Source organism: Chryseobacterium sp. JV274 (genome assembly GCF_903969135.1).
In the GTDB taxonomy this organism is placed as follows: domain Bacteria; phylum Bacteroidota; class Bacteroidia; order Flavobacteriales; family Weeksellaceae; genus Chryseobacterium.
In genome coordinates this window covers 4643503-4701173 of record NZ_LR824569.1, presented here as the reverse complement: position 1 = coordinate 4701173, position 57671 = coordinate 4643503, and the positions used below count along the sequence as shown (strand labels likewise).

The following is a 57671-nucleotide window of genomic DNA, read 5'->3' as shown; positions in this document are numbered from 1 at the left end:
AACAGCACTCAACAGAGTAACAGATACTGCCAAAGCTCCTGTTCCGATCTGAGCAAAAAGAGGTCCGGGACAAGCTCCGGTGATGGCCCATCCAAAACCAAATATCAATCCTCCATAAATCTGACCTTTATTGAACTTCTTGGGAGCCAGTGTAATGGGTTCGCCATATATTGTTTTTATCTTGAATTTCTTGATCAACTCTACAGAAATCATTCCCACTAATACAGCACTTCCGATGATTCCGTACATATGGAAAGACTGCAGACGGAACATTTCCTGTATTCTGAACCAGCTGATCACTTCCGCTTTCACAAATATAATCCCGAAAATAATTCCTGCAGCAAGGTATTTCAGGTTGTGATACCATTGATGCGTAAGCTTACTTTCATTTACACAAACAGTATCCTGAAGGCGTATATCTTTTTCTTTTATCATTATTTCAAAATTCTCTTTACAAATTAAACTTACAGGGAAAGGATCACAGGCAGAATAAGATTGGCCATTAAAAAACCACCGATCATAAAACAGATTGTTGCTACCAAAGAAGGCCACTGCAAATTGGAAAGCCCCATAATTACATGCCCGCTGGTACATCCTCCTGCATATCTTGTTCCAAAACCTACTAAAAAACCACCACCAACCATTGTGATAAATCCTTTCCAGGTCAGCAGATTTTCAAAATTCATCAGTTGTACCGGGATCAGACTGCTGTAATCTGTAATTCCGTAGCCTGCCAGTTCGGTTTTCAGATCAGGATTAACTATTATTTCTGCAGGATTAAGCAAAAAATTGGCAACAATCATCCCTCCGAAGAAGATTCCTAGTACAAAAAATAAATTCCAGGCTTCTTTTTTCCAGTCGTATTTGAAAAAGTTCACATTTGCCGGTATACAGGCAGCACAGACATGCCTCAGCGAAGAGCTTATTCCAAAGGATTTATTTCCCATCAGCAATAAGGCAGGAACGGTAAGACCAATTAATGGGCCTGCAATATACCATGGCCACGGTTCTTTTATAATCTCCAGCATTTTTTCTTTTTTTAATCTAATTTATTTAAAATTTTAGTCTGACACACAAAATCACTTTTAGGAATACTTGTAGTGGATGCAATAGCTTTAAAACCTCCTTCAATTTCTGTAAAATCCCTATATCCTCTTGCCTGAAGGATGCTTGCGGCCATTGTACTTCTGTATCCGCTTCCACAATGCATATAAAAATGTTCTTCCGCCCGTAATTCATTAATCCATTCATTAATATACGCTAAAGGCATGCTGTAGGCTTCATGAATATGTTCTGCATTGTATTCACTCTCTTTTCTTATATCAATGATTTTTTCTTCATTACCTTTTATTTCGGTTTCAAACTGTTCTGCAGAAATTCGGTTGATAAAGTCTGTTTCTTTTCCACTCATTTCCCAAGCTTTAAATCCACCTTCCAAAAATCCTAAAATATGATCAAATCCCACTCTGCTTAATCTTGTTACCGCTTCTTCTTCAGTTCCTTTTTCCGTTACCAGAAGAATAGGTTGGTTTACATCAGCAATTAAAGCTCCTACCCAAGGGGCAAAATCACCATCCAGTCCTATATTTACCGACTGTGGGATAAAACCTTTTGCAAATTCACGATTGTTTCTTACATCTAAAATTAAAGCTCCTGAAAATTCAGCAATTTCCTCAAACTTTTCCGGAGCAAGAGCATGCAATCCCTGAGAAAGAACTTCATCAAAACTGTTGTATCCTTTTTTATTCATCATAACATTCATTGCAAAATAAGCAGAAGGAGGTAAAAGTCCATCTGTTACTTCTTTTATAAAACTTTGTCTGTCTTTTTGATTCAAAGCATAATTGGTTCTTTTCTGGTTTCCCAATGTATCTATCGTTTCTTTCTGCATATTTTTACCACAGGCAGAACCGGCCCCGTGGGCAGGATATACAGTAATATCATCATGTAAAGGCAAAATTTTATGATACAAACTGTCATATAAAAGTCCTGCCAGTTCTTCCTGAGTCATATTCGCTCCTTTCTGTGCCAGATCCGGACGGCCTACATCTCCAAGGAATAAGGTATCACCGCTGAAAAGTGCTTTTTCAACGCCATTTTCGTCCATCAAGAGATAACATGAGCTCTCAAGAGTGTGTCCAGGTGTATGAAGGACTTTAATTTTAATATCTCCTATTTCAAATATCTGATGATCTTCTGCAATGATGGCCTTAAACTCAGGATTTGCGCTCGGTCCATACACAATCGGAGCTCCGGTTTTATGGCTTAAATCAAGATGCCCGCTTACGAAATCTGCATGAAAATGAGTCTCAAAAATATATTTCAACTGTACTCCATCTTCCTGCAATCTGTTGATATAAGGCTGTGTTTCTCTTAAAGGATCAATAATTACTGCTTCCCCAGCTGAAGTAATATAGTAAGCTCCCTGCGCAAGACATCCTGTATAAATCTGTTCTATTTTCATTATATATTTTTTTTGATTTTGTTATCTGATACAAATTTCCTGCTTTATTTTTTCCTCTACAGCTACTTTTGTTACATAAGAAATTTAAAAGAATATTTCTTTAGACATAATATAAATGCCCATGATAAGGATAAACCATCCGAATGCCGGTTTCAGTTTTTTACCGTCTATCTTTTTTGATAACTGTGAACCTATTACAATTCCTGCAATGGCAATTGTTGTAATAGAGATCAATAGTTTCCATTCTATTTTTACTTGATTTACAGAAGAGAAGAAGCCTATCAAAGAATTGAAGGAAATAATGACCAAAGAAGTTCCTATCGCAATCTTCATTGGAATTTTCAAAAGGTTGACTAACGCAGGAATGATCATAAAACCACCTCCTGCTCCTACCAATCCGGTCAGAACGCCTACAACAGAACCCTGCCCAGCTGCCAGCAAAGCATTATTCTTATCCAAAGTCCTTTCTGGAAGTTTTTCTGAAACATTACTTTTTATCATTTTATAAGAAGCCAGAATCATCAGACCTGCAAAAAACAATAATAAAAAAATATCTCTGGTAATGATAAAGTTTTGCACTCTGAGCACCTCTTCCGGAATAAAAGGAAGAAGATATATTCTGGTCAGAAAAATGGAAATCACAGAAGGAATTCCAAATATCATTGCCATTTTAAAATTGACCAACCCTTTTTTAAAATACGACATTGACCCCACCAAACTGTTTACTCCCACTATAAAAAGGGAATATTCCGTTGCCAGAAAGGCATCGAGACCAAAGAGATAAACCAAAACGGGAACGGTGAGAATACTTCCTCCACCTCCGATCAGACCGAGAGAGATCCCGATTAAAACTGCTGCTGCATATCCTATAATTTCCATTTCACTATTCAAATAATTCTGATACAAAAATGGGAAAGTGAGGGGAAGGCTACAGCTACTTTTGTTACATAAGGAAAGGTTTAACACGAATGAGCACTAATATGTTCACAAAGGACACAAGAGATTATGTTGGGAGATAGAGTAATCTTTCAACTTTGAGATTGCTTTACTTTTGGTTTGTGATGATCATTGACCATCCCGTCAAAAATTCTCTGAATTTTTGCCCCCTCCAAAGGATGGGAATTTGAGTATCCTTTATTAAAATGAGGTATAGTTTATGAATTGAGGGTTTTTAAAAGGGTGATTTTGTTTCTGCCTAATTTCAGTCTTCCTTCTTCTTCAAGCTGTTTTAGGAGTCTGGAAACTACTACTCTTGCGGTTCCCAGCTCATTCGCAAGCTGCTCATGAGTTGTGTTAATGGTTTCAGAATGGATAAGTTCTGATTTTTTCTGCAGCAGATTCAACAGTCTTTCATCTACTTTTTTGAAAGCAATGGCATTGATGATATCCAATAGTTCTTCAAATCTTTTATGATACAATCTGAAGATATAGTCTAACCATTCCGGGTGTTCTTTGATGAATAAAGACACTTTGTCTACAGGCAGAAAAAGGATTTCCGCATCTTCCTCAATCTCGGCCCTTACAATGCTTTTTTCATTGTGCATCCCGCCAAGAAAAGACATGATACAGCTTTCTCCCGCTTTGATGTAGTACAGTAAAATTTCACGTCCGTCTTCTTCTGTCCTGATGACTTTCAGCATTCCTTTCATCACAATAGGAATGGAACGGATGGAAGCATTTTCATCTAATATAATATCTCCTTCATGATAGCTTTTGGTTGTACCATATTGATACAGCTTTTCTACCAGATCCGGTGATGATGAAAATTCGGAAGAAAGTACGGTATCGTCCTGCATTTTTTATTTCTAATAAAGCTAATTTACACCAATTTCATCAACAAACAACCATGCTTTTGAATCTGCTCCTGGGTTTCCTGCCGGAATGATTCCTGCATTTTCAATACTTACCTTCAGGAATTTTGCATTTTGTGTTCCTACGTTCAATTTGATTTTTCCTTTGGCATTTTGGATCTCTGCAGCAGCAATTTCCTTGATCATTTTAAAATTCTTACCGTCATCAGAAACGAAAATTTTTGCAGATCTGGCAAGGTGAATCCAGCTTCCTTTATTTTCAAGAGTATTGAAATAAACTTCTGAAAAAGCTGTTTTCTGTCCAAAATCTATAGTTGCCACCACATCTTTCCCCTGAAAACCAAGCCATGTTTTACCCAACTGTTTTACATTTCCAATAATACCGTCAACTAAAGTAAAAGCGCCTCCGAAAGAATAATTCTCACTGGGCTGCTGTTCAAGACTTATACTTTTCCCTGTGGTCTTTGAAATGGTAAATTGTTGAGTAGAAACAGCGCTTTTCAACTGGCCGTCTTCAAAATAAGCAGATTTTATCGTTAAAGAATTAGGAATCTGTACAGCATTCTGATAGGTTTTAGAATTGATGGAAGGATCTGTTCCGTCCAACGTGTACCTGATCCCACTTGAGTTTTGTGAAGTTGACAGTTCATAAGCAATTCCGTTATTTGAAGGAATTACTTTTCCGGTGATATTATAAATACTCTTTGCATAGTTCACCTTCATCTTATCCAGAACTTTAAACTGGTTGATTACCCTGTTTTCAAATTCTTTATAATTTTTGGGGTCCGATGTTCCCCAGCCTACTTCAGAAAGTGCCATTAATCTTGGAAAGATCATATATTGCACCTGTTTAAAGTCTAAAATATATTCTGTCCATAAATTGGCCTGAACTCCCATGATATATTTTGCCTGTTCTGCATTCAGTTCGGAAGGAATAGGATTATAAGAATATACTTTGTCTAAAGGAGTAAAACCTCCAAAAGCATTTGGCTCTGACTGCGGATCTCCCTGATAATGGTCGAAATAACAATATGCTCCGGGCGTCATTACAGCAAAGTGCTTTGATTTTGCAGCTTCAATACCTCCGTTTACACCAGTCCAGCTCATTACAGCAGCATTGGGTGCCAATCCTCCTTCTAAAATTTCGTCCCAGCCAATGATTTTTCGTCCTTTGCTGTTGACATATTTTTCAATTCTATGAATGAAATAGCTTTGTAAGCCATGCTCATCTTTTAAGTTATTTTTCTTAATTAATTCCTGACAGTGTGCACATTCTTTCCATCTCGTCTTCGGGCATTCGTCACCGCCGATGTGAATGTATTTGGATGGGAATAGCTTCATCACCTCGTCCAAAACGTTCTCCAGGAACGTAAATGTTTCATCCTTCGGACAGAAAACATCATCAAAAACACCCCATTTCGTAGCGGCTTCAAAAGGCCCTTTTGTACAGGCCAATTCAGGATATGCGGATAAAGCAGCCAAAGCATGGCCCGGCATTTCGATTTCCGGAACTACTATGATATGTCTGTCCTGAGCATATTTTACCACCTCTTTTATTTGTTCCTGGGTATAAAAATAAGGTCCGTATGGCTTTCCGTCAAAAGTATTATCAACATAAGCTCCAATCATGGATTCTTTACGTTTTGATCCAATCTGAGTAAGCTTTGGATATTTTTTTATTTCAATTCTCCATCCCTGGTCATCTGTTAAATGCCAATGGAAAGTATTCAGTTTGTACATGGCCAGATAGTCGATATACTGTTTCACCTCATCCACTGTGAAAAAGTGACGGCATACATCCAGATGCATTCCTCTCCAGGCAAACTTCGGCTGATCTTCAATCTTCATTGCCGGAATTTTTTTTGTTTCTTTAAACTGCTCAATAATCTGAACTAAAGTTTGAAGAGCCAGAAAATATCCTTGCTTGGTATAAGACTTTACATGAATTTGGTTTGGAGAAATTTCTATTGAGTAATATTCTTTTTTCTGTTCAGCATCTGCCGGAGAAAGCGGAGGAATCATAGAACTCGTTAAATGAATACCACCACTCTTCTGAGCATATTGAAATTCTAACTGAGATCCTATCCTTTTTTTGAAATATTCTGTTTCCTCTTTTGGCAGATCACCACTTAATACGAATTTTTCAGGAATGATAAATTCTCCCTGTAAAGATTCAACTTTTTGAGGGTAAGGGATTAGATTCAATTTATTTTGGGCTAAAATCACGTTTGAAATCAATACAAAAAATACTAAAAAAGTCCGTATCATTGGAAGTGGTTAAGGTTTGAGCTAAGATAATTATTTTTCAAAACTCTTGGGGTCTTTTTAAACACAAAATTTAAGCACCTTCAATTGTTTAGATTCTTGTGAATGGACAATTTACCATTTGCTAAAACATGTTCTTAGATATTCTTCTATTATATTCTGTACATTATGGTTTGCTTTTTGATCAACTTAGACGACTTAAAAAAATTAAAAGATTTAAATTTGTAAAAAAATAAGATGAAAAAAAACATTTTTCTGGCAGCCGGATTATTATTCTCAATGTCAACACAGGCACAGATTTTCGATATCATAAAATCTGCCGTTAAAGATAAAACAGGTGTAGATCTGAATGCTCCGGTAAAAACTAACGGTACTAAAACCACTACCACCACAACTTCCAGTCAGACTAATAATTCATCTGCCAATCTTGGAAACCTTACTTCTACCCAGATTTCTTCAGGTTTAAAAGAAGCTTTAAGCATGGGGGTAACGGACGGAGTCAAAAAACTGGCGATTACAGATGGTTTTTTTAAAAATGAAGCGGTAAAAATTTTAATGCCTGAAAAATTAAGAAAGATCGACACTACTTTACGTTCCATCGGTATGGGAAGCCTTGCTGATGAAGGTGTGAAATTATTAAACAGAGCTGCTGAAGATGCCGTAACGGAAGCTGCTCCTATTTTCACCAGCGCTATTACCTCTATGACCATTACGGATGCCAAGAATATTTTATTGGGCAGTAATAACGCAGCAACAAGTTATCTTCAGGGAAAAACCCAATCTCAGCTGTTCAGTGCTTTTCAGCCTAAAGTAAAGGCTTCATTAGGAAAAGTAGGTGCCGATACGCTTTGGAAAAATCTGATTTCAAAATATAATACTTTTACGGGACAGTCTGTAACAACAGATCTTAACGAATATGTTACTACAGAAACCATCAACGGCGTATTCAAAATGGTAGCCGATAAAGAAAGCGGAATCAGAAATACACCTGCAATGAGGACGACAAGCATTTTGCAGAAGGTATTTCGGGCTCAGGATGGGAAATAATTAAGAGGTTGAATGACCTACTAACCGTTAAAATATATAAAAGCTGTTTCATTGATGAGGCAGCTTTTTTGTTGGGTTTTAATTTCTTTTGTCTTGAAACAAAAGAAACAAAAATTCAAGACTGGGATCTCTCCGCTAAAAATAATTCCTGCTCTCTAAAAATTCTAAACTTGCGCGAAATCATTATTTCTTAATTGGTACTGAATTCGTCTCGCGCTTCGGACAGGAGAATTTTCTTAACGTTCACAGGATTATTTTCTTAACGCTACGATTTCCTATGTCGCTTTAGGGTCATCATTAGAGATATTTGTCAAATTTTAAATGATAAAAAAACTGTTTTATGTTGAGGCAGCTTTTTTGGTTTTAATTTCTTTTGTCTTGAAACAAAAGAAACAAAAATTCAAGACTGGGACCTCTCCGCTAAAAATAATTCCTGCTCTCTAAAAATTCTAAACTTGCGCGAAATCTATATTGGTTAATTAGTTCCAAATTCGTCTCGCGCTTCGGACAGGAGAATTTTCTTAACGTTCACAGGAGTTATTTTTTTGACGCTCCGATCTCCTATGTCATTAAAAACAGTTTCGGCCTCACTTTGTGAGGCCGAAACTGTTATATTGTATCAAATTAGAACTGCATTTCAGGAATTTCACCTTCAATGATCAGATCTGCTTCTGTAGCTTTAATAATATCTTCTACTGAAACTCCCGGTGCTCTTTCCACGAGTTTGAAACCTTCCGGAGTTACATCCAGAACAGCTAATTCAGTAACCACTTTTTTTACACAGTTGACTCCTGTTAAAGGAAGAGTACATTTCTTAAGGATTTTGCTTTCTCCCGCTTTGTTCACGTGCATCATTGCAACAATAATATTTTCAGCAGAAGCTACAAGGTCCATAGCACCTCCCATTCCTTTCACCATTTTTCCGGGGATTTTCCAGTTGGCAATATCTCCGTTTTCTGAAACCTCCATGGCTCCAAGGATAGTAAGGTCTACTTTCTGACCACGAATCATCCCGAAACTGAATGCAGAATCAAAGAATGAACCTCCTTCTAAAATAGTAATGGTTTGTTTTCCGGCATTGATGATATCAGCATCCTCTTCTCCTGCGAAAGGGAAAGGCCCCATCCCCAAAACTCCGTTCTCACTCTGGAATTCTACGGAAATACCTTCCGGAACATAGTTGGCAACCAAAGTAGGAATCCCAATTCCCAGGTTTACATAATAACGATCTTTCAGTTCTTTTGAAATTCTTTTGGCAATTTGTTCTTTTGTAAGCATAATAAAAACTTAGACTGCAATTTAATTATTTTCACTTGAATACAAAAGAGCTTTGTTGTGTTCAATAATTAACACTGTTAGTTAAAATAATATCTGTAATTTTGCCTCATTATTTTAACAGAATGAAAATACTTTTTAAATATCTTAAACCTTATCAGTGGCTGATTCTCATTTCTTTATTTTTGGCTACTATTAATCAGGTTTTCTCTTTATTTGCGCCGGCTATTACAGGAAATATCCTGGATCAGCTGGTTACTCACCCTAATTTTTTTGATAAAGAAAAACTGCTGCCCAGAAATCTTAACGAATATCTCTACGGCAGCACAGTATACCATGGCGCATTTTATTTTCTAGGGTTACTTATCGGAACGGCCATGGTAAGTAGAATTGCAAAAGCTTTTCAGGATTATGTAGTAAGTGTGATTACCCAAAAATTTGGAGCAAAAATATTCACAGATGGTCTTCGACATTCCATGGCGTTGCCTTTTCAGGAGTTTGAAGATCAGAGAAGTGGTGAAACCTTGTCTATTTTAACGAAAGTAAGAGAAGATACGGTAAAATTCATTACTAATTTCATCAATATTTTCTTCGGAATTCTGGTGAGTATTATCTTCGTTTCAGTATATGCGATCCGTTTACACTGGTCTATTATGCCGGTTTATATCTCTGGAATTTTCTTTATTGCTATTGTCACCAATTTATTGAGTAAGAGAATAAAAGTAATTCAGAAAAACATTGTTACTGAAACAACAGCGTTAGCCGGAAGTACTACAGAAAGTTTAAGAAATATTGAGATTGTTAAAAGTTTAGGATTAACCAATCAGGAAGTAATCCGTTTAAATAACAATACCTATAAAATCCTTGGTCTTGAATTGAGAAAGGTAAAAAGCATCCGTTCTTTAAGTTTTATCCAGGGAACGATGGTGAATTTTCTCCAGCAAATGATTACCCTGACTTTATTGTATTTAATTTTTAAAAATATTGTGACTCCAGGGCAGTATCTGTCTCTGATGTTTTATGGTTTCTTTATTTTCGGGCCTATGCAGGAAATCGGGAACATCATTATTTCTTACCGTGAAGCAGAAGCTTCTCTTCAGAATTTTGACCGTTTAATGAAAAAAGAAGTAGAAGAAAAGCCTCTTCATCCAAAACAAATTGGCGCTATTGAAGAGCTGGAATTCAAACATGTTTCTTTCAAACATCAGTCTGCTCAGTATAAAGCCTTGAATAATATCTCTTTTGATCTTAAAAACGGAGAAACTATTGCTTTTGTAGGGCCTAGCGGTTCCGGAAAAAGTACATTGGTAAAACTGCTGGTTGGACTGTACAGACCTCAGGAAGGGAATATTTTTTACAATGGAATTAATGGAAAGGAGTTTGATTTTGATGAACTGAGAAATCAAATTGGTTTTGTAACGCAGGATACCCAGTTATTTGCAGGAACTATTAAAGAAAACCTTCTTTTCGTAAATCCTTCAGCTACTGAAGAGGAACTGGCTGTTGCTTTACAGAAATCGAGCTGTACAGCATTGCTGGAAAGGGCTGAAAAAGGAATTGAAACCGTTATTGGTGAAGGCGGTCTGAAGCTGAGTGGCGGTGAAAAGCAAAGAATTGCCATTGCAAGGGCGCTTTTAAGAAAACCTCATCTGCTGATATTTGATGAAGCTACTTCTGCGTTGGACAGTATTACTGAAGAAGAAATTACTACAACCATTAAGGACATATCAAAAGAGAGAGAACAAATTACAGTACTTATTGCACATCGTTTAAGTACAATTATGCATGCTGATAAAATCTATGTTCTTGAACGTGGGCAGGTAGTGGAAACAGGCTCCCACAGCAATCTGATTGCCGAAAAAGGCCTTTATTACGCCATGTGGAGACAACAAATCGGAGAAAGAAAAACACTGAATCCTCAAGCATAAAAAAAGCGCTGAAAATATTTTCAGCGCTTTTTTATTTTATTATTCGAGCTTATTCTTTAGTTCTTACTGTTCTCTGCTCAATTCTTTTTTCAAATTTTTCTCCCTGGAAAATTCTTTGAATCATGATTCCCGGAATATGAATTTCGTTGGGATCCAATTGTCCCGGTTCTACCAGTTCTTCTACTTCAGCAATCGTGATCTTCGCAGCTCCTGCCATAGGATGATTGAAATTTCTTGCAGATCCTTTGAAGATAAGGTTTCCGGCGTGGTCTCCTTTCCATGCTTTTACGATAGAATAGTCTGCTTCGTAAGCATGCTCCAGGATGTGAGGTTTCCCTTTGAATTCTTTTACTTCTTTTCCTTCTGCTACTTCAGTTCCGTATCCTGCAGGAGTATAAAAAGCAGGAATTCCCGCCTGGGCAGCTCTGCATTTTTCAGCTAAGGTCCCTTGTGGAGTAAGTTCTACATCCAGCTCACCTGAAAGCATCTGTCTTTCAAATTCAGCATTTTCTCCTACATAAGAAGAGATCATTTTCTTGATCTGTCTTTTGTGAAGCAGTAATCCTAATCCGAAATCATCTACTCCTGCATTGTTTGAAATACAAGTCAGATCTTTCACATCACTTTCTACCAAAGCATTGATTGAGTTTTCCGGGATACCGCAAAGTCCGAATCCGCCAAGCATCAGTGTCATTCCATCCTGAATTCCTTCGATGGCCTCCTTTGCATTTTTTACTCTTTTATCTATCATGAAATATTAGATTTTTCTGTTGGCTAAATTTAATAAATTTTCCGGTATATCCGATGAACCAAAATGATCCTGAATAGAATCCTTTTTTTCGATATTTAAAACTATAAAAATCAAACTTTTATCAAAACAAATGAACAAGTCTGTTCGTTTTTGTGGTATTTTTCGTCAATTTGATTTATATTTGAGGCTTCAAATCCAGAGATACAGTGTATTCTTATTTCGGATATCATTGACTTAAACACAATTTTAATATAAAAATTATTTTACGGCAGACCATTATTGCCCTTTTACTTCTTCTGATCTCTTCAGAGAATATTTCAACATTATACCATCACATTAATCATATACAAAATCAAACCTTAAATAAAACATGAAAAAATTATTTACCTCAGCATTACTTGCCCTGGTACTCAGCATCAATGTGTATGCACAAGAAAAAACATATTTTGATGAAAATTGGGAAAAAACCACTCAGGATAAAATGGAATATTACCGTGAAACGACTCCTAAAGGCAAACTCACCCTTATCAAAGATTTTTATAAGGACGGAAAACTTCAAATGGAAGGACTTGCTTCTGATGCAACTCCCAACAGTGAAGTTTTTGACGGAAAAGTAGTCTGGTACACTCCTGAAGGAAAGATCATGAGTACCGTAACTTATTCTAACGGAAAGCAGGTGGGAGATTCTCAGTCTTATGATGATAAAGGCCGGATTACAGAAGATATGGTCTACAAAGCTGACGGTAACTTTACTGGAAAAATGGTGTCATACAAGGATCCTGAAAATGAATCTTTTTATAACACGATAACCAATTATGAAAATTCTCTGCCCATAAAGACCATTATTTATGATGATGATATTAAAGGAATCAGATATGAAACCACTTCTGACAAAGACGGTAATTATGAGACTAAATATTACGGTGAGAAAGGGAAACTTATTGGTACATCTCCTTCGGGTTCAGGAGAGGGACTGCAGGTAGATTATTATCCGAATCCAATGAGGATTTCGAAAATCGAAAAAACTAAAAGTGACGGCAGTATAAAGGAAAGTATCATCTATGCTAAAAATGGACAGCTGCTTCAGGAACAGAAGAGAAACAAAAAAGACGGTTATAAAACCACTTATGATGAATCCGGTAAAAAAATAGGCCACCTTATTTATAAGTACGATAAAGAGAATGATATTTACCAGCCGACAGAGGGTGAAGATTATCAGCTTAATTATGATTATGCACTGATATCTTCTATTGATGTATATAAAAACGGCTCAATCATCACCAGTAAATATTTTGACGAAGAAGGAAAATTATCATCTGAGAAAATTTTAAAAGACGATGTTACCCAGGAGATTAAATATTATTCTCCGGATGGAAAACTGAAATCTACCTTAACCTATAAAGATGAAATGCCTTATAATGGTACAGCCTATGAAGGATTTACCGAAACTCAATATAAGGAAGGCGTTTTAGTGAATACTAAAATATATACTGAAGAGAAAAAGCTGAAATCTGAGAAGAAATTAAATTCTAAACAAACAGCTTACGACGCCACTATCTATGATAATAAAGGTATTCTCTTATACACTTACAACCAGCCTTTGAGTGAAGACGGAGATAATGATTACTTTTTCACAGCACAAATTGTACAGTATGTAAAAGGGAAACCCGCCAATAAATCTTCTGTAAAAGCAGGTATCTTACAAAGCGGAAAAATAAAGTTCAACACCTTAAACGGAGTTAAAGAACTTGAACGCAATGGAAAATGGGTACTCTTAAAACTTTACAGTACGGATGGAAGGCTTCTTCAGGAAACCAAAATACTGGCTGATATTCCGGACGAATATGCTTCTACCGAAAATCCGGCGGCATTAAGCGAAGATGATCTATATTTAGACTAATCACTGCATAAACATATGAAAGGCGGTTTCAATTTTTGGAATCGCCTTTTTATTTAAACGCAGATGACACAGATTTTCACAAATGTTTGTGGTAAACATTTCTGCAAATTGTTCAGATTGAGCAGGCGTTATGTTTAAACAATAAAAAAGAGACCGCTATTTCAGCAGTCTCTAAATTATAATTGGGTTTCGTTTACCTGTTACTGAATAATCAGCTTTAAAGTAAATAGTTTTCTTCCGTGTACTTTAACGAAGTAAACGCCCGTCGGAAGATTCTCATTCACCAAAGAGAAACGTTGGTTATTGATATTTTTTGACACATACAGTAATTCTCCAGAAGCTGAGACCAATTCAATTTTTTCAATCGGGTAATCACTTTTGATGAAAGTAGGCTGTCCCGGTTTGGTTGGGTTTGGATACAACACTACATTTTTCTCTGTACTTCTTGTTTCTTCCGTTCCTAATGTTGGTGAGGTTACCTGAAACTGTACCCTGTTTGAAACTTCTGTATAAGAATCATTGGTAAACATGACCATATAATAGTTTCCTGGTGTGGCAGGCACTGCTGTTCCCTGAATAGTTTTTGTCCCCTGAGTTACACCGTCAAAATACGTATAGGAAACAAAATTATCATCCGGTGTCTGAACACTTTGAGGGTAAATTCCTAACCAGTCTTTGATAATTCCCGGGGAATCTGTCCATGAAGCGGTAATGTTTTCTCCTAAAGTATATACCGGTTTATTGATCCAAAGATCTGTAACGATATCTCCTACTTTAAAGAATACCTTCTCCCCGATTCCGTTATATCCGTCTTCCAGCAGATACTGAGCGTAGTAGTATCCTTTCGGAAGCCCTGTAAAATTCAATGTTCCTGATGCAGTCGTTACATAGCTCCATTTGATAGAAGCTGTAGTTCCCGGAGTCTGTCCCATTTTATAAATTCCAATCCAGTCTTTCTGTAAATTAGGCCCGTCTGTAAAATTAAGAACAACCGTTCCTCCTACGGGATACGTATCAGAAGTTGTCTGCAGCTGAACTTTCGGACCTACATAGAATTCTTTTCTTGGAGTGATTTCTGTATACCCTCCGTTAGCAAAAAATCCTGCAAAATACTGACCTTTATTTGCCATACCATTATTAAACGTAACCGTTCCTGCTACCTGTCCATTAGTATAACTGTACACTTGTGAAGTAGTACTGGTCGGCGTTTGCCCTTTTTTATAAATTCCTACCCAATCCTGCTGATTTCCGGGACCTCCTGTGAAAGTAGCGGTAATGGCTTCATTTTGGGCATATTCTGTTTTATTTAAAGTAAATGTAGGATTTGAAACTACACTTCCCGTGATTTCAAACTGTTTCACATCACTCCAGTCACTCCATTCCAGGTTTCTGTCTCTGTAACGGGTTTTCACGTAATAAATTCCGTTTGGAATAGAGTTCGAAGCCAAGGTTGCTTTTGTAATGTCTACTCCATCATTCAGATTTTTGGTTTTATCAGGAGTTCCGTTTCCGTCTTTTCCGAACCAGTTTTCAAAATCACGGTAAAATTCCTTTTCAATCACAGAAAAATTGGATGTCTTACTGATCAGAAACTGTGTCGTGTTCAACAGTTCATTATTTGAAGAAGAAAATGCACTTCCATTCAATGTCAAAGGTAAAGTAGTAGTACCCGTAAAAGTGTTTGTAATGGATGGTTTTGCCGGTTTAGGCTGATTTTTATACCTATGGAAAGAATCTACCAGTACATTATTTTTCTTGTTGTATACTCCTCCGATAGAATAACATTCAATATCCACTTTTCCTGTCGGAATATCTACTTCTACGATCTGATACGTCCAGTCTGTCAAGGTTTTCTGAACATCATCAAAATCTTTTTCATTAGACATTCCCCAATACTGATCCCAAGCAGTTCCTCCGGAAATAATCTGATAATTCGGTGTATTTTTCAGCTGACCTCTGTGATATAAATGGTGGTGAGCACCAACGTGCATTAAATATTTATCCGAAGTTACCAGAAGCGGTACTGCATTTTCTCTTACCCATGTAGAGATATCTCCTACATACTGCTCAGCCTGATAAGGTCTGTGGCTCAAAGAAATGATCCAGTCTACTGTAGTATCATTATTAGCTGCTGTTAAGATCTGCTGAAGCCATGTCTGCTGTGCAGAACCCGTATGTTCTGAGCTTAAACTTACGAATAACACGTTCCCAGCCTGCTGAGCATAATAATTTTCATTTCCTGAGCTTATCCCTTTATAACTAATTTCATCAATATAAAAATGGGCATAGTAAGAATTCATTCCCATCGTTCCATAGGTTTCATGATTTCCTACTGTTGTCTGGATAGGGAGATAAGGTGATAATTTGATGTTCTTTTTAAAGTGAACATTCTCATAATGGTCCAATGTTCCTACATCCACCTGATCACCCACCATAAAAGTAAGGGCAATATTATCTGACGGATCTGAAGCAGCTCCGAATTTTTCCTTTAATTTTTTATACGCATTCAAAGTAAGCGTATCATATCTTGGCTCTGCTTTGATCTGGTTGTCCCCCATAATAAGGAAACGGATCTTTCCATTGGCAGTTACGGCCTGTCCCGGCAAAGGAAGTGTTCTGAAATTATAAACGGCAGATTCACTGGTTCCCGTTTTTATCTTATAATAATATTTAGTGTTCGGCTGCAAATTGGTAACCTTTGCTGTGTGATAATAATAGTTGTTATTATATCCGGTATCTGAGAAGATATTGGTTGTCCCTGTTACCGTCACGTTCAAATTCGTTGGAGAATTTCCGTAGATTACAGTTGTTTCATTATTGGAAGCTGTTTTCCAATTGACGATCATAGAATTCGGGGTTGGGTTTTGTAAATATGGAAACAAAACCTGTCCGAAAGCCATCTGGACCGCGAAACAAAAAAAGAAGAAATAATGTTTCATAATAGCTTTAGTTTTAAAATAACATATAGTTTTAAGTTGTGAATCAGGAATTTAAAAAATCGCTGTTCGGATTTTTTACTTCGGGCAAAAGTAGGTTTCCCATATAAACTCTGTCTGATGGTATTTTAAAGAAACCATTAATTTTTCAGCAAAACCTGAATGAAAAAATTATAGTTTTTAGTACATTAATTATTTGGCATATTTGAAAACTATTTTGTACATTTGCAACCTGTTATTCAACCTCTGACGAAGAACGTGTAAGTTGCTTAGCTTTAACATTTTATTTATTAATAATGGATTTATTAAAGTACGTACAAGACAAGTACATTGCGAAAAAAGAATTCCCTGAATTCAAAGCAGGTGATACAATTACTGTGTATTACGAAATTAAAGAAGGACAAAAGACAAGAACTCAGTTCTTCAAAGGAACAGTTATCCAATTAAGAGGTACTGGTTCTACAAAAACTTTCACTATCAGAAAAATGAGTGGTGATGTAGGTGTAGAAAGAGTATTCCCTATTAACCTGCCTGCGCTTCAAAAAATTGAGCTTGATAGAAAAGGTAGAGTTAGAAGAGCTAGAATTTACTACTTCAGAGACCTTAGAGGTAAGAAAGCAAGAATCAAAGACGCTGCTTACAAGAAGAAATAATTCAGACAACAATACATACAAAAAGAGGCTGTTTATCCGTAAACAGTCTCTTTTCTTGTTTAAAACATTCTTTATTTTCTATTTGAAGTTCCTTTTTGTTTCTAAATTATCAATATCATTCAACGATGTACACCCTGTCAAGGTTTAAAACCTTGACAGGGTGTAGAACTATCCGAACTATTTATTACCTACAAAAAATATTACTCATGTTTTATGAGATATTGCAAAGGTGTGGTTCCCGTCTGTTTTTTGAAAAAATCTATAAAAGCACTGTCTGATGAAAAGTCTAAAATATGAGACACTTCTCCTATTGAATTACCTTCTACCAAAAGTTCAATCGATCGCTGCAACCGCCACTGCTGCCTCCATTCCTGGTAAGACAACCCTGTTTCTTTTTTAAAAATACGGCTGATTGTTTTCTCAACTGCCCCAGCCTTTTCGGCAAGGTCTTTCAACATCGGCGGCATAGCATAGCGCAGAGTCCACTCTTCTGAAAATTTCTTTAAACGTCTGTCTTGCGGTATTTTAAGTTCCAGCTTTTCCTCCGGAGCTCTGCTTATTTCATCCCAAAATACATTCAGCAGACTGACCTGATCATTTCTGAGATCTGACCATTCCCAAAAGCAGATCCTTTCTATAATTTCTTTTAATAATGGATTTACATGCAGAACTTTAAGGCTGGAGTTCATATATTTTTCTGCATAGCATTTATCAAAATAGACTGATCTGTAAGCTACAATATTTCTAAAATTTACCCTATGCCTCTCATTGGCAGGAATCCAAAGCATTCTGAATGGAGGAAGAACGAACTGCCTGTCAGAAGTAGTGACTGTCATACAGCCAGAAGGTGCATATAGCAGCTGAGCTTTCGTTGTATGAAAATGAAAGCCGGAATCATGCATCACCATATCAGAAGCTATTCCAATGACTTTTTCCCGAATAGAATCCGCATCAAACTCTTCATTTTGTTCCAATACAGACATGTCTTATTTTTGATATTTTTTGTTTTTATATCATTATAAATATACATTGAAATTTTGGAAACTTTGCAGAAAAAAATGAAAAAGACAAATCCTATCTGGCTGCTGACTGTACTTGTAATGCTTCCTCAGTTTGTAGAAACCATTTATAGCCCGGTTTTGCCAATGATTCAGGAACAGTTCGGAGTGAAAGAAGAATCTGTTGCCCTTACGATTAGCTTATATTTTATAGCATTTGCTCTGGGAGTTGCATTTTGGGGAGTTCAATGTGACAGAATCGGAAGGAAAAAATCCCTTGAATATGGGCTTATCACCTATGGCATTGGAACACTGACAGCTGTTTTTGCGCCTAATTTCATGATTCTCCTTAGTGCCAGGATTATTTCTGCATTTGGAATCTCCGTCGGCTCTATTGTAACCCAAACGATTTTAAGAGATACTTATGATCAAAAAAACATCAGCAAAGTATTTTCCTGGATCGGGATTGGTTTATCCATAAGTCCTGTAATAGGAATGATTACCGGATCAGTATTGTCTTCTTCTGTTGGACATCAGGGAATTTTTATAACCTTATGCCTGCTTGCAGGGCTGTTTTTCATTCTTTCCCGGAAGAAAATTTCAGAAACCCACCATTCAGTAAAAGAAATCAACATGGGTATTTTAACTGATTTATTAAAGAGGATGCTTTGTGACCGAGCCATCATAAAGTGCTGCTTACTGATTATGAGTTTTAATGTCTTGCTGTTTTCTTACTACTCACTGGCTCCGTTTATCTTTAAAGAATATCATTATTCCTCTTATGTTTTCGGATACAGTAGTGTTATATTGGCTGGTGGAACATTTGCCGGAGCAAAACTTAACAGATTCCTGTTATTGAGGAATCTACAACCTAAACATTTAGTTAAAGCAGGTACATTTACTGCATTTATCGCCTCTATTTTTGTATGGATTCTGGCAAGTAAAGGGATATACTTTTTAATTCCATATTTCTTCATTGTGATGGCATTCAGCACTGTAATTCCTAATATTCTGAGTACTGCACTCATCAATTATAAAAACGAAACCGGAAGTGCCGGAGCTTTGCTGGGACTTATTTATTATATCCTGATAGGTTTAGGCCTTATAAGCATTGGTTTTATACAGAATTTAGGAATTTCCTGTATCTTGTTTTCGGGAATTGGTGTGTGTGCTTTACTACTCATTAATCACAGGGAGCAATAAATTTGAAACATTAAGTTTAATAAAGAGTCAGAATGGTTAAATTTCATTAAAGATAAAATAGTAAATAAAATAACTTAATATTCTAATCACTTATCCAACTTAATGTTTCAAATATTTTATAGTTATTAAGCTTATTCTATTGTATAAAATGATATAGAGCTTCAAAAAATTGAGGATATACTTCTATATGAGGAAGATGTCCTACATTGTCAAGCTCAACAAGCTTTGAACCGGCAATTTCGTGTTGAGTTTTCTTTCCTAGCTCCTGATATTGCCCCATTTTCGGTTGAAGTTCCTTGGGAGCTCTATCTTTCCCGATTGCAGTCCTATCTCTTGTTCCGATAATAAGGAGTGTAGGAACTTTTATATTTTTAAATTCATAACATACGGGCTGGTTGTAAATCATATCTGAGGTGAGTGCTGCATCCCAGGCTACCTGAGGATAATCTTTATGAAGCGTCCACCCTGCAATTAAGTCAAGCCATGGTTGATATTCTTCTTTCCATTTGTTATCATAATAGAATTTCAGCTGATAACTTTTATAGGTTTCCGATGTATTTTTAAGTTCAGATTGATACGCCTGATCAATGGTCTGATAAGTAGCAAAAGTTTTATAATCTTCAAGTCCGATCGGGTTTTCAAGAATCAGTTTCTGTACTTTCCCTGGATATAGTAATGTAAATCTGGTCGCTACCATTCCTCCCATTGAATGTCCCAGAACGATTGCTTTATCAATCTTTAGTTCATCAAGAATTCCTTTCGTATTTTCTGCCAGCTGTGAAAAAGAAAACTGGTAATCATGGGGTTTTGAAGACTTTCCAAATCCTATCTGATCAGGAATCACCACTCTGAATCCTTTAGCAGAAAGATCTTTCGCTGTCCTCTCCCAATAAGCCCCATTGAAGTTTTTCCCATGGAGAAGCATTATTGTTTTTCCATTAGGCTTTTGTGGTTTTACATCCATGTAAGCCATTTTCAACTCTTCGCCCTGCGACTTGAAATTAAAAAAATGAACTTCATAGGGATATTGATAATCAGACAGCATTGCATCCAGAGGTTTTACCTGTGAAAACATAAAACCTGAGACCGTCAATGTAAAAGCGGCCATTATATTTCTGAAATATTTCATGAAACTTTTATTTAAAGGATTAAAATTAAAAAAACCGCTCCAAAAGGAACGGTTTCAACTATTATTTTATTTAAATATTTTTAAGACAATTCTGCCATTGAAACTGCTTTTTCTTTCTTTGACGGTAAATTCATCAGAACAATAGCAAAAAGGATCAGGGTAATTCCTATCCATTGGATCAGAAATACTTTCTCACCCAGTAAAACAAAGGCCATCGTTACGGAAACCGGAAGTTCCAGTGAAGAAACAATACTTCCCAGTCCCAATCCTGCATTCGGAAATCCTACATTGAATAAAATCGGTGGGATAATGGTTCCAAAAAGAGCCAACACAAATCCATATGTCAGGAATATTGAATAATTGAATGAGTGAATATGCTCTGTATTTTCTGTAAAATTTAAGTATAATGATTTTAAACCATCAAAATACATAGGCCCAATCTGAGCAAAGAATAAAAATGCAAAAACCACTACAGAACCACCAGCCAACATGATAATACTTTTCCTGAAAACCGGAAGATGGGTAGCCAGCGTATTGGATGTGAACATCGTCAAGGTATATGAAGCGGCTGCCATTAATCCCCAGAAAACCCCATGCCAGTCTAGCTCTATCTCCATATTAATAAGATTAGTTGCCAAAACTGTTCCCAGCAATACAATAACTACAGAAACTACTTTCCTCGCGTTAGGCAGTTTTTTTGTAATGATACTTTCCACCACTACACTGAACCATACCGACTGCATCAACAATACAATAGCAATTGAAACATTGATATACTGTACAGCAATATAATAGAATAAGCTTGTTCCTCCTAAAGAAGTTCCGGCAAGCAGTAGCATTCTGACTTCTTTAGAATTTGGCAGCGATAACTTCTGTTTTGAGGTTAGAGTCTGAATAAGATTGAGGATCAAAAGTCCTGTCAAACCTAATACAAACTGGGAAGTCGTTACTTCCGAAGTGGTGAAACCATCATGGTATGCCATTTTCACAAAAGTGGCCAACATACCGTATATACTAGCTCCAATCCCTACAAATAAAACACCTTTTAGTATATTTTTCTTCTTCATAATTTTTTTAACAGCCTGCAAAGGTACAACATATAAATTAAACCTATCTGAAGTGTTATAATGATAGATAAACAAAATCGCCGCAAGCAAGCTTGCGGCGATTTTGAAATTAATTAATAAGTAAATTATTTTTTAACCATTACTTTTGAAGCTGCTTCAAAACCAAGTCCTTTGATTTTAACCATATAAGTTCCGTTTACCAGATTGCTTGTAGAAATTGCTTTCTTAGCATCCGGTGAAATTTTATCTTCAGAAGAAACCAATTTACCTGACATATCATAAAGTTCTACACTTACTTTTCCAAGAGTATTGCTTGGGAAGTTGATATAAAACTCGTCTTTAGCAGGATTTGGATAGATAGAAATATTCTTATTCTTATCACCATTCACTTCATTAGTAGCCAATAAACATGTCTCTGGTACATTAAAGTCCTGAACCTGATCATTAATATTATTTTTTACTCCTGCTGATGCATTCACTCCTAAACCTCTTCTTGCAAAAACTCCCCAGATCATGCATTTGTCAACACCTCCAGTTGTTGCCAACTCAGCAGCTAATATTGCATTTCTTCCATCAATAAAGCTAGGGTTACATGTCTGAAGCTTCAAAGCATCTGTTACCAGCTGTAATACTTTTGTACTTCCGTTAGGCGTTGTAGATAATACATCTGAAGAATAACCATATTTTTCAACATATTTCCAGTGAAGATCCCATAGCATAGTAGCCCAGACGAAACCAATAGAGTGTACATCGGGAACGATTGCTGATCCGTTATTGTATTCCATTCCATTTGTATCTCCATATGTAAATCCGTTAACAGCAAGACTTGTTGAATATTTTGCAGGTCTGATACCAGCACCTGTTATCGCCTGACCTAATGCATAAGTACCTGTACCTCTTGCTACAGTAGCATTATCTCCAGCTTTATTAGTCAGCATTAAAGCGAAGAAATCAGACCATCCTTCTCCCATCTGTTCTCTACTCACTCCTGCATTCAGACAGTTATATCCTGTACCTGTCATTCTGTTGGATATTCCGTGACCATATTCATGAGTTACGATTCCATTATCAAAGCTTCCATCAGGAGTCATATTTCCTTTTAGGGTAACATTTACAGTTGTACTTGCTGCCATCTGAGTTTTGATATATTCTCCTTCTGCATTGGTAATAAGTACTGAAGGAATTGTAATTGTTGGATCATTCCCTGCCATATTACCTATAGTAGCTCCATTCGCTGCGTTATTATATACAATAGCCGCTTTAGCTCCGGCATCCTGAAGGTTTTTCACTTTAATAGCAAAAGAACATGTTCCTCTCTCAACCAGTCCTATTTTATTAGTCAATGAACTTACAGGCAAAGCTGTACAACCATCCAAAACTGATGAAAGAGCTACATCTCCTGTTATTCCGCTCATAGGTAATGGAGCACCAAACTGTGCAGTTCCAGCTCCCGGTGTACGGGAAACGGCTGCAGTAGGTGCATTATAGTAGAATACCCTTCCAACTGGAGACCAAAGGTACATCTGCATTTTACCATTATAACCATCCTGCCCTGAAGAGAAATTCGCATTATTTAATCCGCTGCCATCCTGCGCCTCTGCATATACAGAATCATCATCTCCTCCTACAGGTCCATTACCAAAATTGTTCTGCTGGAAGTTTCTGGCAGATTCTGTAAATCCAAATTTGTAGAAAACATCATGAATTCTATTATTCAGATAAAATAAATTCGTAATAGCAGCATTCCTGTTGCTTAACGGAGTTTCATTGATATTAAAAGGGAAATCAAAATTTCTTGTGGCCCCACCATCTGCCGGAGCTCCTGTAAGATAATCAGGCGCTGTTAAAGCTGTTCCTGCAGCATCTTCATAAGCAAAAACATTATTTCCTCTTGTGACAGTATAATGATTAGTACCATCAGAATGCCATCCTTCAGGAGAAGCACTTAATATCCAAGGATTAGTAATGATTGATCTTGAACCAAAAGTAGGTGCTTCAATAGGCAATGGAAATACATTATATGATGCATTATCCGGTAAAAGTAACGGAATGTTATTCTGTGCTACATTATTTTGAGGCCCCATTAGGGTATTTTCAAAATGATCAGCATGGCTATAATCAGCATCTGAGCTGTAAGCATCATGATTGAAATTACAAGATAAAGTCAGGTTATTTTTTAACAGAATATTCCCATTGTTGGCATCTACTAAAATATTCCAGAAATTTGGAGACTTTGGTTCTGTTAAGGTATATTCATAAGCCAAACGCAGGTTTCCACTCTCGTCGTTGGTATATACAAGTCTTTGATTGGCTGATGTTGCTTTTTTCTGAGTCTTTTCAAGATATTCAAGAATTGTAAAATTTGCAATATCAGGGTTTTTCAGGTCTTCAGCAATTTTTTGAAGAGCTGTATTTTTATTAATAACAGCCGTGCCCGATGTAGATGCAGTATAGTCTTTTACAAAATTATCTGTATAATAAACAATTTTACTGTCTTTAATCAATGCTGTACCTACAGAGCTGTAAATGGGTAAACCATTATATGTCTGTAGAAATTTAACAACATTACCATTCAATGATTTTGACGGATCTACATTATCAACAATGATATTATTAAGATCAGATTTTTTATATTCTCTTATTTTATTTTGAGAAATATAATCTTTAATCAGTTTTTCATTATCCTGTCCAAACAATACTGTTGGAAATGCAGAAAATACCGCAAATAAAAGAGGTAGAGCTTTATTTTTCATATCCATTATTAAAGCCGCTAATCTACAAATAATTCACAAATCTTCAATATTTTTTTTATTTAAAATTTAAAAATAAATGAATACTTGAAAAACCATCGAATTAATACGACTTTACATATTTCTCAATAAAGAGAACGTCACCATAAATTTACTCCTACCACATTATATTTATCCCGCTTTAATATATTTTTGATGTGGTTATTTCATTAAACAAATCTTACATCAATGTATATTTTTTAACAATTATTGACTTATGTAATATTTTTTTTGAAAAAGCTCTATAATTTATTCTTTTCTATTATCAAATTTTATATTTATCATATATATTTAGATAAAAAAAGCCGCTCAAACGAGCGGCTCCTTATGTATCAATGGTTCAAAGATTATTTACCTTCTTCCATTTTTCTTTTCAACTCTGCTAATGCATCGATGTCTCCAAGAGTAGATCTTTCTTCGTTGTTTGAAGAAGAAGATACGTTTCTAGAAGAAGATTCTTTAACGTTTTTCTTTTCTTCGTCTCTGAAGATACCTGTGTGAGATACTACTACTCTCTTGAATTCTTTGTTGAATTCGATTACTTTGAATTGAGCATCTTCACCTTTTTTGATTTTAGATCCATCTTCTTTCTCTAATAATCTTGAAGGGCAGAATGCTTCTACTTCAGCATCTTCGAATTGAACAGAAGCTCCTTTATCGTGAACTTCTACAGCTTTACCAGCGTGGATAGTTCCTTCAGCATATTTAGTTTCGAATTTATCCCATGGGTTTTCAGTCAATTGCTTGTGACCTAGAGATAATCTTCTAGCTTGGATATCCAATTCAAGAACTACAACATCTAATTTATCACCTACTGCACAGAATTCAGATGGGTGCTTGATTTTCTTAGTCCAAGAAAGATCAGAGATGTAGATTAATCCGTCGATACCTTCTTCTAACTCTACGAATACACCAAAGTTAGTGAAGTTTCTTACAGTTCCTACATGCTGAGATCCTACAGGATACTTAGTTTCGATGTTTTCCCATGGATCTTTAGACAATTGCTTGATACCAAGAGAAATTTTTCTTTCTTCTCTATCTAAAGTTAATACTTCAGCTTCTACTTCATCACCTACTTTTACGAAATCTCCAGCAGATCTTAAGTGAGTAGACCAAGACATTTCAGAAACGTGGATTAATCCTTCTACACCTGGAGCGATTTCTACGAATGCACCATAGTCAGCAAGAACTACTACTTTTCCTTTTACTTTGTCACCTACTTTCAAGTCAGCAGAAAGAGCATCCCAAGGATGAGCTTCTAATTGCTTCATACCTAATTGGATTCTTGTTTTCTCATCATCGAAATCAAGGATTACAACTTTTACAGTCTGTCCGTCCTCTAGGATTTCAGATGGGTGGTTCACTCTAGACCAAGAAAGGTCTGTAATGTGGATCAATCCATCAACACCTCCTAAGTCAATGAATACACCGTAAGAAGTAATATTCTTAACAGTACCTTCAAGAACCTGACCTTTTTCAAGCTGAGCGATGATTTCTTTTTTCTGACCTTCGATATCTGCTTCGATCAATGCTTTGTGAGATACAACTACGTTTTTGAACTCAGGGTTGATTTTCACAACTTTGAACTCCATAGTTTTTCCTACGAACTGATCGTAATCTTTAATTGGCTTAACGTCAATTTGAGAACCAGGTAAGAATGCTTCGATTCCGTGAACGTCAACGATCATACCACCTTTAGTTCTTGATTTAACAAAACCGTTAACGATTTCTCCAGTTTCGTGAAGTTCGTTTACTTTATCCCAAGCTTTAAGCGTTCTAGCTTTTCTGTGAGATAATTGTAACTGACCAGTTTTGTCTTCTCTCTTGTCAACCATTACTTCTACCTCGTCACCTACTTTTAGGCCTTGGTTGTAACGGAATTCGTTAAGAGAAATAACACCTTCAGATTTGAAGTTGATGTCTACGATAGCTTCTTTGTCAGTTAATCTTACAACTCTACCAACTAAAACGTCATTATCGTTTAGGCTGTTAAGAGATCCGTTATAGATTTCTTCTAAATCGCTTTTTTCTTTTCTCGCATCTGCATCAAGACCTGATTCGAAAGAATCCCAATCAAATTGTTCCGGTGCTACGTTTTGGTTTAATAAAACCTCTGCTGAATTTGTCTCTTTTGACATTTTCTAATAAAAATTTGTATTCCTTCTTTTTTAACGGTTTGAATAAATGCGGATTAAAAAATACGGAAGTAATTAATTTTAAGTAATTTACCCATCAAACCTTTTCGCCACAAAAGTGGATGCAAAGATACACTTTTTATTTAACATCAACAATGAAGCTTTATTCATATTTAATTAAAATCAATCGAATCTTTAAAATGAATGTAATAGATTGATCAGCAGAATTGTTTAATAATTAAATAGTATCAAATTCAAGAGATCTGATAAACAAAATAGCTATGCAGAAAAAAAATATTTTTATTTTAATTGGTATCCTTTTCTATACCATCAATATAAAAGCCTGTACAATTTTTTCCTGTTCAAGAGGAGGTGAAACATTTGTTGCAGCCAACGAAGACGATACCACTCCCTTTACCAGAATTTGGTATAACCCAGCTAGCTCAAATCGCTATGCCTCCGTTTGCTTCGGAGCCCCTGACATGCAGGTAGCCGCAGCCATGAATGAATACGGACTATTCTTTGATTTTGCAGCAGCGAATTATGATTTCACCCAATTGAACCTGACCAATCCCTATCCCGGAGATATCATGTGGGAAATCCTAGGAACATGCAAAACTGTAAAAGAAGCCATTGTTATATTAAAAAAATATGACTACATATCTTACTCCCAAGCTCTAATAGCGGATAAGTATGGTAATTCTGTATTAGTTAACCCCAAAGGAATAACTGAAAAGAATGGAGACTTTCAAGTGAATTCAAACTGCAATATGATTAATGGGAAGCTATCATGCAGGCGGCCAGAAATTGCTAATGAAATGCTTTCCGGATCGAAAGAGAACAGTGTGGAATTTCTAAAAAAAATTTTGGATAAAACCCATCAGGAAGGCGAACTCAATACATTATACTCTACAATCTTCGATTTAAAAAAGGGTATTATTTATGTCTATCTTTTCCATGATTATAATATAGTCTATATTATCGATCTGAAATCTGAATTAAAAAAAGGATACAGAATCGAAAACCTTGCGGATCATTTTCCGGCTTCGTTTGCTTATGAAAATTTTTCAAAGAACCATTCTTTATATCTTAAAGAATCTATTTTTCAGGAGATGAAAAATAAAGGTATAGATAGAACAATCGACCATTATATTTCAGAAAGTGAAAAATTATCTCCAAAAAATGAAAAATTAAATTCTGCCTTACTGGAAGCAGCATTACAGCTCATTAAATATTCCTGGAACGAGCACAATAATGGCAGTATGTGGTACTATTGGTTCAGTAAACCTTATGGATATGATGTACAGCAATATAAAGACAGAAAACTTACTTCAGCAGAAAAACTTTTAAAGTATTTATCTTCCAAGGAAACTACAGATCTTAAACTTCAGAATTTCATGTATGAAATGATTGGGTTTATCAATCTTACGCAGGGAGACAAAATTTTGGCAAAAGAATTTTATGAGAAAGCAGTAACTAATCCCGATAAAGCCTATAGTGTAACATTAATCCGGGGAAAAGAAATACTTAACAGAATGAAGGATATAAAAAAGTAAGAAAAGGAAAATTGGGGAAACTGTATTACTTATAAACCCTGATATCCTCAACTCTAAAACCTTCAAAATTCACTACCTTTGCACCATGGAACTACAATCAATCTACCAGAAGCTGCAGATTCAGGATATGAATCAGATGCAGAAATCTACTTATAATGCGTCTGAAAACAATACAGACATTGTTTTGCTCTCTCCTACAGGATCTGGAAAGACTCTTGCTTTTTTATTCCCGGTTCTTCGGAATCTGAAAAAAAATGTTCAGGGAGTTCAGGCATTGATATTGGTTCCGGCCAGAGAACTGGCTTTACAGATTGAGCAGGTTTTCAAAGCTATGGGAACGGATTTTAAAGTATCTGTTTGTTATGGTGGACATGATAAAAAAATCGAGGTTAACAATTTAATTGAAGCTCCTGCTGTTTTAATAGGAACTCCGGGAAGGGTTGCTTACCACGTAAGAAATAATAATTTTGATCCGAAAACGATTAAAACACTCGTTCTTGATGAATTCGACAAAGCTCTGGAGCTAGGTTTTCATGAAGATATGGAGTTTATTGCAGGCTCATTAAAAGGCCTTTCTCAAAGAATTTTAACATCAGCTACGACAATGGATGAAATTCCATCGTTTACTGGTCTAAAAAATGAAAAAACCATCGATTTTTTAAAACTAAGTGAAGTAAAACCAGATATCCAATTGCGAAAAGTAATGACAATTTCTGAGGAAAAGCTGGATACTTTGTTTAATTTAATCTGTAAAATAGGAAATAAAAGGACTCTTATTTTCTGTAACCACCGTGAGGCTGTTGACAGAATTTCTGAACTTCTTCATCAGATGGGAATCGACAGAGAAACCTTCCATGGCGGTATGGAGCAGGACGAAAGAGAACGTGCATTGCTGAAATTCAGAAATGATTCCGCAAGAATTCTTATTACTACAGATCTTGCTGCCCGCGGACTTGATGTTCCGGAAGTAGAATCTATTGTACATTATCAGCTTCCTCCAAAAGAAGATGCTTTCATCCACAGAAACGGGCGTACTGCAAGAATGAATGCCAAAGGTTTTGTATATCTGATCATGACAGAGGACGAAAACTTCCCGTTCATTAAAAATAATACTCCTGAAGAAAGTGTTTCCGGATTTACTAAAGTTCCGGAAAAAACACCTTTCCAGACTATTTATATCAGTGCCGGAAAAAAAGATAAGGTCAACAAAGTGGATGTTGTGGGATATCTTATCAAAAAAGGAGAACTTCAGAAAGAAGATATCGGTTTGATTGAAGTAAAGGATACAACTTCTTATGTTGCTGTTTCCAGAAGCAAAGTAAATGCTGTTTTAAGAAAGCTTCAGAACGAAAAGCTGAAAGGAAAGAAAGTAAAAATGGAAGTTGCTTATTAAAAATATGATTCTTTAGACAAACAATATATATGTCATTGCGAAATGCAGAGATCGCTTTCCGCAATGACATTCATATTATTTTATTCCTCTTACTTTGGTAGGAAAAGTATACACAGATTTTGAGGCGGTAATAAAAAGTATATCATTATTTTCTCCACCAAAAGTTACATTGGAAGTCCACTTTTCAGGGATAGGAATATGGTAAATTTTCTTTCCGGAACGGTTAAAAACATGTACTCCATCTCCTGTAAGATAAAGGTTTCCGTGCTTATCCAGCTCCATTCCGTCTGATCCCATTTCACAGAAAAGTCTTTTTTCTGACAATTTCCCTTCACCCAATATGTCATATACATAAGTTTTCCCGGCATCAATATCAGAAAGGTATAATTTTTTCAGTTTTTCACTGCCTACAATTCCATTTGGCTGGGTAAATGTATCCAGCTTGATAACTTTCCCTGATTTATCTCTGTAATAAAGGCTTTTGTGTTGCAGTTCCTGTTTAAAACCGATCCAATAATCTCTTTCGTACAGTGGATCTGTAAAGTACATTCCTCCGGCTTCATCATTCCAAACGTCATTGGGACCGTTCAACCTTTTTCCTTCAAAACCTTTAAGCAGAACTTCTACTTTCTTGTCTTTGGAAATTTTCCAGATCTCTCCCTGATCATCCGAGCAGGTAATCAAATATCCGTCTTTATCAAAGTGTGTTCCGTTTGCCCTTCCCGTCTTGTCTAAGAACTCTATTACCTTATTGCTTTTCCAGTCCCAATAATAGATCTTATCATTGGGTTGATCGGTAAAGTAAACATTCCCTTCTTTATCTGCTGATGGTCCTTCTGTGAAACTGAACGTATCAGAAACCATTTCCGGCTTTACTCCTTCATACAACATTTTACTATAATTTACTGATTGACAGTTTACCAATGCGAAAACCAAACCAATCATGCCTATTTTAAATATATTCTTCATACTTCATTTTTAAACCTGCAATTTACAATATGACCTACAGGTTTCAAAATATTTTCCCGTTTTGATACAATAAAAATCAAAAACACAAAATGTCCCAATTATCCTATTTTTGAAGTAGATCATATTAGTACTGCAGAGATATAATCCGGAGCTTTGCAGTAACAGGATTGATCACTTTTTTAAATGAAAAATCAATTAAAAAAATGAGAATGATCCTGTTGAAAATAGTACCAAAATACTTTTATAGCATACAATAATGAGCGCAGAGTCCAACAATATCAAGTCTTTGGAAATTGAAAGTGAAGATTTCAGAAATTCAGTGGGAACAATGGATGAAACCGGAAAAAGGAAGTGGATATTCCCCAGAAAGCCTAAAGGAAAATACACCAATTACAGGAATTACACCAGCTATTTTCTTCTTGCCCTTTTTTTCGGACTGCCTTTTGTAAAGATCAACAACAATCCTTTTCTGCTCATCAATGTTATCGACAGGAAATTCTTTATCCTCGGGCAGCCTTTCTATCTGCAGGATTTTTTTATCCTTGCATTGGGAGCAGTAACTTCCGTTATTTTTGTGATGTTATTTACGGTAGTTTTCGGAAGGATATTCTGCGGCTGGCTTTGTCCTCAAACTCTTTTTATGGAAATGGTTTTCCGTAAAATAGAATATTGGATCGAAGGAGACCGAAATAAACAGATGAAACTTGACAGACAGGAATGGGATGCTGAAAAAATAAGGAAGAGACTTACAAAATGGTCCGTATTTATTTTGATTTCCCTGCTCTGCTCTACTTTTATGTTTATGTATATCGTAGGCTATGAACAGGTTTTCCAGATTATGCTTGAAGGGCCTTCAGAACATCCTTTAAAGTTTATTACGATGATCTTTTTCACGATGACTTTCTATTTTGTTTTTGCATGGCTTCGCGAGCAGGTATGTACTCTGGTCTGCCCTTACGGAAGGCTTCAGGGAGTTCTGATTGATAAACAGACAATCAACGTATATTACGATTTTAAAAGAGGAGAAGGCCGTTCAAAATGGAAAAATAATGAAGATAGAAAAGCTGCTGGTAAGGGAGATTGTATTGATTGTAACCAATGCGTTGTTGTCTGTCCTACGGGAATTGACATCAGAAACGGGCAGCAACTGGAGTGCGTGAATTGTACAGCTTGTATTGATGCCTGTGATGAAGTAATGGAAAAGGTAGGTTTACCTAAAGGATTAGTTCGTTATGCTACAGAATCAGAAATTGAAAACCGCGAAAAGTTCAGATTTACACCAAGAATGAAGGCAACGACCGTTATTCTGGCATTGCTGATCGGATTCCTTGGATTTTTAATGTATGATCGCGGTTCTATGGAAGCGAAATTTATCAAACCGGCAGGCTCTACATTTTTCGTTAAAAACGGTAAAATCACCAATACCTTTATTTATACTCTTCTTAATAAATCTAATGAAAAAAAGACGTTGAACATCAAAGTTATCACCCCATTGAATGCTGAAATCACTTATTTCGGCTCTGAAACAATCATCTTAAAAGGAGACCAGATCCTGAAAGGGAACATTAATATTTCCTTCCCTGAAGAAGACATTAAGTTTTCAAAACAAAATATGGTCATCGGAGTTTTTGATGAAAAGGGAAAACTCGTAGATTCGTTTGAAACGACTTTTGAAGGACCGTTTAAGTTAGCTTTGTAGGTGGCAGATGATAGGTTGCAGGAATTAGGGATTAGGGATTAGGGATTAGGGATTAGGGAAAATACTCTGTGAAATATTGATAGGAAGTATTTAAAATCAAATACATGGCAACCAGCAACTTTAAACCATAAACTTTAAACTCATTAAGCTTTATATTTCCTCATAAACTGGGTGGGAGTCATTCCGGAGTTTTTCCGGAATACTCTTACAAAGTAGGAATATTCTTCATATCCTAATCTGAAAGCAATTTCAACCAGGCTTTCATCCAGATACATCAACATTCTTTTGGCTTCCAACACTACTCTTTCTGTAATAACATCTGTAGCGGTTTTTTGAACAACGGTCTGTGCAATCCTGTTCAGATGTTTGGAAGAAATACCTAATAAAGATGCATAATGGGCAATCGATTTATATTCTGCAAAATGCTGTTCAATCAAATTTTCAAAATCCTGATAATGTTTAAAATAAGAAAGTCCGGCAGCAGAAGCCTGTGTATCAAAATCTCTTGAAAATAATCTGCTGGAATTAATAAAGATCTGCGACATCAATGACAGAATAAGACCTTCTTTCATTATATTTTTAGCCCGATGTTCTTCTCCGAGTTCCTGAAATAAAGTTATATTTTTCTTCAGTTCCAAACTATCCAGCTGAAGTTTTCTAGGAAAAGACACCGATCCGAAAAAGGGGAAATTCCTCAGTTTCTGATTTACATAATGCATTTCATAGAATTCCTGAGAGCAAAAGAAAATATACCCATCAATATCTTCTGAAAGCTCCCAGCTGTGAATCTGCCCCGGTGACAGGAAGAAAAGACTTCCCTCAGAAACATCATACTTCTGAAAATCAATTTCATGTATCCCTGCTCCTTTGGTAAAAAGTACAGCAGCGTAGAAATCATGTCTGTGTGGCTTTTCTATATGACGATGTCCTACCACCAAATGATTCTTCATTGTATTAAAATAAAAATCTGACGTATTTTTACCTGCCTGGAAAAGATCGATATGAAGAACAGAGATAGGATTCATCACTTATATTATGTATGGTAAGGATTCACAAATTTAAACAAAAAAGAACTGGCATACTGCGGCCCTTCCTATCTATTATAATAAACAGAGTTATTTCATGACCGCTTTATCTTTATATTTTCCCTTTACATAAAGTCTGACCGCACTTTTTGTAATATATTTTGGATAAAACTTTAAAAAATTTTTATCTTTGAAGTTTAGGAGTTGAAAAATGAAAATAAATTTAGCTGATAAACTGTATTATTCTATAGGAGAAGTGGCAAAAGCATTCGACGTAAACACTTCATTAATACGTTACTGGGAACAGGAATTCCCAATTATCAAGCCTAAAAAAAACAGGAAAGGCAACCGATATTTCACTCCTGAGGATATCAAAAATCTTCAGATGATTTACCATCTGGTAAAAGAAAAAGGATACACGCTGGACGGAGCCCGCATCGCCCTGACTACAAACAGTAAAATCTCTGAAACCATCACCCTAATTGACCGACTTGAGTTTGTAAAAGCTGAGCTTATTAAGCTCAAAGAATCTTTGGGAGAAAGGGAGGAAGAATAAATTTTTTGAAAATATAAAAAACTCCGCTGCAATTAATTGCAGCGGAGTTTTTGTAAAAATACATTTTTATACGGAATTAGTATACTGAAAGCCGTCCAAATAATCAGTTGTTTCTGTACCAAAAACCTTTCTTACTTTCATCGCCATCTGCTTTGTAAATATAGTCTGTTACTTTGGAGTTTTGAGTAATCTTACCTGGTAAATTTAGATAATTATATTGAATGGAGGAATATAATTGATTGAAGCTGTTTATAAGATAAAAACCACTGCTTTGCACAGTGGTTTTCATGTGTTCATCAATAGAAACTATTGAATCAATTTTCCGTTTTTATCGAAAACAAAGGATTTTATTTTTATTTTTTTACCCTTCGCAAAATCATAAATGTAGTAAGGATATCCAATTTCCGCACTATTAAAGGAGTCCTTTAACGACAATAGATATTCTTCATTACCATTTATATAGTTGTCTAATATGTATATCAATTCTTTGAAATTCACATCAGAATTATCTTCAGGGATTATTATCGTTTCCGGATTTCTTTCTGTTGTTCTAAACAATTTCTTTTCTCCGCTTAATGGATCATATATTAATGCCTTATAATAAAGTCCCCCATCTTTTCCCAAGATATTTTTTTCCCAAGATATTATTAAAATAGCTCTCCTATTCTCTTTAGAAAGAATAGATTTAATATTTCTAAGTTGTTCATTATATAAATTTCCCTTAGCATTTTTATTCATTTCTTGATATTGTTTATACAAGGGATTACAATTCAAGAAAAAAAAGAACAAAGACATATAAATATATTTTCGCATGATATTATTTTTTACTATTCAATATTTTATTGTAAATAACCTGAACATTTACTGGCATAGTGAAAACTCGTGTGTTGACATTACGAACTGTAGGACGCCATTGTATACTATTAGTATTAACTAATGTTGTTGAAATAGCAGCATCGGGGCTATAGCTTGTTCGGATTGGTAGCCCTTGTTCGGAGCGCAGTAAATTTTCAATATATGAAGCCGCAATTTCTGATTGTGGAATATCCTTAGAAAAATTATTTTCATCATCTGCATTTACCCAAGATTTACCAAGTTCTTCATGGGATGCAGTTTGATCAAAAAAAGAGTGTCCTAATTCGTGAAATAAAGTTACATGAAAAGGAATTTTTGTCTTTATAGGAGTTTCACCAAACTTGGATGTATATGTATTAACATCTTGTGTAAAAGAAGTTACTACACCTGAACCATCCGTATATGTTCCATTTTTCCCTGCATAAGAAGTTCCTTCACTAGACTGTATTGTTGTATTTATATTGTCATTTGCAAATAAACCTAAAAAAGTTTTCCCAAAAGAGCTTTCTTTATCACTAGATATAGATGTTAATGCAGATAAAATTTGCCCTGCATAGCTAGTATCACCTACGCTTGCTTCAACATCCCACTTTTTAGTTTTTCCATTTTGTGTATATAGTTTGCCATTATTATAACGATAAGTTGTATCTCCATCTTGTATATCTATCCACATTCCTGTAGGATCAATAAGCCTTATAGGATTATTAGTTACATAGCTATAAGGACTATTGTTATAATATAACTCTCCTAAAGCATCCTGAACTCCCCACCTTCCTAGGTCCGGCATATACATCCTCGCTCCATAATCATACATACCAGTCTCTTGAAGCTCCTTGCCATTGTACTTATATTTATACGCAGAATTCCCCGATAAAACATTATACCCTTCATGTTTCAATCCAAACGGATAATAATTACTTTCTTCAATGATCTCTGTTCCTGCTCCACTTTTAGCATAGCTTAATCTAACATTTCCAAGGTGATCTGTGTAGTTATACACATACTTTCCGGTCTCAACATTAAAATACCCTTCTGCCGTTGGAAAGAATTTCAATACGGAATTAGTATACTGAAAGCCGTCCAGATAATCAGTTGTTTCTGTCCCAAAAACTTTTCTTACTTTCACGCCATCTGCTCTGTAAATATAGTCTGTTACTTTGGAGTTTTGAGTAATCTTTCCTGGTAATTTAAATAATTATATTGGATGGAGGAAATCCCTTTATCCAGTTGAGTCTTCATATTTCCATTGATATCATAAGAATAGTACTTCCTGATGCCAAAGGGTACCCGCTTATTGCATTTCCGGTTCCGATTTCTTTAAGATAAGATAGCTTATTACTTTGTTCACTATTTTCATTCCAATGTTGTTTTCTGAGTTAGTAATTAGTTTATTAAAACTGTGCGAATTTAACACTTTTTAAGACACGAGAATGACTTTCATGTGGTATGCTGTAAATCATACTATTTATTATTAAATCCTCTTAATTTATATTGATATTTTCATTTTACTGATGCAAAATTATCTATACACAACGACAAAACTTGTCGCATTACAAACAAAAAGATCAACATTAATCAAAAAAAATTCACGCTCAATTACGAAATTATATCTTATAAAATATCAAATTTCCATTTCCTTTTTAAGCATTAAACACAATCTGCATATCATCTTTAATCATTTCATTATCAAGTATTGACACACTTTATTTTTATTGATATTTTTACCATATGATGAGAAAAAACTATTACCGAAAATTAGCATTTATGGTCACTTTGCTGACTATTTTACTGGCCTACCAAAAGTACACCAGTCGGGAAAAAGAACCTTTCCCTGATGTAAAGTTCATTGCAAGTTCTTCAAATTCTGTGGATCTATCAGATTTTGATCCCAATACACTGAACAAAGAACAATGGCAGAAACTTGGATTTTCAGAGAAACAGACTGCTACAATTCTCAAGTATAAAGATATTGTAGGAGGAAAATTTAATTCAAAAGAACAGTTGAAAAAATGTTACGCTATTTCTGAAGAAAAATTCAGTGAATTGGAATCATCTATTCTACTTCCTGAAACAGCAGAGAGGAAGAATTTAGAAGGACACAATGCATATGGAAAGAAAGAAATTATTATTTCAGGAAAATTCAATCCTGATAGGTTTTCTGCCAATGACTGGCTCAAAATGGGTTTCAGTGAAAGACAGGCAGAAGCTATTTTAAAATACAGGAATTATCTGGGAGGAAGCTTTATCAGCAAGGAGAAGTTTAAAGAGTGTTTCATCATCTCTCCTGAAAATTACAGCAAACTTGAATCTTATTTGCTTTTGCCAGTGAAAACTCCCGAAACTTTCCAAAATTCCACAAAGAATAATACTGCCAAAACCAAAATCCAATACCATTCTTTTGATCCTAATCAACAGGACCTGGAGGGCTGGAAAGCTTTTGGGTTTTCAGAAAAACAAGCCATTACCATCATTAATTACCGGGATAGAAATCTACGGGGAAGTTTTAAAAGTATAGAAGATCTGCAGAAATGTTTTGTGATTTCTGCAGAGAAATTTCAGGAAATGAAACCTTATATCAGAATTCAGGAAAAGCAACAGGAAAAAACAGATTTTTCAAAAACAGATCTCAATACGATTACTTTCAGACAGCTAATAGAGTTTGGTCTGGATGAAAGGAGTGCCGGTTCTATTATTGGCTTCAGAAAAAAGTTAGGAGGCTTTATCAATAAGCAACAGATTTTAAGTACATACAATATTGATCAGGATCTTGTTCAGAAGCTGATCTCAACAGCACCTTTGAATGCTTCAGATGTACCCAGATATTCATTAGTGGATGCTCCTGAGGAATGGCTTAAAAATCATCCCTATTTCAAATATTCTGCAGACAAAATCATTTTCTACCGGATCAGTAATCCTGATGATAGAAAAATATGGAAACTTTTAAAACTGAAACCTGAGTATGAAGAAAGAATGAGATTATATGTAAAATAATTTAAGCTCAGATAAAAAACAACATCAACTATTCCAAAAATAATATTTTGGAACAGTTCATATTATGAAACAATATTCTAAATTCTAGTGATGCATATAATTGCTCGGGCCATTGGTTCCTTCAATGGATTCCGGCAGTATTCCATAACGGTTACGCAAATCGACTGTACCTAAGGTTTTTCCGGTGTTGATATCAATTACACTAATGGTTCCTGAGTTCAGATTAGGGAGATCCAATAAATTATTTTGTACTGCTACAACCTCTTTTCCTGACTTGGTTTTAAAGAAAGCCATGTGATGTGCCCCTTTATCAGCATCGAAAGTCTTCAAAAGTTTTAGCTGGGGAAGATTACTTAAATCGAAGACAAGTACCTTTCCAGGATCTGCAAAACTCACATACAGCTTATTTGAATCATCAATATACATTTCGAGTGCCCAGCCCAGCCCTTGTGTACTCCCGTCAAAAAGCTTGGTAAAAGCATCATATTTTTTTGTGGTAGTATTGTATGGTGCAATCCAGATATCACCCCCGATCATTGTTGTAGCAAGTGCATATTGCGGAAATTTTCCACGCAGCAGTAAAACCTCAACAGGAGCGGACATATCTGTTGGTGAGTCCGCTACCCGATACGTCTCCTTAATTTCATAGGTATTGAGATCTAATAAAGTACAGGTATTTCCTAATCCCGTAGTAAGATCCGGGTGAATGGTAGAGGTTACCATCATTAATCCTTTTTCTTCATTAACTGAAATACCATGTGGATACATTATAAATTGATTCGGATTAGCCTGAATTGGCGCTTTAATAGTTTTGATAAGCTGATTATTATTAGCGTTAAAAACACCTATGCTACCATCCTTCGGGCCTCCTGCTCCTCCCATAAAGGTCATAAAATATCTTCCGTCATTCGTGAAAAATAAATTTTCTCCTACTGTATTCTCACCAGTATCAATAGGCGTTGCATCAATTAATTTTGGCAGCCCGTTTTGGTCCTCTCCTGTTTTTATCTCATAGAGATAACTACCTCCCAAAGCAGTTGTGAACATTTTTTTTGCATTCTGATTGTAATAAATATGATGTGGCAATACACCAACACCCAGTTCAAGTCTGCTGCTGATATTTCCAAAATCCGGGGCTTCAGGATCAAGTTCTATAACGGCAATTCCGTCTGACAATCCTTTTAAGCTTCTATAATCAATGTAAAAGGAAGAATCATGTGAATGATCCGGATCGTGTTCATTTAGACAACTGGTAAGAATTACCAAAGTCACAAACAAAAGAACTCCATTGAAATTTAATTTCATTATTTTCAGGTTATAGTTATTATTATAAATATAAAATATTTTTAGTGAAAAATAAAATATATTACACCAATATGTGAAAAATTATGAAATAAAAATAATTTATACTATTTCCAATAATTGATATTGGAAAGTATAGAAAGTAAACCGTTAAAGTATAGTATAAATTTTAGTTGAATGTTTTACTGGAATCTGTAAGCATAGAATTCAATGCATTTAGTTCATCTTCTGTAAGATCTCTCCATTTTCCAATTGGGAGATCTAGTTTGATATTCATGATACGGATTCGCTTCAGTTTTTTCACTTCATATCCGAGATATTCACACATTCTTCGGATTTGTCTGTTGAGTCCCTGGGTAAGAACAATTCTGAAATTCATATCATCAATCTTTTCTACCTCACATTTTTTTGTTACGGTATCCAGAATAGGAACTCCATTTCGCATTTTTTCCAAAAATCTAGGATTGATCGGTTTATCTACACGAACTATATATTCTTTCTCGTGATTGTTGCGGGCTCTTAGAATTTTATTAACGATATCACCGTCACTTGTAAGTAAGATTAATCCCTCACTTGGTTTATCCAATCTTCCGATAGGAAAAATCCTTTTTGGGTGGTTGATATAATCTACAATATTATTTTTTTCACGTTTTGTATCCGTAGTACATACAATTCCCACCGGTTTATTAAAAGCAATATATACCGGCTTTTCCTGGGGTTCTCTGATTGGCTTTCCATCTACCTCCACAAGATCTTCATCGGAAACTTTTGTTCCCATCTCTGGAATTCTCCCGTTTATTTTGATCCTGCCTTCTTCTAAAAGCTTATCTGCCGCTCTTCTTGAACAGTACCCTACTTCTGATAAATATTTATTGATACGTGTTTTTTCCATTATTTTTCTCCGTAACCGGTATAATTTTTATTACTGAAAATGTAATTTTATAGCTTTAGCCTATAAAAGCAACACTAGATTTTGGGAAATTGTGAACTTCTAACATAATTCTGCTTTCCTGACTGATTCTTTCGAACAAAACTAATTTCTTAGCCTTATTCTTCAAAAGTTATAGTTGGAACTTGTAAAAGGGCCTTTCATCAGAACAAAAAATAAAATTTGAGCTGTATTACCCAATACAACAGATCATCATTATTATCTAAAACAATATTTCAATCCAATTTCCAATGCAAAATTAGGCAAAAAAATACATTTGCCTACTACTGTAATTCCGCAGTTAACTTTATTGTGTAAATACTGAATGAAGAGATAAAAATTCTTTTATTTTTACAGATTTTCAAACCTGTACTCATTATTTAAAAACTGATCTGTAGCACTTTCAATAGTATAGTCACCGATTTTGGTACGTCTTAATTGAGTCAGATAGGCTCCCACTCCCAATTCCTGCCCAATATCATGTGCAAGACTTCTGATGTAGGTTCCTTTTGAACAGCCTACCATGAAGCTTACTAAAGGAAAATCTATTTTAATATCTTTAATGTAATGAATGGTCGTTTTTCTGGCCTTCATTTCTACTTCTTCACCTGCTCTTGCAAGATTGTAAGCTCTTGCACCATCAATTTTAATGGCTGAATAAATGGGTGGTTTCTGTTCAATTTCACCCACAAACTTTTCAAGAACTTCTTGTACCTGTTCTTCAGAAATGTGAGCAATGTCCTGATGAAGGATTTCAGGCTTTTCAGTATCGTAGGATTCTGTTTGCACTCCGATCTTAATCTCCGTCCAGTATTCTTTGGGAGCATCCTGGATTTCCGGAATTTTCTTGGTGAATTTTCCGCAGCATACGATAAGAAGTCCTGTTGCTCTGGGATCTAAAGTCCCTGCATGCCCGATTTTAAAATTTTTAGGAAGATTAAATTCCCTTTTAAGTTTATATTTCATTTTATTGACAGCCTGGAAGGAAGTCCAGTCCAAAGGCTTATCCAATAAAAAAATGTATCCTGATTTCAGTTCTTCAGCAGTCATGAATGGGTATAAATGAGTGATTTCTTATTTAAAGAAATAAAAATAAATCAACAGAGCAATTCCAACAAAAATACGGTACCAGCCCCAAGGTTTAAATCCGTATTTATTAAGCACACCGATGAAAGCCTTGATAGCGATAAGTGCTACAATAAACGCAACAACATTTCCTATCACAAAGATCATAATGTGATCCTGTGAAGCCATAATCATTTCATATCCTTTCTGTGGATTTGCCGTTTCTTTCCCCCATGTTTTAACAAAAACTGAATACACAGTTACTGCCAGCATCGTAGGTACAGCAAGAAAGAAAGAAAATTCTGCAGCAGCTTTTCTGGTAAGTCCCTGTGCCATACCTCCAATGATAGAAGCCGCACTACGGCTTGTACCCGGCATCATTGCAAGACACTGCCAGAAACCAATGGTTACTGCATTTCTTATGGTAATTCCTTTTTCATCATCAATTTTAGGATTTTTAAACCATTTGTCAGCAAACAGTAAAATAACCCCTCCTACAACCAAAACTGAAGAAATAGCAATCTGATTTCCAAGTATAGCTTCAATTTTATCATCGAATAAATATCCTAAAACCAGAGCCGGAACTACAGCAAAAGCGAGTTTAAAATAGAACTGAATATTATTTAAGTCAAAAAACTTTTTCCAGTATGCCACTACCACTGATAAAATAGCTCCAAACTGAATGGACACCTGAAACATTTTTAAAAATTCTGTTTCTTCAAGCCCCATAAGGTTGGCCGTAAATCCCATATGTGCAGTAGAAGAAATCGGAAGATATTCTGTCAATCCCTCTACAATGGCAATAATAATTGCTTTGATTAAATCCATATTCTTTTAAAAATTAAAAAGATTAAAAGATTTAAGAATTAAAAAAGACTGGCTCTTTAGCTTAAATCTTTCAATTCTTAAATTTTTTAATCCTTAAAAATTATTTTATTTATTTTCTTTTTAAGATAGCGTATACTTCTATTACAAATCCTATAACAACAAACAGAGGTGCTATCCTGATTCTTCTGATAGAAAATATCTCATCATTCCATGAGTTCGGGTCAAATTTACCATCTACCGTATTGGCATCCGGGCCCATCATCAGTAGAAATCCTACGACAATAAATGCCAGTCCTATCAGCATCCACTTGAAATTCTGCGGTCCGAAATAGAAAGCGTTTTCCTGTGGTACTTCAGCTTCATGTCCAAAGTCTGAAGCGGAGAATTTATTTGTTTTTTTGCTCATTGTTAAGAGTAATATAAATCGTCAACGTTTGATTTTAAGAATCTCCATGTAGCGAAAACTGTACTTAAGACAGAAATAAAAACTCCTACTCCCAGTACCAAGATCACTAACCAGAAATACTGGTTGTTGTCCTGTACGAAAGCAGAACCAATCTGGCTTGTGAAATAATACCAGACACCACCTAAAGCAATAAGACCAATTACAGAACCAATAGCTCCTAAAATGATAGCTTCTATGATGAAAGGTTTAAGAATAAATCTTCTTTTCGCTCCTACCAACTGCATTGTTTTAATAATAAATCTCTTCGAGAATATTTTCAGACGGATAGAGTTGTTAATCAATACAACAGCCAATACCAGAAACAAAATTGAAAATCCTAAGATCCACTTTAAGATTCTGCTCAGGTTATTGTAAACATCCACCATCAAGGTACTGTCATTTTTAACATCGCTAATCCCGGGAACTGATTTGATCTCTTTAATAGCCTCATCAATTTTTGCTGGATCTACGAATTCCGGTTTTAGAGCAACTTCAATAGAAGAAGGGAAGATATTTTCTTCGAACAATGCATCACTGTCAATTCCCATACTTTTCTTGGCTTCTTTTGCAGCCATGTCTCTTGAAATATAGGTTGCTTTTTTTACTGGAGCTAGAGTCTGTACCTTTTTAAAAGTTTCTTCCTCCAGTTTTGCAATTTTTACAGAATCTTTAGCATCATAATTTTCATCAAAGTAGGCGTTTACCACCAATTGTTCTTTGATATAGTCAGAATACTTCTGGGCATTAATTAAAATAAGCCCCATTAATCCTAACAAAAATAACACTAAGGCAATACTTATCACTACTGTAATATTGCTGGACCGAAGCCTTTTCTTATTAAATTCATCTACAGATTTAGCCATTAATATTAAAATTTTTGGCTAAAATAGAAAAAAACTTCCGAAATTTGGGACGAAATAAAGAAAATCATTGTTAATAAAATCATAAAAAACCTTGAGTGTAAAAGCAAAAAAACATCTTGGACAGCACTTCCTGACAGATGAAAACATCGCAAGAAAAATCGTAGAAGGTCTTAGTTTTGAGAACTATAATAATATTATGGAAGTAGGTCCCGGAATGGGAGTTCTTACCAAATATCTTCTTGAAAAAGATCAGAACATTTACCTTGCAGAGATCGATACTGAGTCTATCGAATACCTGAAAAAAAATTATACAAAGGTTACTGAAGAGACTTTTGTGGGAGATTTCCTGAAACAGGACTTCAGTTTTATCAAAGATGATCAGATTACTATTATCGGTAATTTCCCATATAACATCTCATCACAGATCTTATTTAAGATTGTAGATCATTATCAGCTGATCCCGGAAATGGTAGGAATGTTCCAGAAAGAAGTGGCTGAGAGAACGGCCGCCGTTCCGAGAACTAAAGATTACGGTATTCTTTCTGTCCTGATACAGGCTTATTATGATGTATCTTATATGTTTACGGTACATGAGAACGTCTTCAATCCACCTCCGAAAGTAAAATCAGGGGTAATTCGTCTTACAAGAAATCCTAAGGATGGTCTTGCGGGCAACGAAATTCTCTTTAAGCAGATTGTAAAAACAGGATTCAACCAGAGAAGAAAAAAATTATCTAATGCATTGAAATCCTTAACTATTCCTGAAGCTTTAAAAGGCCATGAGTTTTTGGATAAAAGAGCGGAAGAACTTAGTGTATCAGATTTTATACACTTCGCCAATCTCTGGAAAGAAAATCAATAAACTTCAATAATAAAGCTTCTGATAAAGGAGCTTTTCTGTTGAATTAATAACAACCTTTATTCCTAAAAAAGCAGAAAGCCTTTCAAAATAAATCTGAAAGGCTTTCTTTTATATTACATTATCAATTCAATTCTAGTTTCTGTTTTTCAGCATGATCCATCCTGACCAGTTCATCTGAGCTTTTGATTTTGGATACTCAAAATTGAACTTATACCAGTAGGTTGCTGTAGGAAGTCTCTTACCTCCAACTGTTCCGTCCCAGATAGGATTTTCTTTTGAGAATCTGAACATCTCTACTCCATATCTGTCATACACAGAACCCGTAAAGTTTTTAAACTCTCCAAGAGCTTTAAGATCCAGAACATCATTGATTCCGTCTTCGTTTGGAGTAATAATGTTATTGATCTGCAATGTAAAGAATTCAAGAGATCCTACACAATGTGTACCTACTCTTCTTACCAACACGGTATAATTTGTATTGTCTAAAAGATTAGTAAACACGTTTGAATCCTGCCAGCTGATTCCGTTGTCAATAGAATATTCCAAAGTACTTGGCATATTGTTCATTGGAGGGTTTTCAGCCGTGATCGTTACTGTTTTCTTGATGCTTTCATAGTTTAATCCAGTCACAAAAGGAGTAGCTGCACCCATTACTTTGGCTTCAAAAACTTTCTTACAAATTCCGTTATCAATTTCTACGGAATAGATTCCCCATTGGTCTACATCAATTTTCTGTGTTGTAGCACCTGTACTCCAAAGGTATTTAAAGCCATCTCCTGCTCCTGCATCAAGAGTTACTTTATCACCGATACACATTTCAACATCTTTTAATGGTGAAGTGATTTCAGGAGTAACTTCGATTCTTATTGTTGCCGGATTAAGAGATTTACAGCCTTTTGCTCCAATTGCATATACTGTAAATGTTGTCGTCTGATATAAAGTAACAGTCTGTATATTTCCTGTTCCCATAAAGTTGCTCCATTCGTAAGTATCTCCCCCTTCAGCAGTAAGGGTTACAGATTCTCCCGGACAGATTTTTATTCTGGAAGCTTTTACTTTGGCAGTTGGGGTTACTTCTTTATGCAATGTCAATTCAACCATTTTACTACAGAAACTACCATTGGAAACCACAACATAGAGAATCTGGCCATCATTACCGTTATAGTTTAACGGAGTCTGAATATAATTGTCATTCTGTGCTATTGCATCTGCCTGATTTACGTAGAACTTAAAAATAGCTCCCGGTGTCGGGCTGATAGTAGATGTAATTGTACTTAAATCAAAAGTAGTAATATCCGGTGTGGTACAAAGCAGCAATGTAGCATCCTGAGCCAGCGGAGTTGTTCCTCCATGAATCTGAATCGTAGCTTTACCCGGACATGGATTTCCCGGAACACTTACTTCGATAGTATAAGTACCCGGCTGTATAGCCGTAATAGTGTTGGTTGTAGCATTGGGTACCGGTGTACCATTATAATACCACTGATATACAAGGTTAGGATCACTTACAGAAGCGGTGATTACCTGAGGTACATTATCACACACGTTGATATCAGAAGGTAGTTTTGTACCTGCTGGATCCAAAAGGTCTACTCCGATATTGAAAGATCCTCCTTCCAAAAATACTGCAGAGTCATAACTATGGTCACTATAATCGGCAATTACCATTTTGAAGTGGTATTGCTGTCCTGCTACTACGGTTGCTGTAGCAGTCAATGGAATTGTTCTTCCGTTAAAGTTGGTTTCCACGTTACCTGTGTTGTATCCGGCAAAATATTGTTCGTTTACGGCACCACAACTACCTGCTATTGCAGGGTGGATATTCGTAATACTTACAGGTCCTGCACCTCCGGGAAGCACAGCCATATTTACATAAGGTCCTCCTGAGGTAGGTCTCAATAAGATGGCAAATGCATCAGCAAAAGTACAAGGGAATGAACCTGTATATTCTTCAGAGGCAATCAAATAGTTAAATTTAATCTGCGATGTAGTGGGAACGAAGTCGAATTCCAGAAGAACGGCATCGTTCAATCTGCTTTCCACTACTCCAATTATCTGTGCAAGATCAGCATCTGATCCCCCACCATTGACATCACTCAGTCCACCTTCAAAACTGTTACCAGCTCTTCTTGCATAACCTGTGGAAAGAATAAGCCCGTCTTTAAAAGGGAAATTGGTTGTTGCTTTATGAAAGTACCCCCAAGCTCTGTCTGCATCACTTGCAGCATGATTAGGAGTGATCTTCACATTACTTACATTGGGAGTAAGGCAGGTATTGGTCCCGGATGAGATCAATACATCTTTTACCATTTTCTCTATCGTGTAACTTGTTTCAGCATACTGTGGAGCATTTACATCAATAAAAACTCCTGCCCTTCTGGATAATGCCGTAGGGGTTTCCTTTACGTGTTTCCTGGGTGGCAGATCTTGTGAAAATAAAAAAGTCGAGATGACTAAAAAAAATAAACAAAGCGGTAGATATCTTCTCATAATATTTTTGTTTCAACAAATTTAATTTTTTTTTAAATATCTCACATACATATTTATATTTTTTACTATAAAAAAACAAAACATGAACCTTTTAAAGTAAACTTTCGTTAATTAGCCCTCCTATAAAGAATGTGGTAGTATCGTCTTACAAATTGTTTTAACATATTTATTCTCTCATTAAAATAATTCACAAAACGCGATAACGTTTATGGCATAAAACAACAAAATCTTTCATTCCTGAAAGATTTTATTGTCTATTTTTTATTTTATTAAATTCTAGTTTCTGTTTTTCAAGAGAATCCAGCCTGAGCGTTGCTCCATTTTCTTACTGGCCGGGTTTTCCCACTGTACTCTATACCAATATGTCCCTGTAGACAGGTTGATTCCTTTTAAAGATCCTGTCCAAATAACATCTCCTTTCGTGGCTTTGAATACCTCGGCTCCATATCTGTCAAAGATTGAAGCTCCAAAATCTTTATATCCACTGATTCCTGTGAAATCTATGGTATCATTTACACCATCCATATTAGGGGTAATGGCATTGCTGATAACGAATGTAAAATAGTCCAGTGAAGTACCGCATTTAGCACCTTTTACTCTTACCATAAGAGAATACATTGTATTATTCAGGATACCGGTAAATATATTCGACGGCTGCCACGTCAGCCCACCATCTATTGAGTATTCTAAAGTACCTCCTGTGGGATTGCTTGCCGTAAGGGTAAGAATATGATTATCATATACTACATTGGTAAACTGTGGCAGGTCAGGATTAATCAACTGAGCAGAGAACGTTTTGGAACAAACTCCATTACTGATGATCACAGAATAAGCGCCGGCAATATTAGTTGTTATCGTTTGAGTGGTTGCTCCTGTATTCCATAAATAAGTATAATTTGGTCCCGGACCTGCATCAAGAGTTCCTTTATCTCCGGCGCAAACAAATACATCCTTCAATGTAGAAACAATTGCAGGGACTACTTCAATAGTAACTTTAGCCGGATTCACAGAGCTACATCCGTTTCCTCCCAATGCAAATACTGAATATTCTGTTGTTACGGTAGGAGTAACGACCTGAGTATTTCCGTTTCCGGTAAGTCCTATCCAGTTATAAGTAATACCTCCCGTAGCTGTTAATGTTACAGATTCGCCTTCACAAATTTTTAATTTTGATGCTGTAAGTCCCGCTATAGGTGGGCCTACCTGAACAGTTACTGTTGCTGGTGTTGCAGAAATACATCCGTTAGCTCCAACAGCAAAAACAGTATATACCATTGTTGTTGTAGGTGAAACCACCTGAGTACTTCCGTTTCCGGTAAGACCATTGCCCCAATTATAGGTTACCCCTCCCGAAGCTGTTAATGTTACAGATTCACCTATACAAATACGAGGTACTGACGAAACAAGAGCAGCAACCGGTTTTACTTTATCTTCCTGTACTGTTACTGTTGAAGTATAGGTACAGCTCAGGTTTCCTGGTTGTGACACGTTAGTAACCGTTAGAGTATACGTTCCACCAGCACTTACAACAGGGGTAAGTGTATTCCCTCCGGACACAATGGTTCCTCCGGTTGTTGTCCAGGCAATAGTAGATCCTGCAGGTACTACAGATGCCGAAGCATTAATGGTAATCTGAGGAGTTGTGCAGGTAATTGTTTGTGGCGCTGCAATTGTAAGGGTAGTCTGCGCTGTGCTTAATAATTGCAGAGATACTACATAGCTACAACCTCCGTTGCTTGCCAATACATAAATAGTCTGGCTTCCTCCCGGTGGTGTATATGTTGTAGGTGTTACAATAAAGTTTCCGTTAGCAGCATTGGCATCAGCCTGGTTTACGTAATAAGTAAAAGTAACTCCTGCAGTAGTTGTGATCTGAGGCTGTGCTTCGGTAAGATTATAAGTTAATCCTGTCTGATAACATTTATGTAGTATTGCATTTTGTGCGGTAAAAGGTTCTGATACTTCAATTGTTATAGTGGCTGGGTTTTGAGAGACACAACCATTAGCACCTACTGCTGTTACAGTATAAGTAGTTGTAACCGTAGGAGAAACAATCTGTGTACTTCCGTTTCCGGTAAGACCGTTACCCCAGTTATAGGTAGCACCACCTGAAGCGGTAAGTGTTGCTGATTGACCTTTACAGATTTTTATTTTGCTTGCGGTAAGTCCCGTAACCGGTGGAGCACTGTTTCCCGTTACAGTCACATTGCCCACTGCTGTACAGCTAATATTACCTGGCTGATATATTTTTGTTATCGTTAAAGTATAAGTTCCTGCAGCATTGATAACAGGATTTAGAGTAGTTCCCCCTGAAACAATATTTCCTCCTGTAGTTGTCCAGTTGAATGTAGCGCCTGCCGGATAAACGGAAGCTGATGCATCCAGTGTAGTTTGAGAGCTAGCACAGGTAAGTACTGCCGGTGGAGCAATAGTAGGTATCATTTGTGGTGCTTTCACCAATTGGAGTTGTGCTACTTTTGCACAGAAACCGTTTGCTACTCTTACATACACCGTTCCGCCTGCACTCTGATGAGCCGCTGGGTTAGGAATTGTATTTGTATTTCCTGCATTAGCGTCCGCTAATGTGGTATAATAAGAAAACACAGCTCCCGGAGTCGTACTTATTGAAGCCTGTGCTGATGTTAAATTAAATGTAGCATTTCCGGCAGCATAACAGGCCGTTAATGTAGCATTCTGTACTGTAGGGGATGTTCCGCCTACCACTGTAATAGTAGCTTCTCCCGGGCAGGTATTCCCCTGAATAAAAACCTTAACAGTATATACTCCTGGTTGGGTTGCCGTATAACTTGCATTAGTAGCTCCGGCAATTGGGTTTGTTCCCAAATACCACTGATAGGTTATATTGGGTCCCTGAACAGAAGCCGTAAACGTTTGTGGTGTATTGTCACACATATTTACAGATCCAGGCAGCTGTACTCCGGCCGGGTCCAGAATTTTCACTCCAATATCGAAAGATCCTGCTTCCAAAAATACTGCAGAATCAAAATTGGGATCCTGATAGTCGGCAAGAACGATTTTAAAATGATACGTTTCCCCCGGAATTACGGTTGCCTTTGCTGTAAGAGGAATGGTACGTCCGTTAAAATTGGTTTCAATCTGAGCGGTATTTGTTCCTCCGTAATAGGCTTCATTTTTAGGTCCGCAGTTTTGATACTGCGGGTGAATATTGGTAACACTTACAGCTCCTGCTCCTCCCGGAAGCACTGCAAGGTTGGTATAATTAGGATCAGATGCTTTCTTTAATAATAGGGCGAAACCATCTGTAATGGTACATGGAAAGTTTTGTTGATATTCTTTCGAAGCAAATAAATATCTGAAAGTAATTTCAGTAGAAGCTGCCACAAAGTCAAATTCTATAGAGGTAGCATTGGTTAGGTTGTTATTACCGATTCCCAAAGCGTTCGCCAGATCTACATCTCCTCCGGTTCCAAGGTCATCACTTAAAGTTCCCTGAAGAGTATTCCCTGCTTTATTGGCATATCCGGTAGAAAGTATAATTCCTTTACTGAACGGAAAATTGGTATTTGATTTATTAAAATACCCCCAGCTTCTATTCTGATTGGTAGCGGGTAAATTTGGAGACACGGTTACGTTGCTTACACTTGAACTGGTACAGGTAGTACCTCCTGATATAAGAACATCATTTATTAGCTGGGTTATAGGATAGCCTGATTCCGGATAACTTGGTGCATTTACATCTATAAAAGCACCTGCTCTCAAGGAAGCAGCACTGGGCTTTCTCGCAATTTCTACCCTTCCTCTATTTTGAGCCAAAATAAAGTTGCCTATGAAAACTAAAAATAACGCTAAAAATAAATTTCCTCTCCTCCTATTTAACATTTTATATTATTTTAAACAAAAATACTATTTTTTTTGATTGAAATTCATGTTAACACAATTTACATTATTACTAACGCAAATTTATTTATGTTAAGATATCAACTCTATTTATTTTAATATAATAAAAAAAGACTGACAAAATAGTCAGTCTTTCGATTATAATTTTAATTATTCTATATTTTTAAGTAATATCCATCCTGTTTTCACCGTAACTTCTTTACTCGCAGGATCTTCAAAGGTTATCTGATACCAGTATGTGGAGGTAGGAAGCTTTTTCCCCTGGAAATATCCATCCCAATATGGATTGATCTTCGCTGCTTTGAAGACTTCTCTTCCGTATCGGTCAAAAACCTGTCCGCTGAAATCTTTATAGTTGACCACTCCGCTGAAATCTATAATATCATTAATATTATCCCCATTTGGAGTAATTACATTTTTCATAACGAATGTAAAGAATTCAAGGAAACCTACGCAGCTTGTAAATTTAACTCTCACCCTGATTGAAATGACTTTATTTTTAGGGACATTGTTAAATACATTTGAAGCCTGCCATGTAACTCCGTTATCCACTGAATATTCCAGAATACCATTACTTGGATTACTTGCTGTAACAATCATTGTTCCATTATCATTATAATCCACTTTTATTACTTCAGGAATCACTGCTTTAATAACTTGTGTTTTAAATTCTTTTGAACATACCCCATTGCTTATCATTACTGAATATTCTCCCGGAGTAGATACAGTAATACTCTGACCTGTTTCACCATTACTCCACTGATAGCTGTATCCAGGTCCTGAACCTGCATCCAGGATTATTTTATCTCCCTGGCAGATATGTCCTCCTTTTAAGTTTGAAACAATAGCTGGTACTACTTCTATTGTAATACGTGCCGGCTGAAGAGATTTACATCCCTGTGCTCCTATAGCATATACGGTATACGTTGTTGTCTGGGTAGGGCTTACAGTTCTTATTCCGCCAGTAGTAGCTGCAGAATCGCTCCACTGGTAGGTCACTCCACCGGTAGCTGTTAATAATACAGATTCACCCGCACAGATTTTTAATCTAGGAGCTGTAATTAATGCTGTTGGGGTTTCTTCTTTTCTTAAGGTTAAGGTTGCAATTTTACTACAGAAAGCTCCATTGGAAACCAGTACATATAATATCTGTCCATCTGTTCCGCTGTAGGTTGTCAGATTGGTAATGTAACTATTATTTTGAGCCTGTGCATCAGCCTGATTGGCATAAAAACGGAATACCGCTCCCTGCGTTGTACTGATGAGAGGTTTTGCTGTTTCTAAATTAAAGGTACTGAGCGAAGGTGTTGTACAAAGCTTAAGTTCAGCATTCTGTACCGTAGGGCTCGTTCCTCCAACAATGGTAATAGTTGCTTCACTAGGACACTGATTGCCCGGAACCATTACTTTTACAGTATATACTCCTGGTTGGGTAGCAATATAAATGGCGCTGGTTGCTCCCGGAATGGCAACTCCATCTTTATACCACTGATACGTCATTCCCGGAATGGCTGCTACCTGAGCTTTCAATTGCTTTGGTGTATTGTCACACATATTAATGCTGCCTGGCAAAACTGCTCCGGCTTCATCTACAATTTTAATTCCGACATCAAAAGATCCACCTTCCAAGAAAACAGCAGAGTCATGAGAAGGATCCTTTGCATCTGCCAATACCATTTTAAAGTGATAGGTCTGTCCAGGAATTACATCTGCCACGGCTGTTAAAGGAGTTGTTCTCCCAAAATAATTAATAACCAGATGCGGATTCGCCAAAGCTCCAAAATAAGTTGCATTGATAGGACCACAACTGAATCCATTTCCAGCAGGAACAATATTGGTTGCACTTACAGGTCCTGCACCTCCCGGTAATATGGCAAGATTAGTATAGGTAGGATCTCCAACTTTCTTTAATAATAGCGCAAAAGCATCAGAATATCCCGTACAAGGATAGTTGGAAGTATATTCATCAGAAACGAATATATAATTAAATTTTACCTGATTGGAATTGGGTACAAAATCAAATTCAAGTGCTACAGCATCCGTTAAGCTAACATTAGCTCCGGTAGCTGCCACAAGATCAGCATCACTTCCTGTTCCTACTGATTGTCCCACAGCTGCCACATAGTTATTACCTGCTTCCGAAGCATATCCTGTAGTCAGAACAATACCATCAGTGAAAGGAAAACTTGTTGTACCTTTATGAAAATATCCCCAAAATCTGTTGTTATTAGTCACATCATGATTAGGAGATACTGTAACATTGGTCACATTGGCTGTTGTACAATTGGTACCACCATTGATCAAAATATTCTTCACCAATTGCTCGGGTGTATAGTTTGAAGGGGTGTAAGGAGGTACATTCACATCAATGAATGCTCCAGCCCTAAGACTGGCAGCAGAAGGCTTTATCTTTTCTGATTTTCTGACTGGTCTCGATTGAGAAAATGCAGAAACTGAAATCAATAAAAAAGAAAAAAGGAAAAAATAGTTTTTTAGTCTATAGATTAACATTTTGTTTTCATTTGTTCAAATGTAGCAAAAATATCAATAACAAATCAGCCTTTAATGTTACTATTTTTCAAGTAAACACCTAGATTCATAATATTTTTTTCTTATTATTACGTTTTTCGCAAATCATTTTATAACAAAAATCCACAAAAAAACAGATCAATTGTATTGATCTGTTGATATTTCATTGCTATGATTCAGTTGCAGCTATTCTTCTTTTTTCAATTGCTCAATTTCATTTTTCAACTGAGAGATAATATCTTTTAAAGCTTTTATTTCATTCTTATTAGAGTTGACATTACTCCTCAATATTACATTTTTTGCTCTTTCATTGTGATCTTCTTCTTCCTCTTCTTCATTAATCTCTTCAATATCTTCCTGAATATCTTCTATATCCTCATTAATCTCTTCAATGTCTTCGCTGATCTCTTCAATATCCTCACTGATTTCTTCGATATCCTCCTGAATGTCTTCAATATCTTCACTGATCTCTTCAATATCCACCTGGATATCTTCAATTTTCTCGTGACTTTTATTAACCGACATCTGGATAAAAATAGCCAGATAAATAGCTTCCAGAGAAAGCACTGTAGTAAGAATCAGAAGCATCTTATCAAAATCTACGATATGCAGCATCGGAAGCACAAACGAAGTAAGAAACAATAGAGTATGTACAATCAGAGACTGAATAGACCCTATCCATGATGTAATACTGTCTGCTATTTTTTCAAGAACTTCTGTTTTTTCGTTATATTTTTTCATCCTTTATATTTTTACAACAGTTCTTTAGTAACGCCTAATCCAAACAAGGCAAAATCATATTTTGCAGGATCTGTTTCATCAAATTTCCTGATGGCAGCATCCAGTTCTTCTACTGTTTTCCAGTCATTTTGTGTTCTGGAAACCAATCCCAGTTTTCTGGAGATATTTCCGGTATGCACATCCAAAGGAATGGAAAGATATTTCTGATCTATATTTTCCCAGATTCCAAAATCTACCCCTCTTTTATCTTTACGTACCATCCACCTTAAAAACATAATAATCCTTTTGGCAGAAGAGTTTTTGTAAGGCGAGCTGATATGTTTATGGCTTCTGTGTTTTTCTGTTTCAAGAAATCCACTCCTGAATCGTTCTATGGCGTGGAGAAAATTATTCTCCGGTTCTTTTACCTCAAACAGATTTTCCAGGCTTTCATTTTCTTTATAAATCCTGTTGAACTGTTTGATAAAATAGGAAAAATCCTGCCCATTGAAAGTTCTGTGAATGCTTTTATCCTGAATATCTTCCAGATCTTTTTCTGAATAATTCATCACAAAATCATAGGGAGAATTTCCCATAATATCAAGCATCTTGTCCGCAGAATTAATGATTGACTTTCTGTTCCCCCAGGAAATTGTAGCTGCCAGAAATCCTGCAATTTCAATGTCCTGTTTTAAAGAAAAACGATGAGGAATCTGTATGGGATCATTTTCAATAAAATCGGGAGTATTATACTGATCTGCCTTTTCGTTGAGAAAATCTCTGAGTTCTTCAAATTTCAGCATATTCATTTTAAATCTTTACACTTTCCAATGCTTTTGGTAAAAATGTATTGGGGAAAATATTTCTTGCTTCATCGGTAAATACAGTCAGATCACCATATCTGTTGGAAAAATGTCCTAAGATCAATTTTTCAACCTGCGCTTTCTGAGCAATCGTTGCTGCTTCTAATGCCGTAGTATGCCCTGTATAATCAGCCATTTCCTTCAAATCATGTAAAAATGTAGATTCATGGTAGAGAACCGTTGCATTTTTAATAATCGGAATAACACTTTCAAGGTAACGGGTATCACTGCAAAATGCATAAGATACCGGCGGAACAGGCTCAAGAGTCAGAATTTCGTTTTTTAGCACATATCCATCGCTCAGTACAAAATCTTTCCCTGCTTTTATATTATGATAATCACAGGTTTCAATCTCGTTGTATTTCGCAATTTCCTTCATATTAAGATGCCTGTCTTTTGGCTTTTCCTTAAAAAGGTAACCATTACAGTAAATTCTGTGATCCAATGGAATGGTATATACTTCTACTCTGTTGTCTTCATATATTTTTTCAGAATAATCTTTATCCAGTTCATGATAGACTACCTCAAAGCCGCGGTGCGTTTCCGTAATCTGAAAAATAGTTTCCAGCATCTTCTTAATCCCTTTCGGGCCATAGACATGCAGCGGAGTATCTCTTCCTAAAAGACGGAAAGAGGCAATAAGTCCCGGAAGCCCAAAACAGTGATCTCCATGAAGATGAGAGATAAAAATATGATTGATTTTTGAAAATCTTGCTTTTGCTTTTCTCAGCTGTACCTGTGTTCCTTCTCCACAATCAATAAGGAAGAGTCTTTCTTCCATTTCCAGCAGCTGGGCTGTGGGTGATGTATTGATGGTCGGAATCGCTGAATTGAAACCTAATATTGTTAAATAAGTACTCAAACCAATAATTTATTATAACAAATGTACGACAGAAAATCTAAATGGGTCGTTCACCCTGATATTTAAACTTAATCAGTCACTTTTAAAAAATCCATAAATAAATCTAAAGCCTGCTTGCGGTGGCTGATTTTGTTTTTATCTTCCGGATTCATCTCTGCAAAGGTTCTGTCATGACCCGCCGGAATAAAAATAGGATCATATCCGAAGCCTTTAAAACCTTTATTTTCTGTCAGTAAATTTCCATGTACTCTACCTTCAAAATACTGAGCTCCTTTTTCATCATAGTAGCACAGAACGGTAACAAAATAAGCTTTTCTGTTTTCTATTCCCTGCATTTCTTCCAGCACCTTTTCAATATTTTTCGCAAAATCGTGATCTCCGGCATAGCGGGCAGAGAAAATTCCCGGTCTTCCATCCAAAGATTCCACTACCAGACCGCTGTCATCTCCTAAACTTGGAACACCTGTTTTTTCAAAGCAGTATTTTGCCTTGATCAGGGCATTGGCATGAAAGGAATCTCCATCTTCCACAATTTCTTCGTGAATATTATAATCGGTAAGACTTTTCACAACGCAGTCACTTCCCAGGATCTGTTGAATTTCTTCTTTTTTATGTTCGTTGTGTGTGGCTACTAATAATTCCATTTCTATATTCATTTTCAATTTTACTTTTTTAGCTTGGTTAATTACATTTCAGCATAATGTACTTTATACTTTTTCATAAAAAGATAATAGAATAAAGAGAAAAGTACAATTCCTACGGCCAGTACAAGCCATTCTGAAACATGAAGAACTTTTGAAAAACTTTCATCTTTACCATAAAGTACCAACAGCGAAAGGGTTAAATTATTAAACGCATGCAACAGTATGGGCATCAGTAAAGATTTTGTTTTATGGTATACCAATCCCAGCACACAGCCCAGCATCACTGCGCTGATAAACTGCCATGGATTTCCGTGAACCACTCCAAAAATAATGGAAGCATACAAAATTGCTTTCCATGGTTCTACTCCTTTATTAACCAATCCTTTCTGGATAATTCCTCTGAATATAATTTCCTCAAAAATGGGAGCCATAATCACCGTCATGATAATCATTACAACAGGATTATCAGTAAGCTGGCTCATCAACTGAGTAAAATATTCATAAAAATCACCAAAAAAAGGTCCTGTAGTAGGAATCTGAGCGGCAATAAATTCTGAAATAAACATCATTCCCGCCATCATTGGAAAAATAAGAAGATAGGTAGAGAAATTAACGGATGATAAATTGAAGTTAAGCTTCTTTTGGGTGGTACGTCTTACAATGAAAAAATCAAAAAAGGCAATAGCCGTAAGGAATCCTACAGAATTCGCAACCATAAGAAACCAGTCTTTAAGCTCAATATTTTCCCTGAAAACAACTTTCCAAAAAGTACTGAATAAAGAAACAGCCATTGTTCCTACGAATAATCCAACCACCAAAACAACACCGCCAAACCATGTGAACGTAAACTTCGGATATTTGCTATTTTCCATCCTTTCTCTGTAAAAAGTTTATTAAAAACAAAGATAATTTTTTTGACTGCTACAGGCAACTAAAAAAGGATTTTCTTATTTTCGTTCCTTTATCCATGAACCTCACAAAACGAATACAGAATCTCCATTCCAGGGGATTGAGACTGCAATAAACAAATTTGCAGCTCATATGATAAAATTACTTACTGCCCCACACTCTCAATCTCTTCTCTCCAACCTAGTCAACATTGTCGTAATATAATTTGAAAACCTCGCAAAAAATCACGATTTTTGCAACTTCAAAATACGATATGTCAGACTTAATCAAAGAAATACAAAAAAGAAAGACCTTCGGGATCATTTCCCACCCGGATGCCGGAAAAACAACTCTTACGGAAAAGCTACTTCTTTTCGGGGGTGCTATTCAGGAAGCGGGTGCGGTAAAATCCAACAAAATAAAAAAAGGAGCTACCTCCGACTTTATGGAAATTGAAAGACAGAGAGGGATCTCTGTAGCGACTTCCGTATTGGCTTTTGAATATAGAGACCACAAAATCAACATTCTCGATACTCCCGGTCACAAAGACTTCGCAGAGGATACTTACAGAACATTAACTGCTGTAGACTCAGTAATCGTTGTGATCGACGTTGCAAAAGGAGTTGAAGAACAGACTGAGAAACTCGTTAAGGTTTGCAGAATGAGAAACATTCCTATGTTGGTTTTCATCAATAAACTAGACCGTGAGGGTAAAGATGCTTTCGATTTGTTGGATGAAGTAGAACAAAAATTAGGATTAACGGTTTGCCCGCTTTCTTTACCAATTGGTATGGGAAGTGACTTCCAGGGAATTTATAATATCTGGGAAGACAACATTCAGTTATTTCTGGAAGAGAAAAAACAGAAAGTTGGAGATTCTATCAAGTTTGATGACATCAATGATACTTCTATAGATGAGGTAATTGGTGAAAAAGCAGCAAAAACTTTAAGAGAAGAACTTGACCTTATTCAGTCTGTTTACCCAGAGTTTAACCGTGATGATTATATGAAAGGTGATCTTCAGCCTGTATTCTTCGGTTCAGCTTTAAATAACTTTGGGGTTCGTGAATTACTGGATGCTTTCATTGATATTGCACCAATGCCACAG

The 57671-nt window shown here is 36.1% G+C and carries 44 protein-coding genes (2 of these 44 only partly in view); 12 read left to right on the top strand and 32 right to left on the bottom strand.

All coding sequences use genetic code 11. From position 1 onward, the window contains the following. The 6 genes from CHRYMOREF3P_RS21655 to CHRYMOREF3P_RS21630 form a co-directional block, all read right to left on the bottom strand. Positions 1-435: the 5' portion of a DUF6691 family protein gene (locus CHRYMOREF3P_RS21655; protein WP_077415226.1), read on the bottom strand. 48 nt of this gene lie to the left of the window's left edge; only the first 435 of its 483 coding nucleotides appear in the window; its start codon is at positions 433-435; its stop codon lies off the left edge, out of view. A gap of 29 nt (positions 436-464) precedes the next feature. Continuing rightward, the gene (locus tag CHRYMOREF3P_RS21650; protein WP_180565502.1) at positions 465-1028 is read right to left on the bottom strand and encodes a YeeE/YedE family protein; all 564 of its coding nucleotides are present in this window, start codon (positions 1026-1028) and stop codon (positions 465-467) included. Positions 1029-1039: 11 nt separating this feature from the next. Continuing rightward, positions 1040-2464: an MBL fold metallo-hydrolase gene (locus CHRYMOREF3P_RS21645; protein WP_180565501.1), complete on the bottom strand. Its 1425-nt coding sequence runs from the start codon at positions 2462-2464 to the stop codon at positions 1040-1042. A gap of 84 nt (positions 2465-2548) precedes the next feature. Continuing rightward, positions 2549-3343, bottom strand: a complete 795-nt coding sequence (locus CHRYMOREF3P_RS21640; protein WP_180565500.1) for a sulfite exporter TauE/SafE family protein — start codon at positions 3341-3343, stop codon at positions 2549-2551. A gap of 275 nt (positions 3344-3618) precedes the next feature. After that, positions 3619-4260: a Crp/Fnr family transcriptional regulator gene (locus CHRYMOREF3P_RS21635; RefSeq protein ID WP_180565499.1), complete on the bottom strand. Its 642-nt coding sequence runs from the start codon at positions 4258-4260 to the stop codon at positions 3619-3621. A gap of 18 nt (positions 4261-4278) precedes the next feature. Next, complete coding sequence (locus CHRYMOREF3P_RS21630) at positions 4279-6543, bottom strand: family 20 glycosylhydrolase (protein ID WP_180565498.1); 2265 nt, start codon at positions 6541-6543, stop codon at positions 4279-4281. 234 nt (positions 6544-6777) lie between these two features. On the opposite strand from CHRYMOREF3P_RS21630, the gene CHRYMOREF3P_RS21625 reads away from it, so the two are divergent. Next, on the top strand, positions 6778-7587 hold the full coding sequence (locus CHRYMOREF3P_RS21625) for a DUF4197 domain-containing protein (RefSeq protein WP_180565497.1): 810 nt from the start codon (positions 6778-6780) through the stop codon (positions 7585-7587). 624 nt (positions 7588-8211) lie between these two features. Here the strand turns inward: CHRYMOREF3P_RS21625 and CHRYMOREF3P_RS21620 are convergent. After that, positions 8212-8865: a CoA transferase subunit B gene (locus CHRYMOREF3P_RS21620; protein ID WP_180565496.1), complete on the bottom strand. Its 654-nt coding sequence runs from the start codon at positions 8863-8865 to the stop codon at positions 8212-8214. A 122-nt stretch (positions 8866-8987) separates the two neighbouring features. Between CHRYMOREF3P_RS21620 and CHRYMOREF3P_RS21615 the strand changes: the two genes are divergently transcribed. Next, complete coding sequence (locus CHRYMOREF3P_RS21615; protein ID WP_180565495.1) at positions 8988-10790, top strand: ABC transporter ATP-binding protein; 1803 nt, start codon at positions 8988-8990, stop codon at positions 10788-10790. A 49-nt stretch (positions 10791-10839) separates the two neighbouring features. On the opposite strand, the gene CHRYMOREF3P_RS21610 is transcribed toward CHRYMOREF3P_RS21615, so the two are convergent. Continuing rightward, complete coding sequence (locus tag CHRYMOREF3P_RS21610; protein ID WP_047423619.1) at positions 10840-11541, bottom strand: CoA transferase subunit A; 702 nt, start codon at positions 11539-11541, stop codon at positions 10840-10842. A gap of 370 nt (positions 11542-11911) precedes the next feature. Here CHRYMOREF3P_RS21610 and CHRYMOREF3P_RS21605 point away from each other — a divergent pair, with 370 nt between their 5' ends. Then, positions 11912-13441, top strand: a complete 1530-nt coding sequence (locus tag CHRYMOREF3P_RS21605) for a membrane-binding protein (protein ID WP_180565494.1) — start codon at positions 11912-11914, stop codon at positions 13439-13441. A gap of 200 nt (positions 13442-13641) precedes the next feature. Here CHRYMOREF3P_RS21605 and CHRYMOREF3P_RS21600 read toward each other — a convergent pair whose 3' ends face one another. After that, positions 13642-16380 (bottom strand): fibronectin type III domain-containing protein, encoded by a 2739-nt coding sequence (locus CHRYMOREF3P_RS21600; RefSeq protein WP_180565493.1) that lies wholly within the window; start codon positions 16378-16380, stop codon positions 13642-13644. A 293-nt stretch (positions 16381-16673) separates the two neighbouring features. On the opposite strand from CHRYMOREF3P_RS21600, the gene rplS reads away from it, so the two are divergent. Beyond that, positions 16674-17030, top strand: a complete 357-nt coding sequence (gene rplS, locus CHRYMOREF3P_RS21595) for a 50S ribosomal protein L19 (RefSeq protein ID WP_047376947.1) — start codon at positions 16674-16676, stop codon at positions 17028-17030. A 200-nt stretch (positions 17031-17230) separates the two neighbouring features. Here rplS and CHRYMOREF3P_RS21590 read toward each other — a convergent pair whose 3' ends face one another. Further along, positions 17231-18013 carry an AraC family transcriptional regulator gene (locus tag CHRYMOREF3P_RS21590; protein WP_180565492.1) on the bottom strand — a complete coding sequence of 261 codons (783 nt, stop codon included), beginning with the start codon at positions 18011-18013 and terminating at the stop codon, positions 17231-17233. A 75-nt stretch (positions 18014-18088) separates the two neighbouring features. On the opposite strand from CHRYMOREF3P_RS21590, the gene CHRYMOREF3P_RS21585 reads away from it, so the two are divergent. Further along, entirely contained in the window at positions 18089-19231 is a 1143-nt protein-coding gene (locus tag CHRYMOREF3P_RS21585; RefSeq protein WP_180565491.1) for an MFS transporter, read from the top strand. Between the two features lie 136 nt (positions 19232-19367). On the opposite strand, the gene CHRYMOREF3P_RS21580 is transcribed toward CHRYMOREF3P_RS21585, so the two are convergent. The 4 genes from CHRYMOREF3P_RS21580 to rpsA all read right to left on the bottom strand — a co-directional run bounded on the left by CHRYMOREF3P_RS21580 (position 19368) and on the right by rpsA (position 26354). Beyond that, positions 19368-20360 (bottom strand): alpha/beta fold hydrolase, encoded by a 993-nt coding sequence (locus CHRYMOREF3P_RS21580; protein ID WP_180565490.1) that lies wholly within the window; start codon positions 20358-20360, stop codon positions 19368-19370. An 80-nt stretch (positions 20361-20440) separates the two neighbouring features. Beyond that, complete coding sequence (locus CHRYMOREF3P_RS21575) at positions 20441-21427, bottom strand: EamA family transporter (RefSeq protein WP_077415246.1); 987 nt, start codon at positions 21425-21427, stop codon at positions 20441-20443. A 125-nt stretch (positions 21428-21552) separates the two neighbouring features. Then, positions 21553-24180, bottom strand: a complete 2628-nt coding sequence (locus CHRYMOREF3P_RS21570; RefSeq protein WP_232539081.1) for a T9SS-dependent M36 family metallopeptidase — start codon at positions 24178-24180, stop codon at positions 21553-21555. A 383-nt stretch (positions 24181-24563) separates the two neighbouring features. Beyond that, the gene (gene rpsA, locus CHRYMOREF3P_RS21565) at positions 24564-26354 is read right to left on the bottom strand and encodes a 30S ribosomal protein S1 (protein ID WP_077415250.1); all 1791 of its coding nucleotides are present in this window, start codon (positions 26352-26354) and stop codon (positions 24564-24566) included. A 278-nt stretch (positions 26355-26632) separates the two neighbouring features. Between rpsA and CHRYMOREF3P_RS21560 the strand changes: the two genes are divergently transcribed. Further along, positions 26633-27907 (top strand): carcinine hydrolase/isopenicillin-N N-acyltransferase family protein, encoded by a 1275-nt coding sequence (locus CHRYMOREF3P_RS21560; RefSeq protein WP_180565488.1) that lies wholly within the window; start codon positions 26633-26635, stop codon positions 27905-27907. Positions 27908-27992: 85 nt separating this feature from the next. Then, positions 27993-29300, top strand: a complete 1308-nt coding sequence (locus CHRYMOREF3P_RS21555) for a DEAD/DEAH box helicase (RefSeq protein WP_180565487.1) — start codon at positions 27993-27995, stop codon at positions 29298-29300. A 75-nt stretch (positions 29301-29375) separates the two neighbouring features. On the opposite strand, the gene CHRYMOREF3P_RS21550 is transcribed toward CHRYMOREF3P_RS21555, so the two are convergent. Further along, positions 29376-30269 (bottom strand): SMP-30/gluconolactonase/LRE family protein, encoded by an 894-nt coding sequence (locus CHRYMOREF3P_RS21550; protein WP_077415256.1) that lies wholly within the window; start codon positions 30267-30269, stop codon positions 29376-29378. Between the two features lie 256 nt (positions 30270-30525). On the opposite strand from CHRYMOREF3P_RS21550, the gene ccoG reads away from it, so the two are divergent. Beyond that, a complete protein-coding gene (gene ccoG / locus CHRYMOREF3P_RS21545) occupies positions 30526-31968 on the top strand; it encodes a cytochrome c oxidase accessory protein CcoG (RefSeq protein WP_180565486.1) in 1443 nt (480 codons plus the stop codon). A gap of 143 nt (positions 31969-32111) precedes the next feature. Here ccoG and CHRYMOREF3P_RS21540 read toward each other — a convergent pair whose 3' ends face one another. After that, on the bottom strand, positions 32112-32993 hold the full coding sequence (locus CHRYMOREF3P_RS21540) for an AraC family transcriptional regulator (RefSeq protein WP_180565485.1): 882 nt from the start codon (positions 32991-32993) through the stop codon (positions 32112-32114). 211 nt (positions 32994-33204) lie between these two features. Between CHRYMOREF3P_RS21540 and CHRYMOREF3P_RS21535 the strand changes: the two genes are divergently transcribed. Further along, entirely contained in the window at positions 33205-33549 is a 345-nt protein-coding gene (locus tag CHRYMOREF3P_RS21535) for a MerR family transcriptional regulator (protein WP_047383183.1), read from the top strand. A gap of 306 nt (positions 33550-33855) precedes the next feature. Here the strand turns inward: CHRYMOREF3P_RS21535 and CHRYMOREF3P_RS21530 are convergent, their stop codons facing one another. Both CHRYMOREF3P_RS21530 and CHRYMOREF3P_RS24345 read right to left on the bottom strand, forming a co-directional pair. Continuing rightward, positions 33856-34287, bottom strand: coding sequence for a hypothetical protein (locus CHRYMOREF3P_RS21530; protein WP_180565484.1), 432 nt, complete (start codon positions 34285-34287; stop codon positions 33856-33858). A gap of 79 nt (positions 34288-34366) precedes the next feature. After that, a complete protein-coding gene (locus tag CHRYMOREF3P_RS24345) occupies positions 34367-35530 on the bottom strand; it encodes an RHS repeat-associated core domain-containing protein (protein WP_317169707.1) in 1164 nt (387 codons plus the stop codon). Positions 35531-36132: 602 nt separating this feature from the next. On the opposite strand from CHRYMOREF3P_RS24345, the gene CHRYMOREF3P_RS21520 reads away from it, so the two are divergent. Then, entirely contained in the window at positions 36133-37395 is a 1263-nt protein-coding gene (locus CHRYMOREF3P_RS21520) for a helix-hairpin-helix domain-containing protein (RefSeq protein WP_077415278.1), read from the top strand. A gap of 84 nt (positions 37396-37479) precedes the next feature. Here CHRYMOREF3P_RS21520 and CHRYMOREF3P_RS21515 read toward each other — a convergent pair whose 3' ends face one another. The 6 genes from CHRYMOREF3P_RS21515 to CHRYMOREF3P_RS21490 form a co-directional block, all read right to left on the bottom strand. Then, the gene (locus CHRYMOREF3P_RS21515; RefSeq protein WP_180565483.1) at positions 37480-38700 is read right to left on the bottom strand and encodes a YncE family protein; all 1221 of its coding nucleotides are present in this window, start codon (positions 38698-38700) and stop codon (positions 37480-37482) included. A gap of 166 nt (positions 38701-38866) precedes the next feature. Continuing rightward, positions 38867-39589, bottom strand: coding sequence for a 23S rRNA pseudouridine(2604) synthase RluF (gene rluF / locus CHRYMOREF3P_RS21510; protein WP_077415282.1), 723 nt, complete (start codon positions 39587-39589; stop codon positions 38867-38869). 387 nt (positions 39590-39976) lie between these two features. Further along, complete coding sequence (gene truB, locus CHRYMOREF3P_RS21505) at positions 39977-40675, bottom strand: tRNA pseudouridine(55) synthase TruB (protein ID WP_077415284.1); 699 nt, start codon at positions 40673-40675, stop codon at positions 39977-39979. Positions 40676-40699: 24 nt separating this feature from the next. Further along, complete coding sequence (locus tag CHRYMOREF3P_RS21500; RefSeq protein WP_180565482.1) at positions 40700-41518, bottom strand: undecaprenyl-diphosphate phosphatase; 819 nt, start codon at positions 41516-41518, stop codon at positions 40700-40702. Positions 41519-41627: 109 nt separating this feature from the next. After that, on the bottom strand, positions 41628-41924 hold the full coding sequence (locus CHRYMOREF3P_RS21495; protein ID WP_180565481.1) for a DUF3098 domain-containing protein: 297 nt from the start codon (positions 41922-41924) through the stop codon (positions 41628-41630). A gap of 2 nt (positions 41925-41926) precedes the next feature. Then, a complete protein-coding gene (locus tag CHRYMOREF3P_RS21490; protein ID WP_077415290.1) occupies positions 41927-42826 on the bottom strand; it encodes a cell division protein FtsX in 900 nt (299 codons plus the stop codon). 91 nt (positions 42827-42917) lie between these two features. On the opposite strand from CHRYMOREF3P_RS21490, the gene rsmA reads away from it, so the two are divergent. Then, positions 42918-43688: a 16S rRNA (adenine(1518)-N(6)/adenine(1519)-N(6))-dimethyltransferase RsmA gene (gene rsmA / locus CHRYMOREF3P_RS21485; RefSeq protein ID WP_180565480.1), complete on the top strand. Its 771-nt coding sequence runs from the start codon at positions 42918-42920 to the stop codon at positions 43686-43688. Positions 43689-43820: 132 nt separating this feature from the next. On the opposite strand, the gene CHRYMOREF3P_RS21480 is transcribed toward rsmA, so the two are convergent. The 8 genes from CHRYMOREF3P_RS21480 to CHRYMOREF3P_RS21445 all read right to left on the bottom strand — a co-directional run bounded on the left by CHRYMOREF3P_RS21480 (position 43821) and on the right by CHRYMOREF3P_RS21445 (position 56547). Beyond that, positions 43821-46178, bottom strand: coding sequence for a choice-of-anchor L domain-containing protein (locus CHRYMOREF3P_RS21480; protein WP_077415294.1), 2358 nt, complete (start codon positions 46176-46178; stop codon positions 43821-43823). A gap of 276 nt (positions 46179-46454) precedes the next feature. Then, a complete protein-coding gene (locus tag CHRYMOREF3P_RS21475; protein WP_180565479.1) occupies positions 46455-50039 on the bottom strand; it encodes a choice-of-anchor L domain-containing protein in 3585 nt (1194 codons plus the stop codon). Positions 50040-50207: 168 nt separating this feature from the next. After that, a complete protein-coding gene (locus CHRYMOREF3P_RS21470; protein WP_180565478.1) occupies positions 50208-52568 on the bottom strand; it encodes a choice-of-anchor L domain-containing protein in 2361 nt (786 codons plus the stop codon). Positions 52569-52772: 204 nt separating this feature from the next. Continuing rightward, the gene (locus CHRYMOREF3P_RS21465; protein ID WP_077415300.1) at positions 52773-53327 is read right to left on the bottom strand and encodes a DUF1003 domain-containing protein; all 555 of its coding nucleotides are present in this window, start codon (positions 53325-53327) and stop codon (positions 52773-52775) included. Between the two features lie 11 nt (positions 53328-53338). Next, complete coding sequence (locus CHRYMOREF3P_RS21460) at positions 53339-54109, bottom strand: TIGR02757 family protein (RefSeq protein ID WP_410500282.1); 771 nt, start codon at positions 54107-54109, stop codon at positions 53339-53341. Positions 54110-54116: 7 nt separating this feature from the next. After that, the gene (locus CHRYMOREF3P_RS21455) at positions 54117-55031 is read right to left on the bottom strand and encodes a ribonuclease Z (protein WP_077415302.1); all 915 of its coding nucleotides are present in this window, start codon (positions 55029-55031) and stop codon (positions 54117-54119) included. A gap of 68 nt (positions 55032-55099) precedes the next feature. Continuing rightward, on the bottom strand, positions 55100-55675 hold the full coding sequence (gene rdgB / locus CHRYMOREF3P_RS21450; protein WP_410493591.1) for an RdgB/HAM1 family non-canonical purine NTP pyrophosphatase: 576 nt from the start codon (positions 55673-55675) through the stop codon (positions 55100-55102). A 41-nt stretch (positions 55676-55716) separates the two neighbouring features. Further along, on the bottom strand, positions 55717-56547 hold the full coding sequence (locus CHRYMOREF3P_RS21445; RefSeq protein WP_077415304.1) for a CPBP family intramembrane glutamic endopeptidase: 831 nt from the start codon (positions 56545-56547) through the stop codon (positions 55717-55719). 290 nt (positions 56548-56837) lie between these two features. On the opposite strand from CHRYMOREF3P_RS21445, the gene CHRYMOREF3P_RS21440 reads away from it, so the two are divergent. Further along, on the top strand, positions 56838-57671 hold the 5' portion of the coding sequence (locus CHRYMOREF3P_RS21440) for a peptide chain release factor 3 (RefSeq protein ID WP_077415310.1). Its footprint extends 762 nt past the window's final position; the window shows 834 of its 1596 coding nt (coding positions 1-834); it begins with the start codon at positions 56838-56840; the stop codon falls past the right edge of the window.

What these genes read in the sequence shown, in the direction of transcription:
- CHRYMOREF3P_RS21650 (WP_180565502.1), bottom strand. Translation starts at nt 1,028, where the DNA reads ATGCTGGAGATTATAAAAGAACCGTGGCCATGGTATATTGCAGGCCCA.
- CHRYMOREF3P_RS21645 (WP_180565501.1), bottom strand. Translation starts at nt 2,464, where the DNA reads ATGAAAATAGAACAGATTTATACAGGATGTCTTGCGCAGGGAGCTTAC.
- CHRYMOREF3P_RS21640 (WP_180565500.1), bottom strand. Translation starts at nt 3,343, where the DNA reads ATGGAAATTATAGGATATGCAGCAGCAGTTTTAATCGGGATCTCTCTC.
- CHRYMOREF3P_RS21635 (WP_180565499.1), bottom strand. Translation starts at nt 4,260, where the DNA reads ATGCAGGACGATACCGTACTTTCTTCCGAATTTTCATCATCACCGGAT.
- CHRYMOREF3P_RS21630 (WP_180565498.1), bottom strand. Translation starts at nt 6,543, where the DNA reads ATGATACGGACTTTTTTAGTATTTTTTGTATTGATTTCAAACGTGATT.
- CHRYMOREF3P_RS21625 (WP_180565497.1), top strand. Translation starts at nt 6,778, where the DNA reads ATGAAAAAAAACATTTTTCTGGCAGCCGGATTATTATTCTCAATGTCA.
- CHRYMOREF3P_RS21620 (WP_180565496.1), bottom strand. Translation starts at nt 8,865, where the DNA reads ATGCTTACAAAAGAACAAATTGCCAAAAGAATTTCAAAAGAACTGAAA.
- CHRYMOREF3P_RS21615 (WP_180565495.1), top strand. Translation starts at nt 8,988, where the DNA reads ATGAAAATACTTTTTAAATATCTTAAACCTTATCAGTGGCTGATTCTC.
- CHRYMOREF3P_RS21610 (WP_047423619.1), bottom strand. Translation starts at nt 11,541, where the DNA reads ATGATAGATAAAAGAGTAAAAAATGCAAAGGAGGCCATCGAAGGAATT.
- CHRYMOREF3P_RS21605 (WP_180565494.1), top strand. Translation starts at nt 11,912, where the DNA reads ATGAAAAAATTATTTACCTCAGCATTACTTGCCCTGGTACTCAGCATC.
- CHRYMOREF3P_RS21600 (WP_180565493.1), bottom strand. Translation starts at nt 16,380, where the DNA reads ATGAAACATTATTTCTTCTTTTTTTGTTTCGCGGTCCAGATGGCTTTC.
- rplS (WP_047376947.1), top strand. Translation starts at nt 16,674, where the DNA reads ATGGATTTATTAAAGTACGTACAAGACAAGTACATTGCGAAAAAAGAA.
- CHRYMOREF3P_RS21590 (WP_180565492.1), bottom strand. Translation starts at nt 18,013, where the DNA reads ATGTCTGTATTGGAACAAAATGAAGAGTTTGATGCGGATTCTATTCGG.
- CHRYMOREF3P_RS21585 (WP_180565491.1), top strand. Translation starts at nt 18,089, where the DNA reads ATGAAAAAGACAAATCCTATCTGGCTGCTGACTGTACTTGTAATGCTT.
- CHRYMOREF3P_RS21580 (WP_180565490.1), bottom strand. Translation starts at nt 20,360, where the DNA reads ATGAAATATTTCAGAAATATAATGGCCGCTTTTACATTGACGGTCTCA.
- CHRYMOREF3P_RS21575 (WP_077415246.1), bottom strand. Translation starts at nt 21,427, where the DNA reads ATGAAGAAGAAAAATATACTAAAAGGTGTTTTATTTGTAGGGATTGGA.
- CHRYMOREF3P_RS21570 (WP_232539081.1), bottom strand. Translation starts at nt 24,180, where the DNA reads ATGAAAAATAAAGCTCTACCTCTTTTATTTGCGGTATTTTCTGCATTT.
- rpsA (WP_077415250.1), bottom strand. Translation starts at nt 26,354, where the DNA reads ATGTCAAAAGAGACAAATTCAGCAGAGGTTTTATTAAACCAAAACGTA.
- CHRYMOREF3P_RS21560 (WP_180565488.1), top strand. Translation starts at nt 26,633, where the DNA reads ATGCAGAAAAAAAATATTTTTATTTTAATTGGTATCCTTTTCTATACC.
- CHRYMOREF3P_RS21555 (WP_180565487.1), top strand. Translation starts at nt 27,993, where the DNA reads ATGGAACTACAATCAATCTACCAGAAGCTGCAGATTCAGGATATGAAT.
- CHRYMOREF3P_RS21550 (WP_077415256.1), bottom strand. Translation starts at nt 30,269, where the DNA reads ATGAAGAATATATTTAAAATAGGCATGATTGGTTTGGTTTTCGCATTG.
- ccoG (WP_180565486.1), top strand. Translation starts at nt 30,526, where the DNA reads ATGAGCGCAGAGTCCAACAATATCAAGTCTTTGGAAATTGAAAGTGAA.
- CHRYMOREF3P_RS21540 (WP_180565485.1), bottom strand. Translation starts at nt 32,993, where the DNA reads ATGAATCCTATCTCTGTTCTTCATATCGATCTTTTCCAGGCAGGTAAA.
- CHRYMOREF3P_RS21535 (WP_047383183.1), top strand. Translation starts at nt 33,205, where the DNA reads ATGAAAATAAATTTAGCTGATAAACTGTATTATTCTATAGGAGAAGTG.
- CHRYMOREF3P_RS21530 (WP_180565484.1), bottom strand. Translation starts at nt 34,287, where the DNA reads ATGAATAAAAATGCTAAGGGAAATTTATATAATGAACAACTTAGAAAT.
- CHRYMOREF3P_RS21520 (WP_077415278.1), top strand. Translation starts at nt 36,133, where the DNA reads ATGATGAGAAAAAACTATTACCGAAAATTAGCATTTATGGTCACTTTG.
- CHRYMOREF3P_RS21515 (WP_180565483.1), bottom strand. Translation starts at nt 38,700, where the DNA reads ATGAAATTAAATTTCAATGGAGTTCTTTTGTTTGTGACTTTGGTAATT.
- rluF (WP_077415282.1), bottom strand. Translation starts at nt 39,589, where the DNA reads ATGGAAAAAACACGTATCAATAAATATTTATCAGAAGTAGGGTACTGT.
- truB (WP_077415284.1), bottom strand. Translation starts at nt 40,675, where the DNA reads ATGACTGCTGAAGAACTGAAATCAGGATACATTTTTTTATTGGATAAG.
- CHRYMOREF3P_RS21500 (WP_180565482.1), bottom strand. Translation starts at nt 41,518, where the DNA reads ATGGATTTAATCAAAGCAATTATTATTGCCATTGTAGAGGGATTGACA.
- CHRYMOREF3P_RS21495 (WP_180565481.1), bottom strand. Translation starts at nt 41,924, where the DNA reads ATGAGCAAAAAAACAAATAAATTCTCCGCTTCAGACTTTGGACATGAA.
- CHRYMOREF3P_RS21490 (WP_077415290.1), bottom strand. Translation starts at nt 42,826, where the DNA reads ATGGCTAAATCTGTAGATGAATTTAATAAGAAAAGGCTTCGGTCCAGC.
- CHRYMOREF3P_RS21480 (WP_077415294.1), bottom strand. Translation starts at nt 46,178, where the DNA reads ATGAGAAGATATCTACCGCTTTGTTTATTTTTTTTAGTCATCTCGACT.
- CHRYMOREF3P_RS21475 (WP_180565479.1), bottom strand. Translation starts at nt 50,039, where the DNA reads ATGTTAAATAGGAGGAGAGGAAATTTATTTTTAGCGTTATTTTTAGTT.
- CHRYMOREF3P_RS21470 (WP_180565478.1), bottom strand. Translation starts at nt 52,568, where the DNA reads ATGTTAATCTATAGACTAAAAAACTATTTTTTCCTTTTTTCTTTTTTA.
- CHRYMOREF3P_RS21465 (WP_077415300.1), bottom strand. Translation starts at nt 53,327, where the DNA reads ATGAAAAAATATAACGAAAAAACAGAAGTTCTTGAAAAAATAGCAGAC.
- CHRYMOREF3P_RS21460 (WP_410500282.1), bottom strand. Translation starts at nt 54,109, where the DNA reads ATGCTGAAATTTGAAGAACTCAGAGATTTTCTCAACGAAAAGGCAGAT.
- rdgB (WP_410493591.1), bottom strand. Translation starts at nt 55,675, where the DNA reads ATGGAATTATTAGTAGCCACACACAACGAACATAAAAAAGAAGAAATT.
- CHRYMOREF3P_RS21445 (WP_077415304.1), bottom strand. Translation starts at nt 56,547, where the DNA reads ATGGAAAATAGCAAATATCCGAAGTTTACGTTCACATGGTTTGGCGGT.